Origin of the sequence: Streptomyces sp. NPDC050625 (assembly GCF_040654755.1) — a bacterium.
GTDB lineage: Bacteria > Actinomycetota > Actinomycetes > Streptomycetales > Streptomycetaceae > Streptomyces.
This window is the reverse complement of record NZ_JBFAIQ010000022.1, coordinates 114,189-162,278: the sequence shown is the minus strand read 5'-3', so window position 1 is coordinate 162,278 and position 48,090 is coordinate 114,189. Positions and strand designations below refer to the sequence as shown.

The 48,090-nt window shown below is 70.8% G+C and carries 41 protein-coding genes and 2 pseudogenes; 21 read left to right on the top strand and 22 right to left on the bottom strand.

Translation table 11 applies throughout. The features are described from left to right. A pseudogene (locus tag AB0I54_RS35210) lies at window positions 1-405 on the bottom strand (transposase); the annotation flags it as partial. 227 nt (window positions 406-632) lie between these two features. Then, window positions 633-2,378 carry a phospholipid carrier-dependent glycosyltransferase gene (locus AB0I54_RS35205; protein ID WP_363300317.1) on the bottom strand — a complete coding sequence of 582 codons (1,746 nt, stop codon included), beginning with the start codon at window positions 2,376-2,378 and terminating at the stop codon, window positions 633-635. Window positions 2,379-2,475: 97 nt separating this feature from the next. Here AB0I54_RS35205 and rsmI point away from each other — a divergent pair, with 97 nt between their 5' ends. The 6 genes from rsmI to AB0I54_RS35175 all read left to right on the top strand — a co-directional run bounded on the left by rsmI (window position 2,476) and on the right by AB0I54_RS35175 (window position 8,117). Beyond that, complete coding sequence (gene rsmI, locus AB0I54_RS35200; RefSeq protein ID WP_363300316.1) at window positions 2,476-3,327, top strand: 16S rRNA (cytidine(1402)-2'-O)-methyltransferase; 852 nt, start codon at window positions 2,476-2,478, stop codon at window positions 3,325-3,327. Window positions 3,328-3,573: 246 nt separating this feature from the next. Further along, window positions 3,574-3,969, top strand: coding sequence for a hypothetical protein (locus tag AB0I54_RS35195; protein ID WP_363300315.1), 396 nt, complete (start codon window positions 3,574-3,576; stop codon window positions 3,967-3,969). 47 nt (window positions 3,970-4,016) lie between these two features. After that, a complete protein-coding gene (locus AB0I54_RS35190) occupies window positions 4,017-4,895 on the top strand; it encodes a TatD family hydrolase (RefSeq protein WP_363300314.1) in 879 nt (292 codons plus the stop codon). Between the two features lie 110 nt (window positions 4,896-5,005). Then, the gene (locus tag AB0I54_RS35185; RefSeq protein ID WP_363300313.1) at window positions 5,006-6,289 is read left to right on the top strand and encodes a ubiquitin-like domain-containing protein; all 1,284 of its coding nucleotides are present in this window, start codon (window positions 5,006-5,008) and stop codon (window positions 6,287-6,289) included. 56 nt (window positions 6,290-6,345) lie between these two features. Next, window positions 6,346-7,227 carry a 16S rRNA (adenine(1518)-N(6)/adenine(1519)-N(6))-dimethyltransferase RsmA gene (rsmA, locus tag AB0I54_RS35180; RefSeq protein ID WP_363300312.1) on the top strand — a complete coding sequence of 294 codons (882 nt, stop codon included), beginning with the start codon at window positions 6,346-6,348 and terminating at the stop codon, window positions 7,225-7,227. After that, on the top strand, window positions 7,224-8,117 hold the full coding sequence (locus AB0I54_RS35175) for a 4-(cytidine 5'-diphospho)-2-C-methyl-D-erythritol kinase (protein ID WP_363300311.1): 894 nt from the start codon (window positions 7,224-7,226) through the stop codon (window positions 8,115-8,117). Before rsmA ends, AB0I54_RS35175 begins: the two co-directional genes overlap by 4 nt. A 5-nt stretch (window positions 8,118-8,122) precedes the next feature. Here AB0I54_RS35175 and AB0I54_RS35170 read toward each other — a convergent pair whose 3' ends face one another. Beyond that, the gene (locus AB0I54_RS35170) at window positions 8,123-8,713 is read right to left on the bottom strand and encodes a Uma2 family endonuclease (RefSeq protein ID WP_363300310.1); all 591 of its coding nucleotides are present in this window, start codon (window positions 8,711-8,713) and stop codon (window positions 8,123-8,125) included. Between the two features lie 157 nt (window positions 8,714-8,870). Here AB0I54_RS35170 and AB0I54_RS35165 point away from each other — a divergent pair, with 157 nt between their 5' ends. From AB0I54_RS35165 to AB0I54_RS35150, 4 genes are all read left to right on the top strand, one after another. Next, on the top strand, window positions 8,871-10,679 hold the full coding sequence (locus AB0I54_RS35165; RefSeq protein WP_363300309.1) for an ABC-F family ATP-binding cassette domain-containing protein: 1,809 nt from the start codon (window positions 8,871-8,873) through the stop codon (window positions 10,677-10,679). Window positions 10,680-10,924: 245 nt separating this feature from the next. Continuing rightward, window positions 10,925-12,742 carry a PQQ-binding-like beta-propeller repeat protein gene (locus AB0I54_RS35160; protein WP_363300308.1) on the top strand — a complete coding sequence of 606 codons (1,818 nt, stop codon included), beginning with the start codon at window positions 10,925-10,927 and terminating at the stop codon, window positions 12,740-12,742. 54 nt (window positions 12,743-12,796) lie between these two features. Next, window positions 12,797-14,590, top strand: a complete 1,794-nt coding sequence (locus AB0I54_RS35155) for a PQQ-binding-like beta-propeller repeat protein (RefSeq protein WP_363300307.1) — start codon at window positions 12,797-12,799, stop codon at window positions 14,588-14,590. A 251-nt stretch (window positions 14,591-14,841) separates the two neighbouring features. Next, entirely contained in the window at window positions 14,842-15,540 is a 699-nt protein-coding gene (locus AB0I54_RS35150; protein ID WP_363300306.1) for a LuxR C-terminal-related transcriptional regulator, read from the top strand. 61 nt (window positions 15,541-15,601) lie between these two features. Here AB0I54_RS35150 and AB0I54_RS35145 read toward each other — a convergent pair whose 3' ends face one another. Then, window positions 15,602-15,931 (bottom strand): hypothetical protein, encoded by a 330-nt coding sequence (locus AB0I54_RS35145; RefSeq protein ID WP_363300305.1) that lies wholly within the window; start codon window positions 15,929-15,931, stop codon window positions 15,602-15,604. A 21-nt stretch (window positions 15,932-15,952) separates the two neighbouring features. Continuing rightward, window positions 15,953-17,656 carry a sodium:solute symporter family protein gene (locus AB0I54_RS35140; protein ID WP_363300304.1) on the bottom strand — a complete coding sequence of 568 codons (1,704 nt, stop codon included), beginning with the start codon at window positions 17,654-17,656 and terminating at the stop codon, window positions 15,953-15,955. 125 nt (window positions 17,657-17,781) lie between these two features. Here AB0I54_RS35140 and galT point away from each other — a divergent pair, with 125 nt between their 5' ends. The 3 genes from galT to galK are packed head-to-tail and all read left to right on the top strand — an operon-like array spanning window position 17,782 to window position 20,962. Continuing rightward, complete coding sequence (gene galT, locus AB0I54_RS35135; RefSeq protein WP_363300303.1) at window positions 17,782-18,843, top strand: galactose-1-phosphate uridylyltransferase; 1,062 nt, start codon at window positions 17,782-17,784, stop codon at window positions 18,841-18,843. After that, window positions 18,840-19,808 carry a UDP-glucose 4-epimerase GalE gene (gene galE / locus AB0I54_RS35130; protein ID WP_363300302.1) on the top strand — a complete coding sequence of 323 codons (969 nt, stop codon included), beginning with the start codon at window positions 18,840-18,842 and terminating at the stop codon, window positions 19,806-19,808. Before galT ends, galE begins: the two co-directional genes overlap by 4 nt. Beyond that, entirely contained in the window at window positions 19,808-20,962 is a 1,155-nt protein-coding gene (gene galK / locus AB0I54_RS35125; RefSeq protein WP_363300301.1) for a galactokinase, read from the top strand. Before galE ends, galK begins: the two co-directional genes overlap by 1 nt. A gap of 8 nt (window positions 20,963-20,970) precedes the next feature. On the opposite strand, the gene AB0I54_RS35120 is transcribed toward galK, so the two are convergent. Beyond that, window positions 20,971-21,426: an N-acetyltransferase gene (locus AB0I54_RS35120; protein WP_363300300.1), complete on the bottom strand. Its 456-nt coding sequence runs from the start codon at window positions 21,424-21,426 to the stop codon at window positions 20,971-20,973. A gap of 266 nt (window positions 21,427-21,692) precedes the next feature. Here AB0I54_RS35120 and AB0I54_RS35115 point away from each other — a divergent pair, with 266 nt between their 5' ends. Next, entirely contained in the window at window positions 21,693-22,466 is a 774-nt protein-coding gene (locus AB0I54_RS35115; protein WP_363300299.1) for a response regulator transcription factor, read from the top strand. A 165-nt stretch (window positions 22,467-22,631) separates the two neighbouring features. On the opposite strand, the gene AB0I54_RS35110 is transcribed toward AB0I54_RS35115, so the two are convergent. Continuing rightward, window positions 22,632-23,129 (bottom strand): MarR family transcriptional regulator, encoded by a 498-nt coding sequence (locus AB0I54_RS35110; protein ID WP_363300298.1) that lies wholly within the window; start codon window positions 23,127-23,129, stop codon window positions 22,632-22,634. Window positions 23,130-23,218: 89 nt separating this feature from the next. Between AB0I54_RS35110 and AB0I54_RS35105 the strand changes: the two genes are divergently transcribed. Beyond that, a complete protein-coding gene (locus AB0I54_RS35105; protein WP_363300297.1) occupies window positions 23,219-24,031 on the top strand; it encodes a trans-aconitate 2-methyltransferase in 813 nt (270 codons plus the stop codon). Further along, complete coding sequence (locus tag AB0I54_RS35100) at window positions 24,031-24,417, top strand: glyoxalase (RefSeq protein ID WP_363300296.1); 387 nt, start codon at window positions 24,031-24,033, stop codon at window positions 24,415-24,417. The genes AB0I54_RS35105 and AB0I54_RS35100 overlap by 1 nt, the downstream gene beginning before the upstream one ends. Here AB0I54_RS35100 and AB0I54_RS35095 read toward each other — a convergent pair. The 3 genes from AB0I54_RS35095 to AB0I54_RS35085 all read right to left on the bottom strand — a co-directional run bounded on the left by AB0I54_RS35095 (window position 24,389) and on the right by AB0I54_RS35085 (window position 26,785). Beyond that, on the bottom strand, window positions 24,389-25,003 hold the full coding sequence (locus AB0I54_RS35095) for a Uma2 family endonuclease (protein WP_363300295.1): 615 nt from the start codon (window positions 25,001-25,003) through the stop codon (window positions 24,389-24,391). The two genes, AB0I54_RS35100 and AB0I54_RS35095, sit on opposite strands and share 29 nt — an antisense overlap. 106 nt (window positions 25,004-25,109) lie before the next feature. Further along, window positions 25,110-25,784: a TetR/AcrR family transcriptional regulator gene (locus AB0I54_RS35090; protein WP_263209629.1), complete on the bottom strand. Its 675-nt coding sequence runs from the start codon at window positions 25,782-25,784 to the stop codon at window positions 25,110-25,112. After that, window positions 25,781-26,785, bottom strand: coding sequence for a fatty acid desaturase (locus tag AB0I54_RS35085; RefSeq protein WP_363300294.1), 1,005 nt, complete (start codon window positions 26,783-26,785; stop codon window positions 25,781-25,783). Before AB0I54_RS35085 ends, AB0I54_RS35090 begins: the two co-directional genes overlap by 4 nt. 301 nt (window positions 26,786-27,086) lie before the next feature. Between AB0I54_RS35085 and ppc the strand changes: the two genes are divergently transcribed. After that, window positions 27,087-29,819 (top strand): phosphoenolpyruvate carboxylase, encoded by a 2,733-nt coding sequence (gene ppc, locus AB0I54_RS35080; RefSeq protein WP_363300293.1) that lies wholly within the window; start codon window positions 27,087-27,089, stop codon window positions 29,817-29,819. 85 nt (window positions 29,820-29,904) lie between these two features. On the opposite strand, the gene AB0I54_RS35075 is transcribed toward ppc, so the two are convergent. The 7 genes and pseudogenes from AB0I54_RS35075 to AB0I54_RS35045 form a co-directional block, all read right to left on the bottom strand. After that, window positions 29,905-30,606, bottom strand: a complete 702-nt coding sequence (locus AB0I54_RS35075; RefSeq protein ID WP_363300292.1) for an LPXTG cell wall anchor domain-containing protein — start codon at window positions 30,604-30,606, stop codon at window positions 29,905-29,907. Between the two features lie 161 nt (window positions 30,607-30,767). Continuing rightward, window positions 30,768-31,271, bottom strand: a complete 504-nt coding sequence (locus AB0I54_RS35070; protein ID WP_363300291.1) for a hypothetical protein — start codon at window positions 31,269-31,271, stop codon at window positions 30,768-30,770. Window positions 31,272-31,323: 52 nt separating this feature from the next. Then, window positions 31,324-31,926: an aminoacyl-tRNA hydrolase gene (gene pth / locus AB0I54_RS35065; protein ID WP_363300290.1), complete on the bottom strand. Its 603-nt coding sequence runs from the start codon at window positions 31,924-31,926 to the stop codon at window positions 31,324-31,326. A 107-nt stretch (window positions 31,927-32,033) separates the two neighbouring features. Further along, on the bottom strand, window positions 32,034-32,630 hold the full coding sequence (locus AB0I54_RS35060) for a 50S ribosomal protein L25/general stress protein Ctc (RefSeq protein ID WP_363300289.1): 597 nt from the start codon (window positions 32,628-32,630) through the stop codon (window positions 32,034-32,036). A gap of 192 nt (window positions 32,631-32,822) precedes the next feature. After that, complete coding sequence (locus tag AB0I54_RS35055; protein ID WP_363300288.1) at window positions 32,823-33,803, bottom strand: ribose-phosphate diphosphokinase; 981 nt, start codon at window positions 33,801-33,803, stop codon at window positions 32,823-32,825. 133 nt (window positions 33,804-33,936) lie between these two features. Continuing rightward, on the bottom strand, window positions 33,937-35,385 hold the full coding sequence (gene glmU / locus AB0I54_RS35050; RefSeq protein ID WP_363300287.1) for a bifunctional UDP-N-acetylglucosamine diphosphorylase/glucosamine-1-phosphate N-acetyltransferase GlmU: 1,449 nt from the start codon (window positions 35,383-35,385) through the stop codon (window positions 33,937-33,939). Between the two features lie 216 nt (window positions 35,386-35,601). After that, a pseudogene (locus AB0I54_RS35045) lies at window positions 35,602-36,227 on the bottom strand (hypothetical protein). 166 nt (window positions 36,228-36,393) lie between these two features. Here AB0I54_RS35045 and AB0I54_RS35040 point away from each other — a divergent pair. Beyond that, on the top strand, window positions 36,394-37,719 hold the full coding sequence (locus tag AB0I54_RS35040; RefSeq protein ID WP_363300286.1) for a histidine kinase: 1,326 nt from the start codon (window positions 36,394-36,396) through the stop codon (window positions 37,717-37,719). Window positions 37,720-37,772: 53 nt separating this feature from the next. On the opposite strand, the gene AB0I54_RS35035 is transcribed toward AB0I54_RS35040, so the two are convergent. Together AB0I54_RS35035 and AB0I54_RS35030 are read right to left on the bottom strand one after the other, a co-directional pair. Further along, the gene (locus AB0I54_RS35035) at window positions 37,773-38,267 is read right to left on the bottom strand and encodes an SUKH-3 domain-containing protein (RefSeq protein ID WP_363300285.1); all 495 of its coding nucleotides are present in this window, start codon (window positions 38,265-38,267) and stop codon (window positions 37,773-37,775) included. A 91-nt stretch (window positions 38,268-38,358) separates the two neighbouring features. Next, on the bottom strand, window positions 38,359-38,910 hold the full coding sequence (locus AB0I54_RS35030; protein ID WP_363300284.1) for a YwqJ-related putative deaminase: 552 nt from the start codon (window positions 38,908-38,910) through the stop codon (window positions 38,359-38,361). Between the two features lie 288 nt (window positions 38,911-39,198). On the opposite strand from AB0I54_RS35030, the gene AB0I54_RS35025 reads away from it, so the two are divergent. The 3 genes from AB0I54_RS35025 (at window position 39,199) to AB0I54_RS35015 (ending at window position 44,152) form a co-directional block, all read left to right on the top strand. Beyond that, a complete protein-coding gene (locus AB0I54_RS35025; RefSeq protein WP_363300283.1) occupies window positions 39,199-40,188 on the top strand; it encodes an SMI1/KNR4 family protein in 990 nt (329 codons plus the stop codon). A gap of 9 nt (window positions 40,189-40,197) precedes the next feature. Continuing rightward, window positions 40,198-43,041, top strand: coding sequence for an SUKH-4 family immunity protein (locus tag AB0I54_RS35020; RefSeq protein ID WP_363300282.1), 2,844 nt, complete (start codon window positions 40,198-40,200; stop codon window positions 43,039-43,041). 223 nt (window positions 43,042-43,264) lie between these two features. After that, a complete protein-coding gene (locus AB0I54_RS35015; protein ID WP_363300281.1) occupies window positions 43,265-44,152 on the top strand; it encodes a cellulose-binding protein in 888 nt (295 codons plus the stop codon). A gap of 28 nt (window positions 44,153-44,180) precedes the next feature. On the opposite strand, the gene AB0I54_RS35010 is transcribed toward AB0I54_RS35015, so the two are convergent. The 3 genes from AB0I54_RS35010 to AB0I54_RS35000 form a co-directional block, all read right to left on the bottom strand. Beyond that, window positions 44,181-45,800, bottom strand: a complete 1,620-nt coding sequence (locus tag AB0I54_RS35010) for a cation acetate symporter (RefSeq protein WP_363300280.1) — start codon at window positions 45,798-45,800, stop codon at window positions 44,181-44,183. 3 nt (window positions 45,801-45,803) lie between these two features. Continuing rightward, window positions 45,804-46,292: a DUF485 domain-containing protein gene (locus AB0I54_RS35005; RefSeq protein ID WP_363300279.1), complete on the bottom strand. Its 489-nt coding sequence runs from the start codon at window positions 46,290-46,292 to the stop codon at window positions 45,804-45,806. 198 nt (window positions 46,293-46,490) lie between these two features. After that, entirely contained in the window at window positions 46,491-47,984 is a 1,494-nt protein-coding gene (locus tag AB0I54_RS35000; RefSeq protein WP_363300278.1) for an MFS transporter, read from the bottom strand. Window positions 47,985-48,090: the final 106 nt, after the last annotated feature.

Below are 48,090 nucleotides of genomic sequence, written 5' to 3'. Positions count from 1 at the left end.
GGGTCCGTTGCGGTCCGGCGCCTCGGGCTGGGCGTCGAACGGGTGGGCGGTCACCTCCGCGCGGACGGCCAGCACGTAGTCGATTTTGCGGTCCGCCAGGGCGGCCCGCAGGTGTGCGTTGGTGCCGTAGGCGGCGTCGGCCACGACGACCGGCGGCGTCATTCCCCAGTCGGCCAGCGTGTCGAGCATGTCCAAAGCCAGCCGCCACTTCTCGCGGTGGGTGACCTCGGGCGGGACGCGGGCGGCAGTCCTGCGGTCGTTGTCCGCTTCCCATTCCTGAGGCAGGAACAGCCGCCACTGCAGCGGGCAGGAGGCGGTGTCGGTCGCGGCGTGGACGCTGACCGCAACCTGGCAGTTGGCGCGTTTGCCCAGGGCCCCGCAGTACTGCGGGGCCACGGCGACCGACTTCGTGTGCATCCACACCCCCGCACCGCCGCGAACGCGGCCAGGCCTAATGCGGCTCACCCCATGCCGGTCGCGGTAGCGGGCGGCGGCCAGCGGATTGGATCTGCTGCGGAGCCCCCGTTGGGCCGTCTCTGGGCCGTCCGAGGGCGGCCAACGGTGACCGACAACGACCCACAACGACCACGAGGCGCGGCCGTCTGCCGCGCCCTCGTAGCGTGTCTGCCCAGCTAGACCCAGGTATCCAGCCACATACGTGAACGCCAGGAGTCGATGGGGAGGGCTGTCCCCGTGTACAGCGGCCAGAAGTAGATGAAGTTCCAGGCGATCAGCAGGACCAGGACGCCCGCGCCCGCCGAGCCGATCACTCGGCGGGTGTCGGTGGAGCCGGGAGGGCCGATGATCGCGCCGATCAGCATGGCCACCGCCAGGCACAGGAACGGGACGAAGACGACCGCGTAGAAGAGGAAGATCGTGCGCTCCTGGTACATGAACCAGGGGAGGTAACCGGCCGCGATGCCGCAGGCGATGGCGCCCGCGCGCCAGTCGCGGCGGAAGGCCCAGCGCCACAGGACGAAGAGGATCGCGAAGCAGGCCGCCCACCACAGCACCGGCGTGCCGATGGCGAGGACCTCACGGGCGCACTTCTGGCCCGCGTCCGCCGGGCAGCCGTCCGCGCCGGGCGAGGGGGACTCGTAGAAGTACGAGACCGGGCGGCCCAGCACGATCCAGCTCCATGGGTTCGACTGGTACGTGTGCGGGGACGACAGGCCGACGTGGAACTCGTACACCTCGTGCTCGTAGTGCCACAGGCTGCGCAGCCAGTCGGGCAGGAAGGTCCAGCTGCCGCCCTTGCCGTCGGTGGCCGCCCAGTTGCGGAAGTAGCCGCCGGTGCCGTCGGTCGGGGAGAGGATCCAGCCGATCCAGGAGAACAGGTACACGGCGACGGCAACCGGGACCGTGGCCAGGAACGTGATGCCCGTGTCGTGCTTGAGGACCGCCAGGTACGGGTGCCAGGCACCGGCCACCTTGCGGGCGCCGACGTCCCACAGCAGCGCCATCACACAGAACGCGGCCAGGATGTAGAGGCCGTTCCACTTCGTGCCGATGGCCAGGCCGAGCAGCAGGCCCGCCGCCCAGCGCCAGGGCCGCCACCCCAGACGGAGACCGTCACCGACGTGCGGGTCCGGGCGGACCCGGCCGTCCGCGTCCATGGGCAGCGCGGCCGCGAGTTTCTCCCGCGACTTGTCCCGGTCGATGACGAGGCAGCCGAAGGCCGCGAGCACGAAGAACATCAGCACGCCGTCGAGCAGCGAGGTGCGGCTCATCACGAAGTGCAGCCCGTCCACCGCCATCAGCGCGCCGGCCAGACAGCCGAGGAACGTCGAGCGGAAGATGCGGCGCCCGATCCGGCACAGCAGCAGCACGCTCAGCGTGCCCAGCAGCGCCGTCATGAACCGCCAGCCGAACGGGTCGAACCCGAAGACCAGCTCGCCGAGTCCGATGACGTACTTGCCGACCGGCGGATGCACGACATAGGCCGCGTCGGACGGGATGCCGACGTGCCCCGCCTTCTGCAGGATCAGGTCGTTGGCGTTCTTGTCCCAGTTGACCTCGAAGCCCCGGTGGACGAGCGCCCAGGCGTCCTTGGCGTAGTACGTCTCGTCGAATATCACCGCCTTGGGGCTGCCCAGGTGCCAGAACCGCATCAGGCCCGCCATCAGCGTCACCAGCAGCGGACCGCCCCAGCCCGACCAGCGGTCGAGCCGCTCGGCCAGTGTCCGCGGCACGCCCAGCACCAGCCACAGCCGCGGGCTGGGCGCCGCGTACGGCGGCACCAGCCGGTCGAGGACATCGCCGTCGCTTCTGTGCCCCGCCGGGTAGCCGAAACGGCGCAGCCGCTCATGCCACGACGGCCGCTGGTCGTGCGGTGCCTGGCCCTGCCGGGTGTCCGTGGAGGACGCGGTACTGGTCACCGCGCCATCGTAGGGAAACGTTCTGTGTGAGTCCCGCGCATGGGCCTCACCGGTTGGTGTGCGTTGCGCCTCCCAGGGCCCTGGGAGGATGGGGAGCGTGACTGGAACCCTTGTTTTGGCGGGCACCCCCATCGGCGACATCGCGGACGCGCCGCCCCGGCTCGCTCAGGAGCTCGCGGGCGCGGACGTCGTCGCCGCCGAGGACACGCGGCGGCTGCGCCGGCTCACCCAGGCGCTGGGGGTGACGCCCAAGGGCCGCGTGGTGTCCTACTTCGAGGGCAACGAGTCGGCCCGCACGCCCGAGCTGGTCGAGGAGCTGCTCGGCGGGGCGCGGGTGCTCCTCGTCACGGACGCCGGCATGCCGTCGGTCTCCGACCCCGGCTACCGCCTGGTCGCCGCGGCCGTCGAGAAGGACATCCACGTCACCGCGGTGCCCGGACCGTCCGCCGTGCTCACCGCACTCGCGCTGTCCGGGCTGCCCGTCGACCGGTTCTGCTTCGAGGGGTTCCTGCCGCGCAAGGCGGGCGAACGGCTCTCCCGGCTGCGCGAGGTCGCCGAGGAGCGGCGCACCCTCGTCTACTTCGAGGCCCCGCACCGCCTCGACGACACCCTCGCCGCGATGACCGAGGTGTTCGGCGCCGAGCGGCGCGGCGCCGTGTGCCGGGAGCTGACCAAGACGTACGAGGAGGTACGGCGCGGACCGCTCGCCGAGCTGGCCGCCTGGGCCGCGGAGGGGGTGCGCGGCGAGATCACCGTCGTCGTCGAGGGCGCCCCCGAGCGCGGCCCCGAGGAGCTCGACGCCGGGGAACTGGTGCGCCGGGTGCGGGTGCGCGAGGAGGCGGGGGAGCGGCGCAAGGAGGCGATCGCCGCGGTGGCCGCCGAGGCGGGACTGCCCAAGCGGGAGGTGTTCGACGCGGTGGTCGCGGCAAAGAACGCGCCGCCGTCGTGAGGGGGCTCACGTCAGGCTCATATCCCCTCTGAGCAGGCCGCTTCTCCCATGAGCGCGCGCCCCATGGGTGGGCAAAGGGCAGTTGCGGAAGGCAAAGCCCACACCCGGTACCCGGGGCCGGTATGGCAAGGAAAGTCCAAATCGCCTCCAACACTCGACAGGCCGGGTGCGTTCGCGTCGGTGAAGGCGTCCACTTGGTCGAAGGGACGCACCCGTCCCTTCGTCCAGCGGACCCGAGGAGCTGGCATGAGTGAGATCGCAGGGCAGACCGGCCTCCGCGGTACGGCGAGCGCAGTCGTTCACGAGTCGTATTCCTTCGCCTGCATGCGATGCGGGCACGGCTGGGAGCAGTCGTACGCGATAGAGCACCACACGGACGCCGACGGCCACGAGTTCGTCACGTACGTGGCGAACGGCACGGTCGTTCCGTCCCCGCTGAGCCGGCCCAGCTGCCAGAACTGCGACGGCCACGTCGTACGGATCATGCGGCCGGGGCAGGTCTCGTCGGTGCGCAGCGCGGCGCAGCGGCACCCGCACGAGGCGCGGCCCGAGGCCGAGGCCGAAACGCCCGCGCAGGCCGAGGAGCAGCACCACTGGCATCTGTCCGATCTCCTGCACCCGTTCCAGCGCAGGGCGAGCTGAACCCCTCGCCCGGCCGACGGGGCATGCCCCTTTCGTAGGATCGGGGCATGCCTTCGAACGCCGACAAGAACGCGGCGCCGCCGCTCCCGGAGCCCCTCCGGGTGCCCGTCGCCGACTCCCACACCCACCTCGACATGCAGTCCGGCACCGTCGAGGAAGGCCTCGCCAAGGCCGCGTCGGTGGGAGTGACGACGGTCGTCCAGGTCGGCTGCGACATCAAGGGCTCGCGGTGGGCGGCGGAGACGGCGGCGGCGTACGACAGCGTCCACGCCACCGTCGCCCTGCACCCCAACGAGGCCCCGCGCATCGTCCACGGCGACCCCGACGGCTGGTCGCGGCAGGGCGCACGCGAGCCGGGCGGCGACGCGGCGCTGGACGAGGCGCTCGCCGAGATCGACCGGCTGGCCGCGCTGCCCCAGGTCAAGGGCGTCGGCGAGACGGGCCTGGACCACTTCCGCACCGGGCCCGAGGGCAAGGCGGCCCAGGAGCGGTCCTTCCGCGCCCACATCGAGATCGCCAAGCGGCACGGCAAGGCGCTGGTCATCCACGACCGCGACGCCCACGCCGACGTCCTGCGCGTCCTGAAGGAGGAGGGCGCCCCCGAGCGCACCGTCTTCCACTGCTACTCGGGCGACGCCGAGATGGCCGAGGTGTGCGCACGCGAGGGCTACTACATGTCCTTCGCCGGGAACGTCACCTTCAAGAACGCCCAGAACCTGCGCGACGCCCTCGTCGTCGCCCCACTGGAACTGGTCCTCGTGGAGACCGACGCGCCCTTCCTGACTCCGGCGCCCTACCGCGGACGGCCCAACGCCCCCTATCTCGTTCCGGTCACCGTGCGCGCGATGGCCGCCGTGCGCGGCATCGACGAGGACGCGCTGGCGACGGCCCTGGGGGCGAACACGGCCCGCGCCTTCGGCTACTGATCGCACGTTCGGTGGGCAACAGTCCGTAATCGCGCGACTTTGGAGAGCGACGCCCGCTCCGCTAGGTTCTGGGGGCCCGATCCGGACCCCTCTGGCTCCCTGGAGCGTGCGTGAGCAAGTCGCAGTACGAGACGTACGGCCCCGACCCCTTGGTGCACACCGCGGAGACCCTGCCGTACGGGATGTACGAGGCCCCTTCGTACGAGGACACCTACCGGCCCTCCTACGAACGGCAGGTGCTGCCCCGCCAGACGCACGGGCGAGCCGCGCGGCGGCGCCGGGCACGCTCCGCCGCACGGTCGGAGTCCACCGTGCGCCGACTGGTGCCGCAGGCGCTGGTCGTCGCGTTCCTCGCCGGCGGCACCACCGCGTTCGTCGCCAAGGACAAGGCGGTCGAGCTCACCGTCGACGGGAAGCCGCGCACGCTGCACACCTTCGCCGACGACGTGACCGAACTGCTCGCCCAGGAGGGCGTGCGCGTCGGGGCGTACGACCTGGTGGTGCCCGCTCCCGGCACGGCGCTCGCCAGCGGCGACGAGGTCGAGGTGCACTACGGGCGCCCCCTGCGGCTCACCCTGGACGGTCAGCGGCGCGAGGTGTGGACGACGGCGCGCACGGTGGACGAGGTGCTCGCACAGCTGGGCGTACGTGCCGAGGGCGCCTACCTCTCGGCCTCGCGCTCCCGGCCCATCGGACGTGCCGGGCTCACGCTCGACGTCCGCACCGAGCGCGCCGTCACGATCATGGCGGACGGCCGGGCCCGCGTCATCCGCACCAACGCCGCGACCGTCCGCGAGGCCGTCGAGGAGGCCGGGGTCACCCTGCACGGCGAGGACACCACGTCCGTCCCGCCCGAGAGCTTCCCGCGGGACGGGCAGACGGTGACCGTGCTGCGGGTGACCGGCACCCAGGAGGTCCGGGAGGAGGAGATCCCGTTCGACGTGACGCGAACCGCCGACCCCGCACTGTTCCGGGGCACGGAGGTCGTCGAGCGGGCCGGGCAGCCGGGGCTGCGGCGGGTCGCCTACCTCGTGCGGACCGTCAACGGGGTCCGGCAGAAGCCGCGCCTTGAGCAGTCCGAGGTCGTGCGCGAGCCGCGCACCCAGGTCGTCAAGGTGGGCTCGAAGCCGCATCCACCGTCCGTGCAGGACGCCGATGACCTGGACTGGGACGGCCTCGCGGACTGCGAGTCCGGCGGCCGGCCGCACGCGGTGGACCCGTCGGGGACTTACGGCGGCCTCTACCAGTTCGACTCCCGCACCTGGCACAGCCTCGGCGGCAAGGGGCGCCCGCAGGACGCGTCGGAGGACGAGCAGACGTTCCGGGCGAAGAAGCTGTACGTGCAGCGGGGCACCAGCCCCTGGCCGCACTGCGGCTCCCGGCTGCACGGATAGCCGTGGCTCGGGGCACCCTGGCAATCCCGGCGGCCGCACCCCCGTACCCTTGTCCCGTGAGCAGCCCCACCCCAGACGCCCTCCTCGGCCCCGCCGACATCCGTGAGCTCGCGGCAGCGCTGGGCGTGCGTCCCACCAAGCAGCGCGGCCAGAACTTCGTGATCGACGCGAACACCGTCCGCCGGATCGTCCGCACCGCCGAGGTCCGCCCCGACGACGTGGTCGTCGAGGTCGGCCCGGGGCTCGGCTCCCTCACCCTCGCGCTGCTGGAGGTCGCCGACCGGGTCACCGCCGTCGAGATCGACGACGTCCTGGCCGGTGCGCTGCCCTCGACGATCGCGGCGCGCATGCCGGAGCGCGCGGACCGGTTCGCGCTGGTCCACTCCGACGCGATGCACGTCGCCGAGCTGCCCGGCCCCGCCCCCACGGCCCTCGTCGCGAACCTGCCCTACAACGTGGCCGTCCCGGTGCTGCTGCACATGCTCGACACCTTCCCCGGTATCGAGCGGACGCTGGTGATGGTGCAGTCCGAGGTCGCCGACCGGCTCGCCGCCGCGCCCGGTTCGAAGGTGTACGGCGTGCCCTCCGTCAAGGCCAACTGGTACGCCGAGGTGAAGCGGGCCGGGGCCATCGGCCGCAATGTCTTCTGGCCCGCGCCGAACGTCGACAGCGGGCTCGTCTCCCTCGTCCGGCGGACAGAGCCGATCAAGACGACCGCCTCCAAGCGCGAGGTCTTCGCGGTCGTCGACGCGGCGTTCGCACAGCGCCGCAAGACCCTGCGGGCCGCGCTCGCCGGCTGGGCGGGCTCCGCCGCGGCCGCCGAGGCCGCCCTCGTCGCCGCCGGCGTCTCGCCGCAGGCGCGCGGGGAGTCGCTGACGGTCGAGGAGTTCGCGCGGATCGCCGAGCACAAGGACGCGTACGAGGGGACGGGCAAGTGAGCGTCACGGTCAGGGTTCCGGCCAAGGTCAACGTCCAGCTCGCCGTGGGCGCCGCCCGGCCGGACGGGTTCCACGACCTCGCCAACGTCTTCCTCGCCGTCGGCCTGTACGACGAGGTCACGGTCACCCCGGCGGCGGAGCTGCGCGTCACCTGCGAGGGACCGGACGCGGACCAGGTCCCCCTGGACCGCACCAACCTCGCGGCGCGCGCGGCGATCGCGCTCGCCGGGCGGCGTGGCATCGACCCGGCCGTGCACATCCACATCACCAAGGACATCCCGGTCGCCGGCGGCATGGCGGGCGGCAGCGCGGACGGCGCGGGCGCGCTGCTCGCCTGCAACGCGCTGTGGGGGTCGGGCGCCTCCCGCGCCGAACTCCTCGCCATCTGCGCCGAGTTGGGCAGCGACGTGCCCTTCAGCCTGGTGGGCGGGGCGGCGCTTGGCACCGGGCGCGGCGAGCGGCTGACCACCCTTGACGTCGGCGGCACCTTCCACTGGGTGTTCGCGATGGCTGACCGCGGGCTGTCGACCCCGGCGGTCTTCCGCGAGTTCGACCGCCTGGCGAAGGGGCGGGCCGTTCCGGAGCCGGTGGCTTCCGGGGAACTGCTCAAGGCGCTGGAGAAGGGCGACTGCGACGCGCTGGCGGCGGCGGTCTCCAATGACTTGCAGCCTGCCGCGCTGTCCCTGTTCCCGGTGCTGGCGGACACGCTTGCGGCGGGGCGCGGGGCGGGCGCGGCGGCCGCCCTGGTCTCGGGTTCCGGGCCCACGACGGCCTTCCTGACGCGGGATGCGGAGTCGGCGCAGAAGGTGGCTCAGGCGCTGCGGGCGTCGGGGACGTGCCGGTCTGTGCGGACGGCTTCCGGCCCGGTGGCGGGCGCGATGGTGGTCTGAATCGATCAGAGGGTGTCGATGGCCGTCAGATCGATGTCGATGGGAACGGGTTTGTCGACCTTGATGCGGTCACGGTAGGTGCCGGTCGGCTGGTATACGCCGGTGTCTTCCGAGAGTTCGAAAACCTCGATGGCCGGGTGTTCGTCCGGCCCGCTCATCTCGACCAGCCAGTAGTGCCGGATCCCCGCCGCGGCGTACTTGTGCGTCTTGGTGAGCCGGTCGCGGGATTCGGACTCGGAGGAGATGACCTCGACAGCCAGAAGCACATCCGGCCCCTCGAAGTATGTCTGCCGCCGCCCCTTCTTGGCGGTCGCTTTGATCACGGAGATGTCCGGCTCGGGTCCGTTGCGCCGATCCAGCACCACCGTCATCTCGCGCGCGACCTTGTAATCGGCGGGCACTGTGCTGCGCAAGCCGCTCACCAGCAGGTCGATTGCGTCCGTGTGGAAGAAACGCTGCGGGCTCACGAGTACCAGGCTCCCGTCGATCAACTCGGTGTGCGGCGGGAGATCAGGCAGTGTGAGCAGGTCGTCCACGGTGTAGCCGTCCAGCGGGGGCATGCGCCATCCGGGCTGCTCTGCGGGCTCGGCTGTCATGGTTCCTCCCATGGACAAGATCCTGGTGCCTGTCCTCAACGGTAGCCGCCGCATCCCGATCATGTAACCACAAAGAGTGACCATCCGTGCACGCGCCGCCCCGACCCCCCGAGGCCCTAGGCTAGAAGGCTGACCGACCCCCCTGCGCAGGAGTGAAATGGCCGTCAACCTGGTCAATGTCGAGAACGTCAGCAAGGTGTACGGCACCCGTGCCCTGCTGGACGGTGTCTCGCTCGGCGTGTCGGAAGGGGACCGGATCGGGGTCGTCGGACGCAACGGCGACGGGAAGACCACCCTCATCCGGATGCTGGCCAAGCTGGAGGAGCCCGACACCGGACGGGTCACGCAGTCCGGCGGGCTGCGGCTCGGCGTGCTCACCCAGCACGACTCCCTCGACCCGGCCGCCACCGTCCGCCACGAGGTCATCGGCGACATGGCCGACCATGAGTGGGCCGGGAACGCCAAGGTCAGGGACGTACTCACCGGGCTGTTCGGCGGGCTCGACCTGCCCGGCTTCCCGAAGGGGCTGGACACCGTCATCGGGCCGCTGTCCGGTGGCGAGCGGCGGCGGATCGCGCTCGCCAAGCTGCTCATCGAGGAGCAGGACCTGATCGTCCTCGACGAGCCCACCAACCACCTCGACGTCGAGGGCATCTCCTGGCTGGCCCGGCATCTGCAGAGCCGGCGCTCGGCGCTCGTGTGCGTGACGCACGACCGGTGGTTCCTCGACCAGGTGTCCACCCGCATGTGGGACGTCCAGCGCGGTGACGTGTACGAGTACGAGGGCGGCTACTCCGACTACGTCTTCGCCCGCGCCGAGCGCGAGCGCATCGCCGCCACCGAGGAGACCAAGCGGCAGAACCTCGTCAGGAAGGAGCTGGCCTGGCTGCGCCGCGGCGCACCCGCCCGTACCTCCAAGCCGCGCTTCCGTGTCGAGGCCGCGAACGAGCTGATCAAGGACGTGCCGCCGCCGCGCGACAGCAGCGAGCTGATGAAGTTCGCCTCCTCGCGGCTCGGCAAGACCGTCTTCGACCTGGAGGACGTGAGCGTCCAGGCCGGGCCCAAGGTGCTGCTCAAGCACGTCACCTGGCAGCTCGGCCCCGGCGACCGCATCGGCCTGGTCGGCGTCAACGGTGCCGGCAAGACCTCGCTGCTGCGCGCCATGGCCGACGCGGCGCGGACGGAGGGCGAGGCGCAGCCGGTGGGCGGCCGGGTCACCGTGGGCAAGACCGTCAAGCTCGCCTACCTCTCCCAGGAGGTCGCCGAGCTGAACCCGAACTGGCGGGTCCTGGAGGCGGTGCAGCAGGTGCGCGAGCGCGTCGATCTCGGCAAGGGCCGCGAGATGACGGCGGGACAGCTGTGCGAGACGTTCGGCTTCAACAAGGAGAAGCAGTGGACGCCGGTGGGGGACCTGTCCGGCGGTGAGCGCCGCCGCCTGCAACTGCTGCGGCTGCTGATGGACGAGCCGAACGTCCTCTTCCTCGACGAGCCCACCAACGACCTCGACATCGAGACGCTCACCCAGCTGGAGGACGTCCTCGACGGCTGGCCCGGCTCGATGATCGTCATCTCCCACGACCGGTTCTTCGTCGAGCGCACCACCGACCGGGTGTTCGCCCTCCTCGGCGACGCCACCCTGCGGATGCTGCCGCGCGGCATCGACGAGTACCTGGAGCGGCGGCAGCGGATGGAGGAGGCGGTCGCCGCCTCGGCCGCCGCCGCGGCGCCCAGGGCCGCCGCCCCGGAGAAGAGCGCCGCCGACCAGCGCGCCGCCAAGAAGGAACTCCAGAAGATCGAGCGCCGGCTGGACAAGATCTCCGAGCAGGAGACCAAGCTGCACGCGCAAATCGCCGAGAACGCCACGGACTTCGCGAAGGTCGCCGAACTCGACGCGCAGCTGCGGGACTTGGCGGGCGAGCGGGAGGAACTGGAGCTGCGGTGGCTGGAACTGGCGGAGGACGCCTGACCTTTCCTCTGTCTCGTCATCCCTCGCGCGCAAGGGGCGCGTGCGCCGCGTGAAGGGGGCGTGAAGGCGCATAACGACGGCATCACGGGCCGGTCCTCCCTTGGGAACAGGGGTGGGCACGGCCCCGTGTGCTGTCCGTACCGGGTGATAGAAAGAGCCGTCTGAGAACTTTCTGAGTACGACCTTGGGTCCGACACGAACCTCAGGGCGTGGCTAAAAATCAGTGAACGAGGGGGAGAGCGCTGATGACTCAGCCGCCCGACCAGCCGCCGCAGCAGGGTGGTTTCGGAGCACCGCAGGACCAGCCACCACAGGGCGGCGGCTTCGGGCCCCCGCAGACACCACCCGCGCAAACGCCACCCGCGCAAACGCCGCCCGCGCAGGGAGGTTTCGGCGCCCCCCAGGGCACTCCGGCGGCCCCGCCTCCGCCGGCCCAGCCGCCCCAGCAGCCGCAGCCGGGCTACGGCTACCCGCAGCAGCCCGGCCCGTACGGGCAGCCCGGTCCCTATGGCGCCCCCGGCGCATATGGGCAGCCGCAGCAGCCGGGGCCGTACGGACAGCAGCCCGGTTACGGCTACCCGCAGCAGCCGCAGTACCCCGGCGCGCCCGGCACCCCGCCGCCCGGCGGCTCGAAGAGCCCCTTCAAGGGGAAGCCCGCCGTGATCACCGCGGCCGCGGTGGCGGCGCTGCTCGTCGTCGGCGTGGGCCTCTACGTGGCCAGTGGCGACGACGGCGGCAAGAAGAAGCCCATCGCCCAGCAGAGCGACGACCCGAAGTCCACCGGCTCCGCCGACCCGGTCAACCCCGGTGACGGCAGCGGCGACGGCGGCTCGGACCCGGACAACCTCAACGAGGGCCGCAAACCCGGCGAGGCCAGGGTGCTCTGGTACAAGACGGCTCCGGACGCGCCCGGTTCCGGCGCCGACGCACCCGGTATGTGGATCACCGGCAGCACGGCGGTGAAGGCGGCGTACAAGCAGGTCTTCGGCTACCGCGTCGGCAATGGCGACCCGGCCTGGTCCCCGATCACCTTCGCGCAGAAGATCTGCGCGGTCACCCCGGTGAAGTCGGCCGACAACAAGGTCGTCGTGGCGTACATGAGCGGCACCAGCGACCGCGCCAAGTGCAACCAGCTCCAGCAGATCGACCTCGTCACCGGCAAGAAGGGCTGGAGCGGCACGGTCGCCGACGGCGCGCTGTTCGACAGCACGCTCAGCCTGGAGCTGACCATCGCCGGCAAGACGCTGATGGTGGGCCGCTCGCAGTCGGGCACGGCGTACGACCTCGCCAGCGGCAAGAAGCTGTTCGACAAGAAGAGGTACGGCACCGACTGCTTCCCGACCGCGTTCGCGGGCGGCACGAACCGTCTGATCTCCGTGGCCTCCTGCGACGCCACCGGCAGCAACGAGCACGACGAGATCCAGGAGCTCGACCCGGCCACCGGCAAGGTGCGTTGGACCCAGCCGGTGAAGAAGGGCTGGACGGTCGCGCGGACCTACTCCGTCGACCCGCTCGTGGTCTATCTGACCAACGAGGACAAGAAGGCCTGGAACATCTCCACCTTCACCGGCAACGGCAAGTTCCGCTCCGAGGTCAAGGTCGACGAGAAGTTCGCCCCGCAGTGCGGCTGGGCGATCCTCGAACGCGACCTCCAGGGCTGCCAGGGCGTCGCCGCCGACGCGAACACCCTCTATCTGCCCACCGACTCCACCAGCGGCGCCAACGAGATCGTCGCGATCAGCCTGGCCACCGGCAAGGCCGCGTGGCGCGTGAAGTCCCCGGCGGACGAGTCGATGACGCCCGTCAAGGTCGAGGGCGGCCAACTCGTGGCCTATGTCCACCCGTCGTACGACGCGGGCGGCCAGGTCGTGTCGATCCCCACGACCGGCTCCGCGCACACCACGACGAAGCTGCTGCAGAACCCGCAGGGCGCCGCGGAGATCGAGGACGGCTTCTTCGACGGTGCGATCGACTGGGCCGGCGGACGCTTCTACATCTCGTCCACCCGGCTCAACGGCAACGACGACACGAAGGAGAAGCTGATGCTTGCCTTCGGCAAGTGAGCCCGGTCCGCACCCGCTTCTCCTCCGTCCCCGTCCTTCCGAGGTACACCTGTCATGACCCAGCCGCCGCCTCCGCCGCCCAACCAGCCCCCGCAGCAGGGCGGTTTCGGCCCGCCCCAGGACCAGCCGCCCGCGACGCCCACGCCGCCACCGGGCTACGGCTACCCGCAGCAGACGCCGCCTCCGCCGCCCGGCTACGGATACCCTCAGGCCCCGCAGGGCGCCCCCCAGACACCCCCGGGCTACGGCTACCCCGCCCAGCCGCCGAACCCGTACACCCAGCCGAACGCGTACGGCCAGCCCAACGCGTACGGCCAGCAGCCCGGTTACGGCTACCCGGGCCAGCCCACCATGCCGCTCCAGCCGCAGCCCGGGACGCCGGGCGGGGGCGGGCGGAAGGTCAACTCCTCGCTCGTCATCATCGTCTCGGCCCTCGTCGTGATCGCCCTGATCGTCGGCGGCGGCATCTGGTACGCGAAGTCGTCCGGCGACGACGGCAAGAAGCACGACACCGCGAGCTCCGGCGGCAGCACCGGCGGCAAGGACGGCAAGGACGGCAAGGGCGGCAGCGGGGGCACGACCTCGGGCGGCAAGGAGAAGGTGCCCTCGGACCCCGCCTCCGAGATCAGCTTCAAGGTCCCGCTGCCCAAGGCGGACGACACGGTCGTCACCACCGGCTCCTGGCTCACCGACAAGGTGTACGCCAAGAGCGGCATCGCCCAGATCGTCGGCTACGACCCCGACAGCGGCAGCAAGCTGTGGACGATCGACCTGCCCGGCCCCGTGTGCAACGCGACCACCCATGTCACCTCGGACGATCTGACGGCGATCACCTTCCAGCCGAAGATGCCCGCGAAGGGCTCCTCCGCCGGTTGCAGCCAGGTCGCGGCCATCGACCTCGACGCGGGCAAGAAGCTGTGGACGAAGACGGCCGATGCCGGTGACTACCCCATCAACTTCGACAATGTGACGGTCGCCCAGCGCACCGTCGCGGTCGGCAGCACCAATGGCGGCGCCGCCTTCGACCTCGACTCCGGCAAGGTGCTCTGGCAGCCGAAGCCGACCGACTCCTGCTACGACGCCGGGTACGGCGGCGGCGACCAGCTGGTGGCCGTGCGCAAGTGCGGTCAGTACGACAACCGCCAGCTGCACATCCAGACCATCGACCCCAAGTCGGGCAAGGTGATCTCCGAGTACAAGATGGCCCAGGGCATCGAGTACGCCAGCGTCGTCTCGACGAACCCGCTGGTGGTGGCCGCCGACGTCGGCGACAGCGCGGGCGACGGCAGCGGCATCTCGGACTACTTCTCCATCGACAACAAGACCGGCAAGCTGCGCGCCAGGATCAACGCGCCCGGTGACTCCTACGGCGGCCGCTGCGACGGCATCTCCCGCATCGAGTACTGCAAGGAGATCGTGGTCGGCAACGACAAGCTGTACGTGCCGACCGAGGAACACGACGGCAAGGGCGACTACAGCAAGACCAACGAGATCGTCGCGTTCGACCTCGGCACCGGCAAGCAGACCGGCCAGCGCGCCGACGCCGGCGACGGCTACATGATCTCCCCGCTGCGCATGGACGGCGGCAACCTGATCGCGTACAAGCGCCCGCCCTACGACAAGGGCGGCCAGATCGTCAGCATCGACGGCGGTTCCTTCAAGGAGACCAAGCTGCTGGAGAACCCGGCCACCCAGGACGTGCGGGCCGTGGAGACCAGCATGCTGCCCGAGTACGCGGAGATCCTCTACGCCCAGGGGCACCTCTACATGTCGGCGGTCTTCGCCCACAAGTCGAACTCCGCGTACGGCAAGGAGTACCTGGCGGTCGCGTTCGGCGCGGGCGGCTGATCGCGCGCCCCCCCGTTCGACGGCCCCGCCCCTGCTCAGGGGCGGGGCCGTTCACGTACCGCTCATCACCCTCGAATGCCAGAAATTCCGTCGATCCGGGGCACTTCTCATCAGTAGGGGCAGCGCGACGTCGAACAAGCGTGTAGCTTCCGGGGTCATGAAGGGCAGGGGTGCCGGGGGGCCCTCTGTCCATGTGGACCAGTGGACATCCATAGTGGGGCATCCATTGGGGGGACTGGGGGGTTGCTTCTATGGGAGTGCGGCTCATGGTGGTCGACGACCACCGATTGCTCGCGGAGGCGCTGGCCTCGGCGCTGAAGCTGCGCGGGCACCGGGTGCTCGCGGCGGCGGCTCCGGCCGCGGGCGCGGCGGAGCTGGTGATCAGCCGTGCGCCCGAGGTGTGCCTGCTGGGTACGGCGGCACCGGCCGAGCCGGGGGCCTTCGATCCGGTGGTGCGGATCAAGCGGGAGCGTCCGCAGGTCGCGATGCTGGTCCTGGGCCCGGTGCCGTCCCCGCGGGGGATCGCGGCGGCCTTCGCGGCCGGTGCGTCGGGGTACGTGCGTCACGACGAGCGGATAGAAGGGGTCGAACGGGCGATCATGAAGGCCCGGGCGGGCGAGGCGGCCGTCGCCCCGCAACTGCTCCAAGGAGCCTTCAGCGAACTGTTGAATCCCGCCGCCCAGCCCGACGACGAGGGCCAGCGACTGCTGCAGATGCTCACCCCGCGGGAGGTCGAGGTCCTGGTCAGGGTCGCCGACGGCGAGGACACCCGGCTGATCGCGGCCGGCATGGGCATCGCCCCGAGCACGGCCCGTACCCATGTGCAGCGCGTCCTGATGAAGCTGGGCGTCGGCTCCCGGCTGGAGGCTGCGGCCCTGGCGGCCCGTACGGGGCTGCTGGACAGGGCGGGACCGGTGCCGAACGCGTCGCCCGCGCACCCGGACTCCTAGGAGGGTGCGGTCCCCCGCGCCTGTGGGGCCGGAGCGCGAGGGACTCCGGCCCCGCGGGGCGTCACTCGTGCGGCTCGTCGTCCGGGGCGGCCTGAGGGAGCGGTGGCGGGGTGGGCCGCAGCTTCAGCCAGACCAGGAAGAACAGGCCGAGGAGCAGCATCCCGATCCCGGTCCACAGGTTGATGTTGACGCCCTGCGCCTTGGCGATCTCGGCGTCCGAGGCGGTGATGCCGGCGATCGTGACGATGATCCCGTAGACCACGAACAGGACGCCGATGATGCGGCGCAGGTCGAAGATGCGTGCTGCGGTCGCGGACTTGTGCTCCAGATCGAGGACTTCCCGCTGGAGGTCCCGATCGGAAAAGCCGGAGTATCCGTATTCGTCGGACATGGTTTCTCCATTCTCTCGCGGTCAGAACGAGAACGGGATATAGCAGATGGCGGCCAGGATCACCGCGCCCCAGCCCAGCAGGGCCGGCCTGCGGTACCAGGCGTCGTCACCGGCGGCGGGCGGCTCGGCCATGCCGGGGGAGCGGGTGCCGTAGACGAGGCCCTCCAGGTCCTCGGCCGGCTTCGGCGCGGTGAACAGGGTGACGATGAACATGACGACCGCGCCGGCGACGAAGCCCGCGATCGCGGAGACGAAGTTGGCGCCCTGGTCGGAGGGGATGCCGATGATGCCCTTCTTGTAGATCACGAAGTAGTTGACCATCGCCGTGACGGTGCCGGCGAGCAGCCCCCAGAAGCCGGCCTTCGCCGACGCCCGCTTCCAGAACATGCCGACGATGAAGACGACGAACATCGGCACGTTGAAGAAGGAGAACAGCGTCTGCAGATAGGCCATGATGTTCGAGAACGAGGACGCCAGGAACGCCGTGCCGATGGAGGCCAGCACGCCGATCGCCGTGATCAGGCGGCCGAAGCGGACGTAGTACTCGTCCTCGCGGTGCCGGATCACGTACTTCGACCAGATGTCGTTGGTGAACACCGTGTTGAAGGACGACACGTTGGCCGCCATTCCGGCCATGAACGCCGCCAGCAGACCCGTCACCGCGATGCCCAGCACACCGTTGGGCAGCAGCTCCTGCATGAGATAGGGGATGGCGTCGTTGTACTGGAGGTGGGAGCTCTTGGTGCCGATGTTCGGCACCAGCGCGGCGGTGACCAGGCCCGGGATCATCACCAGGAAGACGATGAAGATCTTCGGGTACGCGGCGATCAGCGGCGTGCGCTGTGCCGCGGAGAGGTTCCTCGCGGACAGGGCGCGCTGCACCTCGGCGAAGTTCGTCGTCCAGTAGCCGAAGGACAGTACGAAGCCGAGGCCGAGGACGATGGTCAGCCAGTTGGCGCCGAGCGGGTTGGGACTGCCGATGCCCGTGCCGCCCCACGCGGTGACGAAGTCGGGGCCGTGCAGCACGGTGAGCTTGTCGCTCAGTCCGCTCCAGCCGCCGACCTTCTTCAGGCCGAGCACGGAGATCGGGATGAGGGCCGCCAGGATCACGAAGAACTGCAGCACCTCGTTGTAGATCGCGGAGGAGAGCCCGCCGAGGGTGATGTAGGCGAGCACGAAGAAGCCGGCGACCACGATCGCCACCCACTGCGGCCAGCCCAGCAGGGCCTCGACGACGATGGCGAGGGCGTACAGGTTCACCCCGGCGATCAGGATCGCCGCAAAGGCGAACAGGATCGAACTCAGCAGGTGGGCCCACCGGTCGAAGCGCAGCAGCAGGAACTCGGGGACCGAGCGGACCTTGCTGCCGTAGTAGAAGGGCATCATCACCAGGCCGAGGAAGACCATGGCGGGGATGGCGCCGATCCAGTACCAGTGGACGGTGTAGGCGCCGTACTGCGCGCTGTTGGCCGCCATGCCGAGGATCTCGGTCGCGGCGAGATTGGCCGAGATGAACGCGAGACCGGTGATCCAGGCGGGCAGGGAACGCCCGGAGAGGAAGAAGTCCAGGGTGGTCTTCACCGAGCGGCGAGCCGCGAAGCCGATGCCCAGGACGACGGCGAAGTAGATCGCGAGGATCGTGTAGTCCAGCCCGTTCGTGGGGAGCCGCAGCTCGGCTGCCAGATGCTCTGGGGCCTGTGTGAGGGCATATGTGGGGATTTGCACTCCGTCATTGAACACGTCCGCTCATCCACCTTGTTTGATTGCGATGTTGACTGTCGTGGTGAGTTGTGTTTTGGTGTGTTCGTTTCTGTTTAAAGGTTGAAGGTGGCTCGGATAGGGAGTCCGTAGTGAAGAAGACCTCGACTCGACTGGCCGACGGTCGTGAGTTGATCTACTACGACCTGCGGGACGACACCGTGCGCGACGCGGTCGACCGGCGCCCCCTGGACCGCACCGTGACCACCTCCGAGATCCGCCGCGACCCGCTGCTCGGCGACCGGGTCGCGATCGCCTCGCACCGCCAGGGCCGCACCTATCACCCCCCGGCCGACGAGTGCCCCCTGTGTCCGTCGGCGGGCGACCGCCTGAGCGAGATCCCGGACTCTTCGTACGACGTCGTCGTCTTCGAGAACCGCTTCCCGTCGCTGGCCGGCGACTCGGGCCGCTGCGAGGTCGTCTGCTTCACCTCCGACCACAACGCGTCCTTCGCCGACCTCACCGAGGACCAGGCCCGCCTCGTCCTCGACGCGTGGACGGACCGGACCTCGGAGCTGTCGCACCTCCCTTCCGTCGAGCAGGTGTTCTGCTTCGAGAACCGCGGCGAGGAGATCGGCGTGACGCTCGGTCACCCGCACGGCCAGATCTACGCGTACCCCTTCACCACCCCGCGCACCGCGCTGATGCTGAACTCCCTCGCCGCCCACAAGGAGGCCACCGGCGGGGACAACCTCTTCGACACCCTCATAGAGCAGGAGCTCGCCGGTGAGCGGGTCGTCCTTGAGAGTGAACACTGGGTGGCCTTCGTGCCGTACGCAGCGCACTGGCCCTACGAGGCCCACCTGTACCCCAGGCGCCGCGTCCCCGACCTGCTCGCGCTCGACGAGGCGGCGCGCTCAGAGTTCCCCAAGGTTTATCTGGAACTCTTGAGGCGCTTCGACCGGATCTTCGGCGAGGGTGAGCCTCCGACGCCGTACATCTCCGCCTGGCACCAGGCACCGTTCGGCCAGCTGGAGGAGTTCGAGGGTGTCAGCCGTGACGACTTCGCGCTCCACCTTGAGCTTTTCACCATCCGCCGCACTTCCGGCAAGCTGAAGTTTCTCGCGGGTTCCGAATCCGGCATGAGCGTGTTCATCAACGACGTGCCGCCGGAACGCGCGGCCCAGCGACTGCGAGAGGTAGCGAGTTCATGAGCGGCAAGTATCTGGTGACCGGTGGTGCGGGCTACGTCGGCGGCGTCGTCGCCCAGCACCTGCTGGAGGCCGGCCACGAGGTCACGGTCCTGGACAACCTCTCCACCGGCTTCAGCGAGGGCGTGCCCGCGGGCGCCGCCTTCATCGAGGGCGACATCCGCGACGCCGCCAAGTGGCTCGACCCCAGCTACGACGGCGTCCTGCACTTCGCCGCCTTCTCCCAGGTCGGCGAGTCGGTCGTGAAGCCCGAGAAGTACTGGGACAACAACGTCGGCGGCACCATGGCGCTGCTCGGCGCGATGCGCGAGGCCGGCGTCCGCAAGCTCGTCTTCTCCTCCACCGCGGCCACCTACGGCGAGCCGGAGCAGGTCCCGATCGTCGAGACCGCCCCCACCCGGCCCACCAACCCCTACGGCGCCTCCAAGCTCGCCGTCGACCACATGATCAGCGGCGAGGCCACCGCCCACGGTCTGGGCGCGGTGTCGCTGCGCTACTTCAACGTGGCCGGCGCCTACGGCGCACAGGGCGAGCGGCACGACCCCGAGTCCCACCTCATCCCCCTCGTCCTCCAGGTCGCCCAGGGCCGCCGCGACGCGATCTCCGTCTTCGGCGACGACTACCCCACCCCGGACGGCACCTGCGTGCGCGACTACATCCACGTCGCGGACCTGGCCGAGGCCCATCTCCTCGCCCTGGGGGCCGCGCGGCCCGGCGAGCACCTGATCTGCAACCTCGGCAACGGCGAGGGCTTCTCCGTCCGCGAGGTCATCGAGACCGTCCGCCGAGTGACCGGCCACCCGATCCCCGAGGTCGTGGCCCCGCGCCGGGGCGGCGACCCCGCCGTCCTGGTCGCCTCCGCCCAGGCAGCCCGCGAGCGCCTCGGCTGGAACCCGTCCCGCGCGGACCTCGCCGCCATCGTCGCGGACGCCTGGGAGTTCACGCAGAAGATCGCAAGGGAGCAGTAGTGGGGGCACAGCAGGTCCGCGAGGGCTTCGTCGAGCTGTACGGGGCCGAACCTGAAGGCGTCTGGTCGGCGCCCGGCCGGGTCAACCTGATCGGCGAGCACACCGACTACAACGACGGCTTCGTCATGCCGTTCGCGCTGCCGCACGTGGCGACGGCGGCGGTGTCCCGGCGCACGGACGGGGTGCTGCGCCTGCACTCCTCGGACGTCGAGGGCGGTGTCGTGGAGCTCCCGCTCGACGCCCTCGCACCCGAGAGCGACCGCAACTGGACGGCGTACCCGGCCGGTGTGGTCTGGGCACTGCGCGAGGCCGGCCACCCGGTCACCGGCGCCGACATCCACCTCTCCTCGACGGTCCCGACCGGCGCCGGCCTGTCCTCCTCGGCCGCCCTGGAGGTCGTGATCGCCCTGGCCCTGGGCGACCTGTACGAACTCGGCCTCCAGCGCCGGCAACTGGCCCGCCTGTGCCAGCGCGCCGAGAACGTCTACGTCGGCGCCCCCACCGGGATCATGGACCAGACCGCGTCGGCCTGCTGCGAGGAGGGCCACGCCCTGTTCCTCGACACCCGTGACCTCTCCCAGAAGCAGATCCCCTTCGACCTGGCGGAACAGGGCATGCGCCTGCTGGTGGTCGACACCCGGGTCAAGCACGCCCACAGCGACGGCGAGTACGGCAAGCGCCGGGCCGGCTGCGAGAAGGGCGCGGCGCTGCTCGGCGTCGACGCGCTGCGGGACATCCCCTACGCCGGCCTGGACGCGGCACTGGCCCGGCTGGGCGACGAGGAGGAGGTGCGCCGCCTGGTGCGCCACGTCGTCACGGAGGACCAGCGCGTCGAACGCGTCGTGGCGCTCCTGGAGTCGGGCGACACCCGCGCGATCGGCCCGGTCCTCACCGAGGGCCACGCCTCGCTCCGCGACGACTTCCGCATCTCCTGCCCCGAACTGGACCTGGTCGTCGACACGGCCCTGACCGCGGGTGCGCTCGGCGCCCGGATGACCGGCGGCGGCTTCGGCGGCTCGGCGATCGTCCTCGCGGAGGCGACCGACGTCGACACGATCACCAAGGCGGTCGAGGAGGCCTTCACCGCGGCGAACTTCACGGCACCGCGGGTCTTCGAGGCGGTACCGGCGGCGGGGGCACGGCGGGTGGGCTGACGGCCGGGTCAGCCCAGCTGCTTCGTCAGGGTGTACTCCGTGATCCCCGGTGGATAGTCGGGGATCACGCACACCACCTCGTAGCCCTGTTTCCGGTAGAAGTCCGGGGCCTGGAAGTCCCAGGTCTCCAGGCGGGCCGAGCGGCAGCCGCGGTCCTGGTGGGCGATGCGTTCCGCCTCCGCGAGCAGCCGGGAGCCCAGGCCCGAGCCGCGGTGGCGTTCGTCGACCCACAGGTAGGTGACGTGCAGCCAGGTCGTCCAGGTGTGGCCGACCAGTCCGCCCGCCGGCTCCCCGGCCCCGTCCAGGGCCCACACATGGAGCGGGGCTTCTCGTTCCGCCGGCGTGCCGCGCAGGGCGGCCAGCACGGGGGAGGCCGCCGTGTTGGTGTCCAGCAGCCGGGAGCGGAGAAGATCGCGCCTCGCCTTGTCGACTTCTGCCTCAATACGAAACATGCGGCACACCATAAACGCGCTGGACAGCCAGTTCTGCAAATAACCTTCCGCTCCGGGCCCCCGGTCGTACCCTGATGAACAGCACCGGTGGGGGCCGGTGCCGATCAGGGGGCGAGACAGTCGGGTACGACGCCCGCGGTGGGGGTAGCAGTTTCTGCACGGCGGCGGCCGTGCGGTTTGCGTCACCCGTACTCGTGGGGGTCGTACCCGCGCCGGTCGGCGTTCTCCGGGCGATGGGGTCTCCCCTGCTCCTAGTGGAGCTTGGGGAAGGGGGTTACATGGTTCGCATCCGAGTCCTGGTCGTCGACGACCACCGTATTTTCGCCGAGTCGCTCGCCGCGGCCCTCGCCGCCGAGCCCGACGTCGACGTCTCCGCGGCCGGCAGCGGTCCGGCCGCACTGCGCTGCATGGAGCGGGCGGCCGCCGAGGGCCGCCGCTTCGACGTGCTGCTCGTCGACGCCGACCTGGGCGGCCATGTGCCCGGTGCGCGGCCGGCCGTGCCGGTGCAGGAGGGCAACGAGGAGGGGCTCGTCGACGGCATCTCGCTGGTCGCGGGCGTCCGTTCGGCACAGCCCGGCGTACGGACCGTCGTCCTCGCCGAGAAGGACGACCCCCGGCGCGCGGCCCTGGCCCTGCAGGCCGGCGCCTCGGGCTGGGTCGCCAAGGACTGCTCGCTGTCCCGGCTGCTCAACGTCATCCGCGGCGTCCTGCGCGACGAGACCCACCTCCCGCCCGCCCTGCTCACGGGAGTGCTGCGGGAGCTGACGGCCGCCCGCAAGCACCGCACCGAGAGCGAGCGGCTGGTGGAGTCCCTCACCCCGCGGGAGCGGGAGGTACTGCGCTGCATGGTCGCGGGCCTGGGCCGCAAGGCCGTCGCCGAACGCCTGTTCCTCTCCCCGCACACCGTGCGCACCCATATGCAGAACGTCCTCGGCAAACTGGGCGTCCACTCCACCCTCGCCGCGGTCGCACTCGCACGCCGGGCCGGGGTGGGGCCGGTCGACCTGGGGCCTGCCGGGCGGATCAGGGCGGAGGAAACCAACAGCGCCTGACCAGTACAGGCGTGCAGGGTCGTGGGGGTGCCCCCTGTTCGAGCGCAGTCGAGACCGCGCCGACCAGGCCCTGACGACAACGCCTGGGGGTCCCCCCTGCTCGAAGAGCTTGGGGGAGTGCGTGCCAGACCCCGCGTCTCCGGCCTGATCCGCCCGGCCGGCCCCTCAGCCGGGGATGTTGTCGAACGGGGCGGTCAACTGGCGTAGCAGCGCTGCCAGTTCGCCGCGCTGGGTGCGGGAGAGTTCCGCGAGGATCGCCCGCTCCTGGTCCAGCAGGCCCGCCAGGGCCTGGTCGGCGCGGTCGCGGCCCTCCTCCGTCAGGCGCACCAGCACCCCGCGCCGGTCGTTGGGGTCGGGCAGTCGCTCGACCAGGCCCTTCTTCGTCAGGCGGTCGATGCGGTTCGTCATCGTGCCCGAGGTGACCAGGGTCTGGGTCAGCAGTTGTCCCGGCGAGAGCTGATACGGCGCCCCCGCGCGCCTGAGCGCGGTCAGCACGTCGAACTCCCAGGGCTCCAGCTGGTGCTCGGCGAAGGCCAGCCGACGCGCCCGGTCCAGGTGCCGGGCCAGCCTGCTCACCCGGCTCAGCACTTCGAGCGGTTCCACGTCGAGGTCCGGGCGCTCCCGGCGCCACGCTGCGACCAGCCGATCGACCTCGTCCTCCATGACGATCAGTGTAGTGGTTGTGTCGACATGAAGTCTCTTGATTTCAAGTCTCTTGACATCGAGATATATCGGCGAGGAGAGTGGAGGACATGACGAAGCCGACCTGGGACCCCGGCCAGTACCTGCGTCACGCCGGTCACCGCGCCCGCCCCTTCACCGACCTCCTCGCCCGCATCCCCGACCTGCCGGGCACCCGGCCCCGCATCGCCGACCTCGGCTGCGGCCCCGGCAATGTCACCGCCCTGCTCGCCGAACGCTGGCCCACCGCGCACATCACCGGCTACGACAACTCGCCCGACATGCTCGACAGGGCCCACGTCGACCACGAGGGGCCCACCTCCGGCGGAGGCCGCCTGGACTTCGCCCACGCCGACGTACGGACCTGGACGCCCGGGGAGCCGTACGACCTGATCGTCAGCAACGCCACCCTGCACTGGGTGCCCGGCCACGCCGACCGCTTCGCCGACTGGATCGACGCCCTGGAACCGGGCGGCACCTTCGCCTTCCAGGTCCCCGACAACATCGACGCCCCGCTGCACGCCCTGATGCGCGAGCTCGCCGCCACACCCCGCTGGAAGACCCGCCTCGCCGACGTCCTGCGCCACGAGGACTCCGTCCACGCCCCCGGCGTCTATCTCGACCGGCTCGCCCGCCTCGGCTGCGCCACCGACGTGTGGCAGACGACGTACTTCCACGTCCTGCGCGGCGAGGACCCCGTCCTCGACTGGGTCAAGGGAACGGGACTGCGGCCCGCCCTCACCGTCCTCGCCGACGACCCGGAGGCCCGGGACGCGTTCGTCGCCGAATACCGGGACCTGCTGCGGCAGGCGTACCCGAGCCAGGAGTACGGCACCGTGCTCCCGTTCCGCCGGCTGTTCGCCGTCGCCCGCAAGGAGGGCTGATGCTCGCCGCCGTCGACCACGTCCAGCTCGCCGCCCCGCCCGGCTCCGAGGACCTGCTGCGGGCCTACTACGTCGGCGTCCTCGGCATGACGGAACTCCCCAAACCGCCGACGCTCGCGGCGCGCGGCGGCTGCTGGTTCGAGGCGGGATTCGTCCAGCTCCACCTGGGCATCGAGCAGGACTTCCGGCCCGCGAAGAAGGCCCACCCAGGGCTGCGGGTGACGGACATCGAGGCGTACGCGGCCCGGCTGGCCGCGGGTGCGGCGCCGGTGACCTGGGACGACAGCCTGCCGGGCCACCGTCGCTTCTACTCGGAGGATCCGGTGGGGAACCGGCTGGAGTTCCTGGAGCCGGGGGCTACAGACGCCTCAGGGCGTCCAGCCTGATGTCGATGCTGATGTCGAAGGGCACGGAGAGTTCGAGCTTGTCGTGGTGGATGCCGGTGACCACATACTTCTTGGTCGCCGGGTCGAGCTCGTACGTCCGGACCACGGGGTGCTGATTCCCCTCAGCCATCTCGACGAGCCAGAAATGGGGGATTCCGGCGGCCGCGTACTTGAAGGGCTTGGCGTCGTGGTCACGGGCCTCGGAGTCCGGTGAGACGACCTCGACGGCGAGCACCAGGTCCTCCGCCCGGAACCGGGTCTGCTCAAGGCCGGTGACCGCTTCCACGCGGACGACACTGATGTCGGGTTCCGGAGCATTGCGGCGGTCCAGGACCACGGTCATCTCCCGCTCGATGCTCAGATTCTCCGGCAGTCTGGAGCGCAGGCCGTTCACCAGCAGTTCCATCATCTTGCTGTGGAAACGTCGCTGCGGACTCACGAAAACCAGGCTCCCGTCGATCAACTCGGTGTGCGGCGGGAGGTCCGGCAGGGTGAGCAGGTCGTCGACCGTGAAGCCCTCGGGCGGCGGCGCAGGCAGGTGGATGCCGGGCTCGGCGTCGTGTGCGCTGCTCGGCTCGGCAATCATGGTGATTCCTCCCATGAGCGGTATTCAACGGCCAGATACCCACGCTAACCGCCGAGACCGACAAAGGTCATCACATCGGGTGATCAGCACCCCGCGCCGGACACGGCTAGCTCTTCCGGTGCCCGATCAACCGCGGCTTCGGCTCCAGCCCGTCCAGCCCGTGCCACGCGAGATTCACCAGGTGGGCGGCGACCTCCGCCTTCTTCGGGCGGCGCACGTCCAGCCACCACTGACCGGTCAGCGCCACCATCCCGACCAGCGCCTGGGCATACAGCGGCGCCAGCTTCGGGTCGAAGCCGCGGGACTTGAACTCGCGGCCCAGGATGTCCTCCACCTGGGTCGCGATGTCCGAGATCAGCGAAGCGAAGGAACCCGTCGACTGGGGGATCGGAGAGTCACGGACCAGGATGCGGAAGCCGTCCGTGTACTCCTCGATGTAGTCCAGCAGCGCGAACGCCGCCTGCTCGCACAGCTCGCGGGGGTGGCCGGCCGTCAGGCTGCTCGTCACCATGTCGAGCAGCCGGCGCATCTCGCGGTCCACCACCACCGCGTACAGCCCCTCCTTGCCGCCGAAGTGCTCGTACACCACCGGCTTGGAGACCCCGGCCTTCGCCGCGATCTCCTCCACCGACGTGCCCTCGAAGCCCTTCGCCGCGAAGAGGGTGCGACCGATCTCAAGCAACTGCTGACGGCGCTCGGCACCGGTCATCCGGGTCCGGCGCGCTCGCCGCGGCTTTTCGGTGCTGGGGGTGCTGGAGTCGGTCGCCACGGCGTCAATCATGCCGCCTTCGCGGCCTTGACCCCCCGCCCAGAGCCGCCTTCCCCGGTGTTACGGCGCGAATCGATACGCGAGCGTGACGGCCAGCGGACGTCGTACGCCCAGCCGAACACCTCAAACCAGCGGATGATCCGCGCCGACGAGTCCAGCTGGCCCCGCTCCACACCGTGCCGCGCCGAGGTCTGGTCGGCGTGGTGCAGGTTGTGCCAGGACTCGCCGCACGACAGGACCGCCAGCCACCACACGTTCCCCGAGCGGTCGCGCGACTTGAACGGCCGCTTGCCCACCGCGTGACAGATCGAGTTGATCGACCACGTCACATGGTGCAGCAGCGCCACCCGCACGAGTGACCCCCAGAAGAACGCCGTGAACGCGCCCCACCAGGACATCGTCACCAGACCGCCGATCAGCGGCGGCAGGGCCAGGGAGAGCGCCGTCCAGTAGACGAACTGACGGGAGATCGCCCGGATCGCCGGGTCCTTGATCAGATCCGGCGCGTACTTCTCCTGCGACGTCTGCTCCTCGTCGAACATCCAGCCGATGTGCGCCCACCACAGGCCCTTGACCAGCGCAGGGACGGTCTCGCCGTACCGCCACGGGGAGTGCGGGTCACCCTCTGCGTCGGAGAACTTGTGGTGCTTGCGATGGTCGGCCACCCAGCGCACCAGGGGACCCTCGACCGCCAGCGACCCCATGATCGCCAGAGCGATCCGCAGGGGCCGCTTGGCCTTGAACGAACCGTGGGTGAAATAGCGGTGGAAACCGATCGTGATGCCGTGGCAGCCCAGGAAGTAGAAGAACACCAGCAGGCTCAGATCCAGCCAGCTCACCCCCCAGCCCCACGCGAGCGGCACCGCGGCCACCAGCGCGAGGAACGGCACGGTGATGAACAGCAACAGCGTGATCTGCTCGATCGAACGCTTCTGCTCACCGCCCAGCGTGGCGGAGGGGGTTGCGTCGGTCGCCTGCGGGGCGTCATCGATCACATCGGAACTCGTGGTCATGGGCGTCCCCTGTGGGGTCGAGGGTGAAGGGGGGTGCCGGGTCGCGGCGACCTAGTGGGACTGTACCCAGACTTCCCTACGGTTCCGTAACCTACGGCGACGTAAGTATGGCAGCGCGGTGTCCGGGGGCAAGAGCCCGTGAGCCAGCGCGTCCACATGGACACCTATCCTTGGAGTCGGTCGGACAGCGCGGTCCGCTCTGTTTTCTTCCCGGATGTACGGCCCGTATGCGGCACCTGCCGCGCGGCGGACACCGGGGTTCCCTCCCGGACGAGCTTCAACACTGCAAGGAGCCGCACCTGTGAGCAGTGCCGACGACCAGACCACCACGACCAGCAGTGAGCTGCGCGCCGACATCAGGCGACTGGGCGACCTCCTCGGCGAGTCCCTAGTCCGGCAGGAGGGCCCCGAGCTGCTCGACCTCGTCGAGAAGGTCCGCCGCCTCACCCGCGAGGACGGAGAGGCCGCCGCGGAGCTGCTGCGCGGCACCGAACTGGAGACCGCCGCCAAGCTGGTCCGCGCCTTCTCCACCTACTTCCACCTGGCCAACGTCACCGAGCAGGTCCACCGCGGCCGCGAGCTGCGCGCCCGGCGCGCCGCCGAGGGCGGCCTCCTCGCCCGCACCGCCGACCGCCTCAAGGACGCCGACCCCGAACACCTGCGGCAGACCGTCCAGCACCTCAACGTCCGCCCCGTGTTCACCGCACACCCCACCGAGGCCGCCCGCCGCTCGGTCCTCAACAAGCTCCGGCGCATCGCCGAGCTCCTGGAGGCCCCGGTCATCGAGGCCGACCGCCGCCGCCACGACATCCGCCTGGCCGAGAACATCGACCTCGTCTGGCAGACCGACGAGCTGCGCGTCGTACGCCCCGAACCCGCCGACGAGGCCCGCAACGCGATCTACTACCTCGACGAACTCCACGCCAACGCCGTCGGCGACGTCCTGGAAGACCTCACCGCCGAGCTGGAGCGCGTCGGCGTCAGGCTCCCCGACGACACCCGGCCGCTGACCTTCGGCACCTGGATCGGCGGCGACCGCGACGGCAACCCCAATGTCACCCCCGCAGTGACCTGGGAAGTCCTCATCCTCCAGCACGAACACGGCATCAACGACGCCACGGAGATGATCGACGAGCTGCGCGGCCTGCTCTCCCAGTCCATCCGCTACACCGGCGCCACCGAGGAACTCCTGGAGTCCCTGCGCACCGACCTGGACCTGCTGCCCGAGATCAGCCCCCGCTACAAGCGCCTCAACGCCGAGGAGCCCTACCGGCTCAAGGCCACCTGCATCCGCCAGAAGCTCGCCAACACCAAGCAGCGCCTGGCCAAGGACACCCCCCACCAGCCGGGCCGCGACTACCTCGGCACCGGCGAACTCCTCGCCGACCTGCGCATCCTCCAGACCTCCCTGCGTGAACACCGCGGCGGCCTGTTCGCCGACGGCCGGCTCGCCCGCATCATCCGCACCCTGGCCGCCTTCGGCCTCCAGCTCGCCACCATGGACGTCCGCGAACACGCCGACGCCCACCACCACGCCCTCGGCCAGCTCTTCGACCGCCTCGGCGAGGAATCCTGGCGCTACGCCGACATGCCCCGCGAGTACCGGGCCCGGCTCCTCGCCAAGGAACTGCGCTCCCGCAGGCCCCTCGCCCCCACCCCGGCCCCCGTCGACGCGGCCGGCGAGAAGACCCTCGGCGTGTTCCAGACGGTCAAGAAGGCCCTGGAGGTCTTCGGACCCGAAGTCATCGAGTCCTACATCATCTCCATGTGCCAGGGCGCCGACGACGTCTTCGCCGCCGCCGTCCTCGCCCGCGAGGCCGGCCTCGTCGACCTGCACGCAGGCTGGGCCAGGATCGGCATCGTCCCCCTCCTGGAGACCACCGACGAGCTCAAGGCCGCCGACACCATCCTCGAAGACATGCTCTCCGACCCGTCCTACCGGCGCCTGGTCGCGCTGCGCGGCGACGTCCAGGAGGTCATGCTCGGCTACTCCGACTCCTCCAAGTTCGGCGGCATCACCACCAGCCAGTGGGAGATCCACCGCGCCCAGCGCCGGCTGCGCGACGTCGCCCACCGCTACGGCGTCCGGCTGCGCCTCTTCCACGGCCGCGGCGGCACCGTCGGCCGCGGCGGCGGCCCCTCCCACGACGCCATCCTCGCCCAGCCCTGGGGCACCCTGGAGGGCGAGATCAAGGTGACCGAGCAGGGTGAGGTCATCTCCGACAAGTACCTCATCCCCTCCCTCGCCCGGGAGAACCTGGAACTGACCGTCGCGGCCACCCTCCAGGCCTCCGCCCTGCACACCGCGCCCCGCCAGTCGGTCGAGGCCCTGGCCCGCTGGGACGCCGCCATGGACGTCGTCTCGGACGCCGCCCACGCCGCCTACCGGCGCCTGGTCGAGGACCCCGACCTGCCCGCGTACTTCTTCGCCTCCACCCCGGTCGACCAGCTCGCCGACCTCCACCTGGGCTCCCGCCCCTCCCGGCGGCCCGACTCCGGCGCCGGACTGGACGGCCTGCGCGCCATCCCCTGGGTGTTCGGCTGGACCCAGTCCCGGCAGATCGTCCCGGGCTGGTTCGGCGTCGGCTCCGGGCTCAAGGCGCTGCGCGAAGCGGGGCTGGACACCGTGCTGGACGAGATGCACGAGCAGTGGCACTTCTTCCGCAACTTCATCTCCAACGTGGAGATGACCCTGGCCAAGACCGACCTGCGGATCGCCGAGCACTACGTCGACACCCTCGTCCCCGACGAGCTCCGGCACGTGTTCGACACCATCCGCACCGAACACGAACTGACCGTCGCCGAGGTGCTCCGCATCACCGGCGAGAAGGAACTCCTCGACGCCACACCGGTGCTGAGGCAGACCTTCAGCATCCGTGACGCCTATCTGGACCCGATCTCCTACCTCCAGGTCACCCTGCTCAAGCGCCAGCGCGACGCCGCGGCCAAGGGCGAACAGCCCGACCCGCTGCTGTCGAGGGCCCTGCTCCTCACCGTCAACGGCGTGGCCGCGGGCCTGCGCAACACCGGCTGACGGCCGCCGGCTGACGACCGACGGCCGACGACGTAGAAGTGCCCCCGTGCTTCACGCGAAGCACGGGGGCACACCCCTGCGGGCATCAGCCCCGGACGGCCTTCCGGCGCCGGAACACCAGATAACCGCCCGCGCCGACCAGCGCGGCCGCGACACCCGACAGCAGACCCACCGGCGCGCCGTTGCCCGTCTCGGCCAGACCGCCCGAGCCACCGCCCTGCTCGGACGGCGACGCGGCCGGCGCCGTCGACTCGCCACCGCCCGTCGACTCGCTCGCGCCGGGCGACGCGCTCGGGGACGCCGAACCCGACGGGCTCGCCGACTCACCGGTGGACGAACTCGGGGACGCGGACGGCGTCGTACCGCCGCCGCCCTCCGAGTCGGCGCAGTCCGTCCAGAACACCTTGTGCTTGGCCGCGCCCTTCTCGCCCTCGAAGTTCCAGAACAGCTTGTAGTGCCCGTCGGGCAGCGACAGGTCCTCGGTACGGCCGTGTCCCACGGCGTCCAGGGTGATGGCACCGGACTTCACGGTCTCGCCCTTCGGGGCGGCCGTCGGAGCCCACGCCTCGATGTGCCAGTCGACCTCCTGCACCCCGTCGAAACCGAAGGCGTCCAGGTAGAACGTGCAGACGTGCGGTTCGTTGCGGCGCAACTCCTCGCCCGTCTTCGCATCGTGGATCTTCACTGTGCCGTTGTCACCCGGAGCGGTGGCATGGGCGGAGGGGGCGGCGAACAGCGCGGCCGCCGCGACGGCGCACACGGCGCCGGCGCGAGTGAGGGTACGCATGGGGCAGTCCATCTTCGAGTTACGGACGGGAAGATGTGGAGGGGGCAGCTCAGCATCCAGCCCCGGCTGATCCGTGGTCAATCACGAATACGCAACACTCAGATCTGCCACAGGGCCCACAAGGCTCACAGAACTCACAGAACTCACAGGGCTCACAGGGCTCATAGCGCCAGGAACGCCACCGTCAGCAGCACGGCCCCCGACCCCGCCAGCACCCACGCCGGCCGTGTCAGCCGCAGCCCGCCCGCCACGACGACCGAGGCGAGCAGCAGAGCCCCGCCCAGCGGAACCCACGCATACAGGATCCCCGCGGGCCCCGACCGTACGACATCATCCGTACCGGGCTTCACGATGACCGCGTACGTCTGTCCCTTGCGCACCGCCACCGGCTCCTGGATGAAGACACGGTCCCGCGCCGTCGCCCCCGGCGAGACCGGCGTGAACGGCCCCGAACACGTGTCCCGGTCGCACTGGGTCACCCTGATCGTGCCGTGCTCCCGGCCCTTCGTCAGCATCACGTGCTGCGCGGTGCCCCAGGAACCCCACACACCCGCGACCAGGATCAGCACGGCGACCGCACCCATCACCGCGAACCGCCCGAACCGCACCGCGGCGGCCGAGGCCTCACGGGAAGAGATGGCAATGGCAGGCATGGCCGGGATCATTGGCCATGCCCGTCCGATCGGTCAACTCCCGCCCGCCCCCCAGCCGGACAAGTCAGGAGTTGTACGAGCTTTGCGCCCGCTCGAGACCCTCGATCACCAGACACTCCACCGCGTCCGCCGCCCGGTCCACGAAGTAGTCCAGCTCCTTGCGCTCCGCCGACGAGAAGTCCTTCAGCACGAAGTCGGCCACCTGCATACGACCCGGCGGCCGCCCGATCCCGAACCGCACCCGGTGGTAGTCCGCACCCATCGCCTTCGTCATCGACTTCAGCCCGTTGTGCCCGTTGTCCCCGCCGCCCAGCTTCAGCCGCAGGGTCCCGTAGTCGATGTCCAGCTCGTCGTGCACCGCCACGATGTTCGCCACCGGCACCTTGTAGAAGTCCCGCAGCGCATTCACCGGACCGCCCGACAGGTTCATGTACGACATGGGCTTCGCCAGGATCACCCGCCGGCTCGCCGGACCGGGCGGGCCGATCCGCCCCTCCACGACCTGAGCCTGCGCCTTCCCGGCACGCTTGAACTTCCCCCCGATCCGCTCGGCCAGCAGATCGGCCACCATGAAGCCGACGTTGTGCCGGTTCATGGCGTAGTCGGGACCGGGATTGCCCAGGCCTACGACCAGCCAGGGGGCATTGGCGGGGGTGGTCACGTCCATGTCTCCTTGATACGCGTCGACACGCGTCCTCGTTAAGTCCTTGATACACGCGACAGCCGCTGCCCCCGGCCGGGAACAGCGGCTGCCACGAACGACCACCGCGAGGATCAGGCCTCGGCGGCCTCTTCGCCCTCGCCCTCGCCCTCGGCCGGGGCCTCCTCGGCCTGCGCGGCCAGGACCTGGAGGACGACCGCGTCCTCGTCGACGGCCAGCGTCACACCGGACGGCAGGACGATGTCCTTGGCGAGGACCGAGGCACCGGCCTCCAGACCCTCGACCGACACCGTCACGCCCTCGGGGATGTGCGTGGCCTCGGCCTCGACCGGCAGCGCGTTCAGGACGTGCTCCAGCAGGTTGCCACCGGCGGCCAGCTCGCCCTCGGCGTGCACCGGAATCTCGACCGTGACCTTCTCGCCACGCTTGACCAGCAGCAGGTCGACGTGCTCCAGGAAGCCCTTGATCGGGTCACGCTGCACGGACTTCGGGATCGCCAGCTCGTTGGACTTGCCGTCGATGTCCAGGGAGATCAGGACGTTCGGCGTACGCAGCGCGAGCAGCAGGTCGTGGCCCGGAAGGGTGAGGTGCAGCGGGTCGGAACCGTGGCCGTACAGCACACCGGGAACCTTCGACTCACGGCGGATACGACGGGCGGCACCCTTGCCGAACTCGGTACGGGTCTCGGCGGAGATCTTGACCTCGGACATGATCACTCCTCGTAGAGATAGACACGGACGTGGTTACCCGGCCACGAACGGCCTGCTACGAAGAGCGCGTCGATAACGGACCGCCGTACCCCGTCACAGAACGGGAACGGCCTCCCTCGCCGAGCAACTGAAGCAGTCTACTCGGCGAGGGAGGCCGCAGAAAAATCGATCAAGCCCGAAGGCGAACAGAGATCACTGCTCGTCGAACAGGCTAGTCACCGAACCGTCCTCGAACACCTCACGCACCGCACTCGCGATCGTCGGCGCGATCGACAGCACCGTCAGCTTGTCCAGGTCCCGGCCCAGCTCACCCGGCGTCGGCAGCGTGTTCGTGAACACGAACTCACTCACCCGCGAGTTCTTCAGCCGGTCCGCCGCCGGACCCGACAGCACACCGTGCGTCGCCGTCACGATGACGTCCTCCGCACCGTGCGCGAACAGCGCGTCCGCCGCCGCACAGATCGTGCCACCGGTGTCGATCATGTCGTCCACCAGCACACACACCCGGCCCCGGACCTCACCCACGACCTCGTGGACGGTCACCTGGTTCGCCACGTCCTTGTCACGCCGCTTGTGCACGATCGCCAGCGGCGCACCCAGACGGTCGCACCAGCGGTCCGCCACCCGCACACGGCCGGCGTCGGGGGACACCACCGTCAGCTTGTCCCGGTCCACCTTCCGGCCCACGTAGTCCGCGAGCAGCGGAAGCGCGAACAGGTGGTCCACCGGGCCGTCGAAGAAACCCTGGATCTGGTCCGTGTGCAGATCCACGGTCAGAATGCGGTCCGCACCCGCCGTCTTCATCAGATCCGCGATCAGACGCGCCGAGATCGGCTCACGCCCACGGTGCTTCTTGTCCTGCCGCGCATAGCCGTAGAACGGCACGATCACCGTGATCGAACGGGCCGACGCACGCTTCAGCGCGTCGATCATGATCAGCTGCTCCATGATCCACTTGTTGATCGGAGCCGTGTGGCTCTGGATCAGGAAGCAGTCCGCACCACGAGCGGACTCCTGATAGCGGACATAGATCTCGCCATTGGCGAAGTCGAAGGCCTTCGTCGGGACGACCCCGACACCCAGCTGCTGGGCGACCTCCTCGGCAAGCTCGGGGTGGGCGCGGCCGGAGAAGAACATCAACTTCTTCTCGCCGGTCGTCTTGATCCCGGTCACAGCACTGTCTCCTCAGAGGTGTCTCAGCTGGGTGTCGAGCGACCTCTCGGCTGGGCGTGAGAGGCCGACTCAGCTGGTGGGGTGCGGGTATGCACTTATCACGGTACGCCGTGTTCGGCGCACCCGTTTCCGGTCAGTCCTCGCCGCCGCCCTGCCGGGACGCCGCCTCCGCCGCCTTCGCGGCCGCGCTGCCCGGACGCTTCCGGGCCACCCAACCCTCGATATTCCGCTGCTGACCGCGGGCCACGGCCAGCGAACCGGGCGGCACATCCTTGGTGATCACCGAGCCCGCGGCGGTGTACGCACCGTCCCCGACCGTGACAGGAGCCACAAACATATTGTCCGAACCCGTACGGCAGTGCGACCCGATCGTCGTGTGGTGCTTGTCCTGCCCGTCGTAGTTCACGAACACACTCGCGGCACCGATGTTCGAGTGGTCACCGATGGTCGCGTCCCCGACGTACGAGAGATGCGGAACCTTGGTCCCCTCCCCGATCGAGGCGTTCTTCGTCTCCACATACGTACCCACCTTGGACTTCAGCCCCAGACGGGTACCGGGTCGGAGATACGCGAACGGCCCCACACTGGCCTGCGGCCCGATGTGCGCCCGGTCGGCCACCGTGTTGTCCACCCGCGCGCCCGCGCCCACCTGAGTGTCCTTGAGCCGGCTGTTGGGCCCGACCTCCGCGCCCTCGCCGAGATGCGTCGAACCCTGGAGCTGGGTGCCCGGGTGGACGAGAACGTCCTGCTCGAACGACACGGTCACATCCACCCACGTCGACGCCGGGTCCACGACCGTCACACCGGCCAGCATCGCGCGCTCCAGCAGCCGGTCGTTGAGGATCCGGCGCGCCTCCGCGAGCTGCACACGGTTGTTGATCCCGGCGATCTCACGGTGATCGGCGGCGACCGAGGCCCCCACGCGATGCCCGGCCTCCCGCAGGATGCCGAGGACGTCCGTCAGATACTCCTCGCCCTGACTGTTGTCCGTCCGCACCTTCCCCAGCGCGTCGGCGAGGAGCTGCCCGTCGAAGGCGAAGACCCCGGAGTTGATCTCACGGATCGCGCGCTGCGACTCGTCGGCGTCCTTGTGCTCGACGATCGCGGTCACGGCACCGGAGGCGTCGTCGCGCACGATACGGCCGTAGCCGGTCGCGTCCGGGACGACGGCGGTCAGCACGGTGACGGCGTTGCCGTCCGCGTGGTGGGTCGCGGCGAGCGTCCGCAGCGTCTCGCCGCTGAGCAGAGGGGTGTCTCCGCAGACGACGACCACGGTTCCGTCGACGGTCCCGCCGAGCTCCTCCAGAGCCATCCGTACGGCGTGTCCGGTGCCGTTCTGCTGGTCCTGCACGGCGGTCCGCACCTGCGGGTCGACGCCGCCGAGGTGCTCGGTGACCTTCTCGCGGGCGTGTCCCACGACGACGACCAGCTCGTGCGGGTTCAACTCGCGGGCGGCGGCGAGCACATGACCCACCAGGGAACGGCCGCAGATCTCGTGCAGGACCTTCGGTGTGGCCGACTTCATACGGGTGCCCTCACCCGCTGCAAGAACGACGACGGCTGCCGGGCGAATGGCGCTCACGGGGTTGCCCTTCGGCTTTGGATGGGTGGGGGTGGACATCCGCAGGATACCGGGGCGTTTCGTGGGGGACATGGGAGCGGGCCCTGCCAGTGCTGGCAGGGCCCACATGTGCGCAGCTCCCCCATCAGGATTTGAACCTGAACTTAAGGGACCAAAACCCTCAGTGCTGCCTGATTACACCATGGGGGATGAAACTCGACCGAACCGGACATTTGGTCAGGTTGCCGAGTCGGCACCCCACACTATGCCGTACCAAGACCCTTCGATGCGACGGTACAAGTCGGCGCCCTTCAGGACTTTGATCACTAGGCAGCCCCGGTAGGTGTCGCCCACGTTCTTGCGGACCGTCTTGGGGTTGTGCTTCTTGAGAGTCGTCTTGTTGAAGGCGGAGGCGTCGGCGCCGACCAGGTCGGCCCAGTACCGTTCGGCACCCGAAACATCGGCGTTCGGGTCGCCGTTGACCAAGGTGACGCTCTCGCGGCGGTCGTGCGGCTTGTCCTTACTGTCCTCGGCCCAATAGAGGCCGACGCTCTTCGTCGCGCACGCGGAGCTTCGCCTCCCAGCCCTTCCTGGCGATGGCTGCCGCCTCTTCGTGGCTGCGCTTGCGCTCGGGCCTCGGCAGATCCCGCACCCACAAGGAAACCGAGCTCCGCGAACACCCGAGTTCCGCCTCGATCTGGTCGTACGTCCAGCCTTGCCTGCGCAGCTCCCGCGCCCTCTCGCACATGTCGTCCTTCGCCCGCGGGCGCTTCGTCCACTCCGGTGGCGGCTCCCCCTTCACCAGTTGGTTGAGGTTGCCGTTGTCCCTCGAAGTCCGTGTACTTGCCGGGTGAATGTGCCATGCGCCTACCGTCCGGCCGGAATGGTTGGTTCCGGGGTCGAACGGGCGTGGTTCAGTAGTTCGAGGGATACCGGGGGGTTTCGCAGTTATTCGATTACGGAGTGTGGTGTAGGCCAGTAGGCGAAACTCACCGGAAAAGCTCACCCCACCGCCCGTAGGCTGGACGCATGACCACGACGGGGGAAGAGCGCACCACGGCCCTGACCGGCCCGTGGTGGTGGGCGAGGTGGCGCAGCGCGGTACTCGACGGGAGTCTCGCGCTGGTGTCCGCGTTGGAGTGTGCGGCGGAGGGCATCCCCTTCGCCCGCGACGCGGGTATCCCGGTGTCGGTCGGGATCGTGTTCGGTCTGCTGGCCGGTTCGGTGCTGCTGCTGCGGCGGAAGTGGCCGATCGCGGTCGTGTTGGTGGCCATTGCGATCACGCCCGCCCAGATGGGTTTCCTGATGGGCATCGTCGGCCTGTACACGCTGGCCGCGGCCGAGCTGCCGCGGCGGATCATCGCGGCGCTGGCGGGGATGACCCTCGTCGGGACGATGATCGTGACGTTCGTGCGGGTGCGCCAGGACATGGCGCGGGGTGATCTGACCCTCGGGGACTGGTTCGTGCCGTTCGCCTCGATCACCACGTCGCTCGGGCTCACCGCGCCGCCCGTGCTGCTGGGGCTGTATGTGGGTGCCCGGCGCCGGCTGATGGAGAGTCTGCGGGAGCGGGCGGACAGTCTTGAGCGTGAGCTGCAGTTGCTCGCGGAGCGGGCGGAGGAGCGCGCGGAGTGGGCGCGCAACGAGGAGCGGACGCGTATCGCCCGCGAGATGCATGACGTGGTGGCGCATCGAGTGAGCCTGATGGTGGTGCACGCGGCCGCTCTGCAGGCGGTGGCCCGGAAGGATCCGGAGAAGGCCGTGAGGAACGCGGTGCTGGTCGGGGACATGGGCCGGCAGGCGTTGACGGAGTTGCGGGAGATGCTGGGGGTGCTGCGTTCCGGGAACGGTGCGCAGCGGCGTGCTGCGTCGGCGTCGGTGCCGCCGGCCTCGGTCGGGGTGCCGGTGGCGGAGCCGGAGGCGGATCCCCGGTCCGACGAGGACGAGGCCGCGGCGGAGGGGCCGTACCTGGCGGAGCTGGATGTGCTGATCGGGCAGTCGGCGGCCGCGGGGATGGTGGTGGATCTGTCGGTCGAGGGTGATGCGCGGTCGTATGCGCGGGCGGTCGAGCAGACGGCGTACCGGGTGGTGCAGGAGGCGTTGACGAACGTCCACAAGCATGCGGCGGGTGCGAAGACGCACGTGCGGCTGGCGCACCGGGTGTCGGAGATCGCGATGCAGGTGGAGAACGAGCCGCCGCCGGAGTTGTCGTCGGCGTCGGCGGCGCGGTTGCCGTCCGGTGGCAATGGTCTGCTCGGGATGCGGGAGCGGGTCATGGCGCTGGGCGGCGTGTTCGTGTCGGGGCCGACCGATGCGGGGGGTTTTCGGGTGTCGGCGGTGATTCCGGCGGTGTAGGCGCGCGGCGGGCGGGGGTGCCGCGCGGGGGTACCGGGTGGGTGCCGGTGGGGTCAGCCGGCGGTGAGCCGTACGGGTTCGATGCCCGCGACGAGTGCCGACAGGGCGTGGTCGATGTCGGGGCCGAGGTACCAGTCGCCGGTGTGGTCGAGGGTGTAGACGCGGCCTTCGGCGTCGATGGTGAGGAGGGAGTGGGTCTCGGTCTCCTCGCCGAGGGGGCACAGCTGGGTGTCGAGGGCGCGGCCGAGGTCGCCGAGGGTGCGGGCGAGGTGGAGGCCGTGCAGCGGGTCGAGGTCGAGGGCGGCGGGGGCGATCTGGCGGCCGGGGCCTGCCGGGGTGATGCGGAGGCCGCCGAATTCGGCCCAGGCCTCGACGGCCGCGGGGAAGACGGTGTGCCGGTGTCCGGCGGGTGAGGTGTGTTCGCGGAGGGTGTCGGCCCAGACCTCGGCCTGCTTGATGTCCCAGCGTCCGGGTCGCCAGCCGGCGGCGCGCAGGGCGGCGTCGACGGGTACGGGGAAGCGGGTCGTTGAGGTGCGGTCGGTGTGCATCTGCCCTTCGATCGTCGAGTCCGTTGCGTGGTGCGCGTGCTTGTGTGTGGGTTGTGTGCCGTTGCGGCCCCGTGCGATGTGGGTCCGGGGCTCAGCTGCCGTCGGTCGTGGGGTCGACGATGCGGACGCCGAAGTGGGCGCTGAGCGCGGTGCAGGCGCGGCAGGGTGCGGCGAAGCTGCCGTGGAGGGGGTCGCCGTCCTCGCGTATCCGGCGGGCGGTGAGTTTGGCCTGCTTGAGGGTTCTGCGGGCCTCGCCGTTGGTCATCGGCTTGCGGGCGGCGCGCTTGCTGCGGGCGGCGTCGGCGGTGGCGATGTGGCGGGATATCAGGAGGGTTTCGGCGCAGCGGCCGGTGAAGCGGTCGCGCTGGGTGCTGGTGAGGGTGTCGAGGAAGTCCTGGACGAGGGGGTGCAGGGGAGGGGGTTCGTCGCCGCGGGCGGCGGTGGCGGTGAGGGTGGCGCCGCGGACGGAGAGGGCGGCGGCGACGGTGGGCAGGATGCCGTCGCGGCGGTGCAGGAGGGCCGGGGCGTGCGGGGTTTCGGCGTGGCTCCAGCCGATGCGGGGGTCGCCCGAGGCGTGGTTGTGCCTGCCGCTGGTGCGGGTGTCCGTGTGTGGTCCCGTCTGCGTCGCATTCATGATCATCATCCCTTCCGGGCGTCCCCCGAAGGTCACAGAGTGCCAAATGCCGTGGCTGGTGCGGAAGCTGGGGCGGTGCGACACGCCCGGGTTTGGGCAGGCTGTCACGGCAGGGTGACGGCTGGTCACGGAAGTGGAGGCCCGGTGACCGGTGTCCGTGTACCGCATAGGCTGTCGGCACCGCGATGCGCGCGGTCAACGTGTCGTAGACGTTGCAGAGACAGTCGAATACGGACCGTCGCGTGCCACATACGGTGCGGTTTCGGTTCGTACAGAGTGCCGCAGGGGGCAACCGCCATGACGACAGGTCGGCTCGGGCAGCAAGCCGCGCCGCCGAACGCGGCCTATGCCGGGCAGGTCGTGCACTTCCCGGATCCGGTCCGGGCGGCACGTCACCCGAGAGGGGTACGTATCGATGAGCACGGTTACCCCGACTTCTCGCCCTACGCGCGCGCGGCCGCGGAGATCGCCGAACCGCCCGAGGGGTTCGGCGTCGACGAGTTGCGGCTGACGGACTACGTGTCGGCGAACGCGGCGTTGTCGGCGTCGGGGCACGACCTGTGGGACACGGTGCCGGAGGTGGCGACGCCGCACGGCTGGACGTGGCACCACGTGGTCGGTTCGCGGCGGCTGGAGCTGGTTCCGGTCGAGGTGAAGGCGTTGCTGCGGCACCACGCCGGTCTCGCGACGGCGCGGGTGGACCACGGCAAGCGGGGGACGCGGCCGTTGCAGGAGACGCGTCCCGCGCATGTAGGGCTGCCGAAGTCGGGCGTCGCGGTGACGGAGCAGCAGGTGCAGGGGGTCGAGGAGGACCTGGGGTACCGGCTGCCGGGTGCGTACCGCTCCTTCCTCAAGGCGGCGGGCGGGTGCGCGCCGGTGGGCACGGCGCTGGACGCGGAGCTGGGTCTGCTGGTGGACCAGCCGTTCTTCACGGTGCGGGACGAGGCCGCGGTCAATGACCTGGTCTATGTGAACAAGTGCCTGCGTGACCATCTGACGAAGGATTACCTGGGTGTGGCCTTCGTGCAGGGCGGGTTGCTCGCGGTGAAGGTGAAGGGCGAGCGGCTCGGTTCGGTGTGGTTCTGCGCGTACGACGATGCGCGGGACGTGGATCCTTCGTGGCCCCCGGCGGAGCGCGTGGAGCGGTTGCTGCTGCCGTGCGGTGACGACTTCGACGTGTTCCTGTCCCGGCTGGCGGGCAGCCCGCCGGAGTTGGAGACGGTGGCGAACCTGATGGTGGACGGCGGTTTCGCACATGCCGTTCCGGTCTCTTCCATGGGGGAGTGAGCTTCGGCGATGGTGACGTTCGCGCAGGCGCAGGAGCGCGCCGAAGAGTGGGTCAACGGGGACGTTCCGGCGTATCAGCACCGTGAGGTGCGGGTGCGGGAGTTCGACCTCGGTTTTGTGGTGTGGGGCGAGGACCGTGCGGAGGGGCCGCGTTCGGACGCGGGCGCCCAGCGGCTCGTCATCGCGCGGGACAGCGGTGAGGCGACGCTGTGGCCGGCGCTGCCGGTGGGTGAGGTGATCCGCCGGTACGAGGAGGAGTACGGCCGTCCGGACGAGGTCGAGGACGCGGTGCCGGCGCCCGCGGCCCGCGTGGATCTGAACCAGACGTCGTTCCTGCTGAGCCCGCCGGAGTGGCTGCAGGAGGCGGCGGACAAGCTGGGGATCCCGGACCGGCGCTCGTCGGACGGTGAGCTTCCGCAGACGCAGGCCGGGATGCCCACGGCCGCGGCCGCGGAGCCCTCCGCGCCGCCGGCCGCCGCGACTCCCGCGCCGGGGACCCCGGTCGGTTCCGGGGGCAGTGGCGCGGCGTGGCCGGCCGCGGGTGGTGGCGAGCCGGGCGGCGGGGCGCACGGTGTGCCTGCCGGGGCGACGCCCTGGGCCGGTACGGACACCAACGCGGACGCCGGTGAGGACCGTTCCGTGCCGCTGCCCGCGACGGTGTTCGCGCCGCCGCTGAGCGACTCCGGCGGCGGGGCCACGCCGCCGGACGCCAAGACGGCGCTGATGTCGGGTGGCAGCGGGCTGCCGCCGACGGCGGTCACTCCGGCGCTCGGCGATCAGGGTGCGCCCGGTGTGCCGCAGGGCAGCACGCCGCCTCCGCCTCCGTACGGCCATCCGCAGGGGCAGGCGGCTCCGGGTGCTCCGGGTACGCCCCCTCCGGGCGTACCGCAGGGCAGCACGCCCGCGCCGCCGCCCGCTCCGCCGGCCGCGCCCACGTACGGCTACCCCCAGGGGCCCGGCGCTCCCGCCGGACCGGGCACTCCGCCTCCGGGCGCCCCCGGTTACGGCTACCCGCAGGAGCCGGGCGGTGCCCCGGACGCGCCTCGTCCCCCGGCCGGTCCGGGTGGGCCGGGGCGGCCGCTGGCGCCCAACGCCAGTGACATCGCGGACGCCGCGACCAGCAAGGCCGCGCCGCCGCCGCGCCGGCCGCGGGGCCCGGTGGGCGCGCCGCCTCCGCCGCCGGGTGTTCCGGGGGCGCCGGGCGCGCGGCCGGGGAGTACGCCTCCGCCGCCGCCCGCTCCGGGTGCTCCGGGTACTCCGGGTGCGCCGGCGGGCGGGTATGTGCCGACCCAGCTGATGTCGTCGCTCGGTCCCGAAGGGCCGGAGGGTATGGGCGGTCCGGCCGGACCGGGCGTGCCGGGCGTGCCGACTCCGCCGGGTGCCCCCAACCCGCCCGGTGCGCCGGGCACTCCGGGCGGCACGCCTCCCGGCAATGTGCATCACGCGGCCACGGTGCTGGCCGACCCGTCCCAGATGGGCGGGGGCACGGGTGGGGGCGCACCGGCTCCGCCCGGCGCTCCGGGCGCTCCGGGTGCTCCCGGGATGCCCCCGGCGGGCCCCGGCGCTCCCCAGCCGCCGGGTGCTGCGGGGGGTGCGCGAGAGGCCGTACACCACGCGGAGACCGTGCTGGCCGGGCCGCCGGTGGCCGGGCCCGGCGCACCTCCGCCGCCACAGGCCCCCGGCGTGCCCGGGATGCCGGGCGCTCCCGGCATGCCCCCGGGCGCCCCGCAGCCGATGCCGCCGCACGGCGCGATGCCGCCGCCCGGACAGCCCATGCCCGGACAGCCCATGCCCGGACAGCCCATGCCGGGGCAGCCGGTGCCGGGGCAGCCCATGCCCGGGCAGCAGCCCCCTGCGTACGGCTATCCGCCGCAGGGGCAGCCGACGGTCGGCCCGGGGTATCAGGCCGTGCTGCGCTACCGCGCCCAGGACGGTTCCGAGCAGCAGCTGATCCGGCGTTCGGCGCCGGGCACGCCGCACCCGGAGTGGCAGATCTTCCACGAGCTGCGCGCCATGAACGTGCCGCCGGACAAGGTGCTGGAGCTGCACACGGAGCTGGAGTCGTGTGCGCTGCCGGGTGCCTACTGCGCGAGGATGATCCGGGAGCAGTGGCCGCAGGCGCGGATCACGAGCATCGCGCCGTACGGCACGGACCATGCGAGCCGGCAGCAGGGCATGCATCAACTGCTGGCGCACCAGGGTGAGTTGCACCAGGTGGCGGACGGTCCCGCGCGGCCGGCGCCGGTGCGGGTGCCGGTGCCGCAGGTGCCGCCGGCGCCGCCCGTCCCGCCGGAGGGGATCGCCCAGGAGCTGGCGGCGGCGTTCGGGCCGGGCGTGTTCCGGTTCGAGCAGGCGGCCGTGTCGCGGCAGGGCGTGCCGCCGGTCGTGGCGCACACGCTGGTGGCGGCCGGACTGCCGCTGGACATGGGGCCGTTCTTCTGGGCGCAGGCCCAGCCGGGCCGTCCGGTGCCGACGCTGGCGGAGCTGGCGCAGGAGCGCGGCGTGCAGTCGGCCCCGGACGCGGGTTCGTACCTGGTCATGGGCACCGACTTCGGCAAGGCGATCTGTGTGCAGTACGGCACGGCGAACATCGTCGCGGTCCCCGTGGAGGCGGGGCCGGGCGGTGCGCCCGTACCGCCGCAGTTCGTGAACTCCGGGCTGCCGGAGTTCGCGCGCTGCCTCGCGCTGCTGGGCCGGATGTGGCGGCTGCGGTTCGGTCTGAACCAGGAGCAGGCGGGCCGCTGGACCGTCGACTTCCAGGCGCAGCTCGCCTCGCTCGACCCGGCGGCGCTGGGTTCGCCGGAGAGCTGGTGGTCGGTGCTGCTGGAGCAGATGTGGGACGGGTTGCTGTGACTCGTATCCAACTTGTCTGACGTATCTGACGTATCTGACGCATCGTCAAGGGCAGGGCCCGGTCGTACGAATTCGTACGACCGGGCCCTGCCCTTTTCAGGTGGTGTCTCGCCATGTTCGTTGCTTATGCGTGGAGTGTCGCGTTATAAACACTTGCGCCTGATCCATAAAGATGTGCGCACCATCGTCGGTGCGTGTGGGGCAGGTGGAGAGGGGATCCACGGTGAGCAGCGCTTCGGAGTCGCCGTACGGCTTCGCGACCGTCCGGGGGCGCGGCTACCGCCCCGAGCAGGTCGACGTGTACGCGTCGGCACTCTCCCGGGACCGAGACGCGGCGTGGGAGCGGGCCGCGCGGCTCACGGTGCTCGCCAAGGACATGGGGGCGGAGGCGGAACGGCTGCGCGAGACGGTCGCGCGGCTCGCCCCGCAGACGTACGAGACGCTCGGGGAGCGCGCACGGCGCGTGTTCCAGCTCGCGGCGGAAGAAGCGGCGCAGCTGCGGGAGGGCGCGCGGCGCGCGGCACAGGAACATCTCGCCGAGGCGGAGGCGTACGCCCTCGATGTGCGGCGCACGGCGCAGGAACAGGCGGACGCGCTGCGCGCGGAGGCCGAGGAACGCTCCCGGCAGCGGCTGCTCGTGGCCCGCGCCGAGGCGGACGACCTGCGTATCGGCGCCCGGCGCGAGGTGAAGGAGGGGCGCGGCGAGGCGCTCGCCGCGTTGCGGGAGGTGCGGCAGCGCACCGAGGCGATGCTCGCCGAACAGGCCACGGAGCACGCCGAACGGTGGGCCGAGGCCGACCGGGAGGCCGTCGAGCGGGCCGCCGCCCTGGAGAAGCAGCACGTGGAGCGGTTGGCCCGGGCCGAGGTCGCGCTGGCCGAGGCGAAGCGGGAGTTCGGGGAGGCGGAGGCGGCGGCACGGCGGTGCCAGGAGGACGCGCACGCGCGTGCCGCCGATCTCGTGGCCGCGGCGCGGGTGCGGGAGGACCGGATCGCGCGGGAGACGGAGCGGGTGCTGCGCGAGCACGGGGAGCGGTGGGACGACGTGCAGGCACACATGGATCACATGCGCGACAGCCTGACGTCGCTGACCGGGCAGGCCGCCCTGGAGTGAGCCGGGCGCGACCAGGTTCCCCCGTGCCTCAACTCCCCCTGCGCACGGCCCCCGCCAGGATCCACCCCTCCACCGCCTCGTACTGCCGCCGTTGTTCCTCCGCCTTGCGCCGGCCGGAGGCCACCGTGCCCAGCCAGCCGAAGAGGAAGCCCGCCGGGATCGAGACGATGCCCGTCGTCGTGAACGGGAACCAGTTGAAGTCGGCGTCGGGGAAGGCCGAGATCGGTGAGCCGGAGACCAGGTTGGTGCCCGGCATCAGGAGCAGCACGGTGAGGGAGCCGCCGATCAGGGTGCAGATCAGGCCGGTTCGGGTGTAGCGGCGCCAGAAGAGGCTGTAGACGAGGGAGGGGGCGATGGCGGAGGCGCCGAGGCAGAAGGAGAGGGTCACCAGGGGCTGCAGGCTGCGGTGCTGGACCAGGGTGGCCAGGAGGATGGTCGGGGCGCCGATCGCCAGGGCCGAGAACCGGGCCAGGGTCATCTCGCGGCGGGCCGACATCTCCCGTACCCGGCCCGCGAACACGTCGTGGGCCAGGGAGTTGGCGCAGGCCAGGATCATTCCGGCGACGGAGGCCAGGAGGGTCAGGAAGATCGCCGTGGTGACCGTGGTGAACAGGAAGGTCTCGGCGCTCGACACGTCCGGTCCGAAGGCCGCTCTGGAGCCCAGCAGATACGCCGTGTTGCCCTGCGGGTCGGCCTGGGCGATCGTCGTACGGCCGATCAGGGCCGTCGCGCCGAGGCCGACGACCGTGATGACCAGGACGAACACGGCCACGCTGGACACCGCCCAGGACATCGAGCGGCGCACCTGACGGGCGCTGGACGCGGTGTACATGCGCATGGTGATGTGCGGCAGGCAGGCGCCGCCCACGACGATCGTCAGCTCGGACGTGATCATGTCCAGTCGGGGGCTGGCCCCGCCCATGAACTGCAGTCCCGAGTGCAGGAAGGCGTCCCCGGCCCCGCTCTGCCGGGCGGCCGCGTCGAACAGGGCGCCGGGGTCCCAGTCGAAGCGGTGCAGGATCAGCAGGGCGACCAGTGCGCCCGAGCCGAGGAGCATCACGATCTTCACGATCTGGATGAGGGCGGTGCCCTTCATGCCGCCGATCGCCGCGTAGCTGATCATCAGCGCGCCCAGCCCGATGACGCAGCCCGTCTTCAGCGACTCGCTGGAGAAGCCGAGGATGAAGGCCAGCAGTTGCCCGGTGCCGGCCAGTTGCACCAGCATCAGCGGCAGCAGCGCGGCGATGGTCACCGCGCACGCCGTGACGCGGACGCAACGCCCGGGCATGCGGCGGGCGAGCGCGTCGCCCATGGTGAACCGGCCCGCGTTGCGCAGGGGTTCGGCCAGCAGGAACATCATCAGCAGCAGCGACAGGGTGGTGCTCAGCGCGAGCACGATGCCGTCGTATCCGCACAGGGCGATCACTCCGCCCGTGCCGAGGACGGTGGCCGCCGAGATGTAGTCGCCCGCGATCGCCAGGCCGTTGCGCATCGGGGACAGGGAGCCGTAGCCGGTGTAGAACTCGTCGAGGTCGTCACGATCGGGGCCGGTCATCACGCACAGCAGGAGGGTGATGGTGGCCACGGCGGAGAACGCGACCAGGGACATCGTCTGCGCCGAGTCGCTGAATCCCGTGAATCCGGTCATGGTTCACGCCCCCCGCCTGGCGTCCAGCTCCGCCTGCTTGCGGATGCGGTCCGCGATCGGGTCGACCTGGCGGCGTGCGGTGTGCTCGTACAGCGCGATCGCCAGCCAGGTGACGGGGAGTTGGAGGAGCGCGAGGAGCAGCCCGGCGGGGACGCCGTCGGAGACCGTGGTGGTCATGACGTCCGGGGCGAACGCCGACAGGACGAGGAAGAGCGTGAAGTAGCCGAGGGCGGTGAGGGTGGCGGTGCGTCGCTGCCAGCGGTAGGCGGTGCGCAGGACCCGCAGGTCGCTGTGGTGGCCGAGGGGGGTGCGGTGCGGCCGGGGGCGGGGCCTGGGCGGTTCGGGGGGCAGTGGCTGCCAGGGGTAGGTGAGTTGCGCCGGGGCGGATGAGTACGGGGAGGGGGCGGATGAATAGGGGGACGGGGCGGACGGATAGGGGTACGGGGCGGAGGGGTACGAAGACGGGGCGGGTGGATACGGGTCGTGGGACATCCCGTGCTCCTTGCCGGCTCGGGTCCGTGGCGGCGGACCGCAGGGAGATTGGGGGGTGCGAGCCACGCACGCTACTCGCAGGTATCCGAAGCGCGCGACGTTTTCACCAAACTGGACGGTCGGTATGCGCTTACTACGCAAAAAGGCCCCTGACCTCGGGTGTTACCCGCGTTAACTCATATTTTTTGTTTCTCTCCGTCAGTCCTTCAGCACGGGGAAGCGCCGCGGCGCCAGGAACAGCAGCACCAGAAACGCCAGTCCCGCGGCGCACGCGGCCCCCATGTACACCGCGTGCACCGCGTCGGCGATCGCATGCCGCGTGGCCTGCGGCGCCGTACCGGCATCGAGCCCCCGTGTCACCGAGTCCAGGTCGCCCGCGCCGCCCAGCCGCGCGGCCAGCACCCCGTTGGCGACCGCGCCGAACACGGCGGCGCCGACGGTCTGCCCGGTCTGCCGGCAGAAGAGCACCGACGCCGTGGTGGTACCGCGCTCCGCCCACCCCACCGTCGACTGGACCCCCACGATGAGCGGCAGTTGGAACAGCCCCAGCGCGCCGCCCAGCAGCAGCATCAGCAGCGTCGGCTGCCAGGCCGCTCCCGGGTACGGCAGGAACGGGAACGCGAACAGGATCAGCGCGGCCGTGCCGATGCCGAGCATCGCGGTGTCGCGGAAGCCGATCCGCCGGTACACGTGCTGGCTGAGCGCGGCCGACACCGGCCAACTGAGCGTCCACACGGACAGCACGAATCCGGCGGCCACGGGCGCGAGGCCGAGCACCGACTGCGCGTACGTGGGCAGGAACACCGCCGGCGCCACCATCAGCAGCCCCAGCGCGCCCAGCGCCAGATTGACCGCCGCGATCGTACGGCGCCGCCACACCCACCCGGGGATGATCGGCTCCGCCGCCCGCCGCTCCACCCACACCACCACACCGACCAGCCCGAACCCCGTGGCGAACAGGGCGAGCGACGGCACGGACAGCCACGCCCACGCCACCCCGCCCTGCACCAGCGCGGTGAGCAGCACCCCGCCGCACGCGAACACCGCCAGCGCGCCCGCCCAGTCGACGCGCGCCGACGCGGGCCGCTCGCGCGCCGGCTCGTGCAGATGACGGACGACCAGCCAGAGCGCGGCCCCGCCTATGGGCAGATTGACGAGGAAGATCCAGCGCCAGTCCGCGTACGCCGCCAGCAGCCCGCCGATCCCCGGTCCCGCGACCGCCGACACCGCCCACACCGTGGACAGCCTGGACTGGATCTTCGGACGCTCCTTGAGCGGATACAGATCGGCGGCCAGGGTCTGCACCGTGCCCTGCAGCGCCCCGCCGCCCAGGCCCTGCACGATACGGAACGCGATCAGCGCGCCCATGTTCCACGCGGCCGCGCACAGCAGTGAGCCGAGCAGGAACACGGCCGCGCCCGCCACCAGGACGGGCTTGCGGCCGAAGGTGTCGGAGAGCTTGCCGTAGACGGGCAGGGTGACCGTGACGGCGAGCAGATAGCCGGAGAAAAGCCAGGAGAAGACGGAGAACCCACCGAGGTCGGCGACGATCTGCGGTACGGCCGTGGAGACGACGGTGGAGTCGAGAGCGGCCAGTGCCATCGCGAGCATCAGGGCCGCGACGACCGCGCCCCGCCGGGCAGGTGCGGTGCGCTCGGCGCTGTCCCGGGTCGCCGGTCTCGTACTGCCCACCCGGATCCCTCCCCCTACTGGTTTCCCTCTGCATCCATCCGCCCCGCGACAGCTTCCCACTTGACCATGACGCAACGGGAGGGTGGAGCCTGAGTGCGCCGGTGGG

Coding starts and splice junctions, on each gene's coding strand:
- AB0I54_RS35195 (WP_363300315.1), top strand. CDS start 3,574: ATGAGTGAGATCGCAGGGCAGACCGGCCTCCGCGGTACGGCGAGCGCA.
- AB0I54_RS35190 (WP_363300314.1), top strand. CDS start 4,017: ATGCCTTCGAACGCCGACAAGAACGCGGCGCCGCCGCTCCCGGAGCCC.
- AB0I54_RS35170 (WP_363300310.1), bottom strand. CDS start 8,713: ATGACAGCCGAGCCCGCAGAGCAGCCCGGATGGCGCATGCCCCCGCTG.
- AB0I54_RS35165 (WP_363300309.1), top strand. CDS start 8,871: ATGGCCGTCAACCTGGTCAATGTCGAGAACGTCAGCAAGGTGTACGGC.
- AB0I54_RS35160 (WP_363300308.1), top strand. CDS start 10,925: ATGACTCAGCCGCCCGACCAGCCGCCGCAGCAGGGTGGTTTCGGAGCA.
- AB0I54_RS35155 (WP_363300307.1), top strand. CDS start 12,797: ATGACCCAGCCGCCGCCTCCGCCGCCCAACCAGCCCCCGCAGCAGGGC.
- AB0I54_RS35150 (WP_363300306.1), top strand. CDS start 14,842: ATGGGAGTGCGGCTCATGGTGGTCGACGACCACCGATTGCTCGCGGAG.
- AB0I54_RS35145 (WP_363300305.1), bottom strand. CDS start 15,931: ATGTCCGACGAATACGGATACTCCGGCTTTTCCGATCGGGACCTCCAG.
- galE (WP_363300302.1), top strand. CDS start 18,840: ATGAGCGGCAAGTATCTGGTGACCGGTGGTGCGGGCTACGTCGGCGGC.
- AB0I54_RS35120 (WP_363300300.1), bottom strand. CDS start 21,426: ATGGTGTGCCGCATGTTTCGTATTGAGGCAGAAGTCGACAAGGCGAGG.
- AB0I54_RS35115 (WP_363300299.1), top strand. CDS start 21,693: ATGGTTCGCATCCGAGTCCTGGTCGTCGACGACCACCGTATTTTCGCC.
- AB0I54_RS35110 (WP_363300298.1), bottom strand. CDS start 23,129: ATGGAGGACGAGGTCGATCGGCTGGTCGCAGCGTGGCGCCGGGAGCGC.
- AB0I54_RS35105 (WP_363300297.1), top strand. CDS start 23,219: ATGACGAAGCCGACCTGGGACCCCGGCCAGTACCTGCGTCACGCCGGT.
- AB0I54_RS35100 (WP_363300296.1), top strand. CDS start 24,031: ATGCTCGCCGCCGTCGACCACGTCCAGCTCGCCGCCCCGCCCGGCTCC.
- AB0I54_RS35095 (WP_363300295.1), bottom strand. CDS start 25,003: ATGATTGCCGAGCCGAGCAGCGCACACGACGCCGAGCCCGGCATCCAC.
- AB0I54_RS35090 (WP_263209629.1), bottom strand. CDS start 25,784: ATGATTGACGCCGTGGCGACCGACTCCAGCACCCCCAGCACCGAAAAG.
- AB0I54_RS35085 (WP_363300294.1), bottom strand. CDS start 26,785: ATGACCACGAGTTCCGATGTGATCGATGACGCCCCGCAGGCGACCGAC.
- AB0I54_RS35075 (WP_363300292.1), bottom strand. CDS start 30,606: ATGCGTACCCTCACTCGCGCCGGCGCCGTGTGCGCCGTCGCGGCGGCC.
- AB0I54_RS35070 (WP_363300291.1), bottom strand. CDS start 31,271: ATGATCCCGGCCATGCCTGCCATTGCCATCTCTTCCCGTGAGGCCTCG.
- pth (WP_363300290.1), bottom strand. CDS start 31,926: ATGGACGTGACCACCCCCGCCAATGCCCCCTGGCTGGTCGTAGGCCTG.
- AB0I54_RS35060 (WP_363300289.1), bottom strand. CDS start 32,630: ATGTCCGAGGTCAAGATCTCCGCCGAGACCCGTACCGAGTTCGGCAAG.
- AB0I54_RS35040 (WP_363300286.1), top strand. CDS start 36,394: ATGACCACGACGGGGGAAGAGCGCACCACGGCCCTGACCGGCCCGTGG.
- AB0I54_RS35035 (WP_363300285.1), bottom strand. CDS start 38,267: ATGCACACCGACCGCACCTCAACGACCCGCTTCCCCGTACCCGTCGAC.
- AB0I54_RS35030 (WP_363300284.1), bottom strand. CDS start 38,910: ATGATGATCATGAATGCGACGCAGACGGGACCACACACGGACACCCGC.
- AB0I54_RS35025 (WP_363300283.1), top strand. CDS start 39,199: ATGACGACAGGTCGGCTCGGGCAGCAAGCCGCGCCGCCGAACGCGGCC.
- AB0I54_RS35020 (WP_363300282.1), top strand. CDS start 40,198: ATGGTGACGTTCGCGCAGGCGCAGGAGCGCGCCGAAGAGTGGGTCAAC.
- AB0I54_RS35010 (WP_363300280.1), bottom strand. CDS start 45,800: ATGACCGGATTCACGGGATTCAGCGACTCGGCGCAGACGATGTCCCTG.
- AB0I54_RS35005 (WP_363300279.1), bottom strand. CDS start 46,292: ATGTCCCACGACCCGTATCCACCCGCCCCGTCTTCGTACCCCTCCGCC.